The sequence below is a fragment of the Castellaniella hirudinis genome (assembly GCF_047468865.1).
Taxonomy (GTDB): Bacteria; Pseudomonadota; Gammaproteobacteria; order Burkholderiales; family Burkholderiaceae_B; genus Castellaniella; species Castellaniella hirudinis_A.
Window position 1 is genome coordinate 198,339 of the sequence record NZ_JBLGTV010000003.1, and the last position, 55,441, is coordinate 253,779.

Annotated in this window: 55 protein-coding genes and 2 tRNA genes (1 of these 57 running past the window's edge); 42 read left to right on the plus strand and 15 right to left on the minus strand. The window is 65.4% G+C overall.

The window, feature by feature from the left end; genetic code table 11:
• Window positions 1-1,353, plus strand: a 1,353-nt coding sequence (locus ACMHYJ_RS06425) for an AsmA-like C-terminal region-containing protein (RefSeq protein ID WP_414245375.1), incomplete at its 5' end; no start/stop codon positions are given.
• On the opposite strand, the gene ACMHYJ_RS06430 is transcribed toward ACMHYJ_RS06425, so the two are convergent.
• Window positions 1,295-1,720 (minus strand): Lrp/AsnC family transcriptional regulator, encoded by a 426-nt coding sequence (locus ACMHYJ_RS06430; protein ID WP_414245376.1) that lies wholly within the window; start codon window positions 1,718-1,720, stop codon window positions 1,295-1,297. The two genes, ACMHYJ_RS06425 and ACMHYJ_RS06430, sit on opposite strands and share 59 nt — an antisense overlap.
• A 158-nt stretch (window positions 1,721-1,878) precedes the next feature.
• Here ACMHYJ_RS06430 and ACMHYJ_RS06435 point away from each other — a divergent pair, with 158 nt between their 5' ends.
• The 6 genes from ACMHYJ_RS06435 (at window position 1,879) to ACMHYJ_RS06460 (ending at window position 7,201) form a co-directional block, all read left to right on the plus strand.
• Window positions 1,879-2,979 (plus strand): ornithine cyclodeaminase, encoded by a 1,101-nt coding sequence (locus tag ACMHYJ_RS06435; RefSeq protein ID WP_414245377.1) that lies wholly within the window; start codon window positions 1,879-1,881, stop codon window positions 2,977-2,979.
• A gap of 91 nt (window positions 2,980-3,070) precedes the next feature.
• Window positions 3,071-4,000, plus strand: coding sequence for an arginase (gene rocF, locus ACMHYJ_RS06440; protein ID WP_414245378.1), 930 nt, complete (start codon window positions 3,071-3,073; stop codon window positions 3,998-4,000).
• A gap of 73 nt (window positions 4,001-4,073) precedes the next feature.
• Entirely contained in the window at window positions 4,074-4,835 is a 762-nt protein-coding gene (locus tag ACMHYJ_RS06445; RefSeq protein ID WP_414245379.1) for a transporter substrate-binding domain-containing protein, read from the plus strand.
• 83 nt (window positions 4,836-4,918) lie between these two features.
• Window positions 4,919-5,632, plus strand: coding sequence for an ABC transporter permease (locus ACMHYJ_RS06450; RefSeq protein WP_414245380.1), 714 nt, complete (start codon window positions 4,919-4,921; stop codon window positions 5,630-5,632).
• Window positions 5,633-5,637: 5 nt separating this feature from the next.
• Window positions 5,638-6,354, plus strand: a complete 717-nt coding sequence (locus tag ACMHYJ_RS06455; protein ID WP_414245381.1) for an ABC transporter permease — start codon at window positions 5,638-5,640, stop codon at window positions 6,352-6,354.
• Window positions 6,355-6,475: 121 nt separating this feature from the next.
• Window positions 6,476-7,201 carry an amino acid ABC transporter ATP-binding protein gene (locus ACMHYJ_RS06460; protein WP_414245497.1) on the plus strand — a complete coding sequence of 242 codons (726 nt, stop codon included), beginning with the start codon at window positions 6,476-6,478 and terminating at the stop codon, window positions 7,199-7,201.
• 81 nt (window positions 7,202-7,282) lie between these two features.
• Here ACMHYJ_RS06460 and gdhA read toward each other — a convergent pair whose 3' ends face one another.
• From gdhA to trxA, 3 genes are all read right to left on the minus strand, one after another.
• Window positions 7,283-8,623, minus strand: a complete 1,341-nt coding sequence (gdhA, locus tag ACMHYJ_RS06465) for an NADP-specific glutamate dehydrogenase (RefSeq protein WP_414245382.1) — start codon at window positions 8,621-8,623, stop codon at window positions 7,283-7,285.
• 14 nt (window positions 8,624-8,637) lie between these two features.
• Window positions 8,638-9,894, minus strand: coding sequence for a transcription termination factor Rho (rho, locus tag ACMHYJ_RS06470; protein ID WP_414245383.1), 1,257 nt, complete (start codon window positions 9,892-9,894; stop codon window positions 8,638-8,640).
• Window positions 9,895-9,977: 83 nt separating this feature from the next.
• Window positions 9,978-10,304, minus strand: a complete 327-nt coding sequence (gene trxA / locus ACMHYJ_RS06475; RefSeq protein ID WP_414245384.1) for a thioredoxin TrxA — start codon at window positions 10,302-10,304, stop codon at window positions 9,978-9,980.
• 154 nt (window positions 10,305-10,458) lie between these two features.
• On the opposite strand from trxA, the gene ACMHYJ_RS06480 reads away from it, so the two are divergent.
• The 13 genes from ACMHYJ_RS06480 (at window position 10,459) to ACMHYJ_RS06540 (ending at window position 27,543) form a co-directional block, all read left to right on the plus strand.
• Window positions 10,459-12,420 (plus strand): DNA topoisomerase IV subunit B, encoded by a 1,962-nt coding sequence (locus ACMHYJ_RS06480; protein WP_414245385.1) that lies wholly within the window; start codon window positions 10,459-10,461, stop codon window positions 12,418-12,420.
• A gap of 22 nt (window positions 12,421-12,442) precedes the next feature.
• The gene (parC, locus tag ACMHYJ_RS06485) at window positions 12,443-14,749 is read left to right on the plus strand and encodes a DNA topoisomerase IV subunit A (protein ID WP_414245386.1); all 2,307 of its coding nucleotides are present in this window, start codon (window positions 12,443-12,445) and stop codon (window positions 14,747-14,749) included.
• 127 nt (window positions 14,750-14,876) lie between these two features.
• A complete protein-coding gene (locus ACMHYJ_RS06490) occupies window positions 14,877-15,920 on the plus strand; it encodes a CDP-6-deoxy-delta-3,4-glucoseen reductase (protein WP_414245498.1) in 1,044 nt (347 codons plus the stop codon).
• On the plus strand, window positions 15,917-17,170 hold the full coding sequence (locus ACMHYJ_RS06495; protein ID WP_414245387.1) for a D-amino acid dehydrogenase: 1,254 nt from the start codon (window positions 15,917-15,919) through the stop codon (window positions 17,168-17,170). Before ACMHYJ_RS06490 ends, ACMHYJ_RS06495 begins: the two co-directional genes overlap by 4 nt.
• A gap of 3 nt (window positions 17,171-17,173) precedes the next feature.
• Entirely contained in the window at window positions 17,174-18,490 is a 1,317-nt protein-coding gene (locus ACMHYJ_RS06500) for an extracellular solute-binding protein (RefSeq protein ID WP_414245388.1), read from the plus strand.
• A gap of 143 nt (window positions 18,491-18,633) precedes the next feature.
• Window positions 18,634-19,662: a TcpQ domain-containing protein gene (locus ACMHYJ_RS06505; protein WP_414245389.1), complete on the plus strand. Its 1,029-nt coding sequence runs from the start codon at window positions 18,634-18,636 to the stop codon at window positions 19,660-19,662.
• On the plus strand, window positions 19,659-21,254 hold the full coding sequence (locus ACMHYJ_RS06510; protein WP_414245390.1) for a hypothetical protein: 1,596 nt from the start codon (window positions 19,659-19,661) through the stop codon (window positions 21,252-21,254). Before ACMHYJ_RS06505 ends, ACMHYJ_RS06510 begins: the two co-directional genes overlap by 4 nt.
• Window positions 21,255-21,256: 2 nt before the next feature.
• A complete protein-coding gene (locus tag ACMHYJ_RS06515; RefSeq protein WP_414245391.1) occupies window positions 21,257-22,516 on the plus strand; it encodes a hypothetical protein in 1,260 nt (419 codons plus the stop codon).
• Window positions 22,503-22,967, plus strand: a complete 465-nt coding sequence (locus ACMHYJ_RS06520; protein ID WP_414245392.1) for a hypothetical protein — start codon at window positions 22,503-22,505, stop codon at window positions 22,965-22,967. The genes ACMHYJ_RS06515 and ACMHYJ_RS06520 overlap by 14 nt, the downstream gene beginning before the upstream one ends.
• Window positions 22,964-24,688: an ATPase, T2SS/T4P/T4SS family gene (locus ACMHYJ_RS06525; RefSeq protein WP_414245393.1), complete on the plus strand. Its 1,725-nt coding sequence runs from the start codon at window positions 22,964-22,966 to the stop codon at window positions 24,686-24,688. Before ACMHYJ_RS06520 ends, ACMHYJ_RS06525 begins: the two co-directional genes overlap by 4 nt.
• Window positions 24,685-25,800 (plus strand): pilus assembly protein, encoded by a 1,116-nt coding sequence (locus ACMHYJ_RS06530; RefSeq protein ID WP_414245394.1) that lies wholly within the window; start codon window positions 24,685-24,687, stop codon window positions 25,798-25,800. Before ACMHYJ_RS06525 ends, ACMHYJ_RS06530 begins: the two co-directional genes overlap by 4 nt.
• Before the next feature lie 44 nt (window positions 25,801-25,844).
• The gene (locus ACMHYJ_RS06535) at window positions 25,845-26,441 is read left to right on the plus strand and encodes a pilin (protein ID WP_414245395.1); all 597 of its coding nucleotides are present in this window, start codon (window positions 25,845-25,847) and stop codon (window positions 26,439-26,441) included.
• Window positions 26,431-27,543: a hypothetical protein gene (locus ACMHYJ_RS06540; protein WP_414245396.1), complete on the plus strand. Its 1,113-nt coding sequence runs from the start codon at window positions 26,431-26,433 to the stop codon at window positions 27,541-27,543. Before ACMHYJ_RS06535 ends, ACMHYJ_RS06540 begins: the two co-directional genes overlap by 11 nt.
• A gap of 58 nt (window positions 27,544-27,601) precedes the next feature.
• Here the strand turns inward: ACMHYJ_RS06540 and ACMHYJ_RS06545 are convergent, their stop codons facing one another.
• Both ACMHYJ_RS06545 and uraH read right to left on the minus strand, forming a co-directional pair.
• Window positions 27,602-28,819 carry a urate hydroxylase PuuD gene (locus ACMHYJ_RS06545; protein WP_414245397.1) on the minus strand — a complete coding sequence of 406 codons (1,218 nt, stop codon included), beginning with the start codon at window positions 28,817-28,819 and terminating at the stop codon, window positions 27,602-27,604.
• 53 nt (window positions 28,820-28,872) lie between these two features.
• A complete protein-coding gene (gene uraH / locus ACMHYJ_RS06550) occupies window positions 28,873-29,226 on the minus strand; it encodes a hydroxyisourate hydrolase (protein WP_414245398.1) in 354 nt (117 codons plus the stop codon).
• 242 nt (window positions 29,227-29,468) lie between these two features.
• On the opposite strand from uraH, the gene ACMHYJ_RS06555 reads away from it, so the two are divergent.
• From ACMHYJ_RS06555 to yghU, 6 genes are all read left to right on the plus strand, one after another.
• Entirely contained in the window at window positions 29,469-30,227 is a 759-nt protein-coding gene (locus tag ACMHYJ_RS06555; RefSeq protein WP_414245399.1) for a GntR family transcriptional regulator, read from the plus strand.
• A gap of 21 nt (window positions 30,228-30,248) precedes the next feature.
• On the plus strand, window positions 30,249-31,175 hold the full coding sequence (gene puuE / locus ACMHYJ_RS06560; protein ID WP_414245400.1) for an allantoinase PuuE: 927 nt from the start codon (window positions 30,249-30,251) through the stop codon (window positions 31,173-31,175).
• A gap of 21 nt (window positions 31,176-31,196) precedes the next feature.
• A complete protein-coding gene (alc, locus tag ACMHYJ_RS06565) occupies window positions 31,197-32,237 on the plus strand; it encodes an allantoicase (protein WP_414245401.1) in 1,041 nt (346 codons plus the stop codon).
• A 164-nt stretch (window positions 32,238-32,401) separates the two neighbouring features.
• A complete protein-coding gene (locus ACMHYJ_RS06570; RefSeq protein ID WP_414245402.1) occupies window positions 32,402-33,679 on the plus strand; it encodes a M20/M25/M40 family metallo-hydrolase in 1,278 nt (425 codons plus the stop codon).
• 97 nt (window positions 33,680-33,776) lie between these two features.
• On the plus strand, window positions 33,777-33,995 hold the full coding sequence (locus tag ACMHYJ_RS06575) for a SlyX family protein (protein WP_414245403.1): 219 nt from the start codon (window positions 33,777-33,779) through the stop codon (window positions 33,993-33,995).
• A 14-nt stretch (window positions 33,996-34,009) separates the two neighbouring features.
• A complete protein-coding gene (gene yghU, locus ACMHYJ_RS06580; protein WP_414245404.1) occupies window positions 34,010-34,855 on the plus strand; it encodes a glutathione-dependent disulfide-bond oxidoreductase in 846 nt (281 codons plus the stop codon).
• Here yghU and ACMHYJ_RS06585 read toward each other — a convergent pair.
• On the minus strand, window positions 34,852-36,051 hold the full coding sequence (locus tag ACMHYJ_RS06585) for an MFS transporter (RefSeq protein WP_414245405.1): 1,200 nt from the start codon (window positions 36,049-36,051) through the stop codon (window positions 34,852-34,854). The two genes, yghU and ACMHYJ_RS06585, sit on opposite strands and share 4 nt — an antisense overlap.
• A gap of 86 nt (window positions 36,052-36,137) precedes the next feature.
• Between ACMHYJ_RS06585 and ACMHYJ_RS06590 the strand changes: the two genes are divergently transcribed.
• The 6 genes from ACMHYJ_RS06590 (at window position 36,138) to ACMHYJ_RS06615 (ending at window position 39,131) form a co-directional block, all read left to right on the plus strand.
• Entirely contained in the window at window positions 36,138-37,043 is a 906-nt protein-coding gene (locus ACMHYJ_RS06590; protein ID WP_414245406.1) for a carbohydrate kinase family protein, read from the plus strand.
• A 146-nt stretch (window positions 37,044-37,189) separates the two neighbouring features.
• Window positions 37,190-37,519 (plus strand): metalloregulator ArsR/SmtB family transcription factor, encoded by a 330-nt coding sequence (locus tag ACMHYJ_RS06595; RefSeq protein WP_414245407.1) that lies wholly within the window; start codon window positions 37,190-37,192, stop codon window positions 37,517-37,519.
• Complete coding sequence (locus ACMHYJ_RS06600) at window positions 37,509-37,952, plus strand: YeeE/YedE family protein (RefSeq protein ID WP_414245408.1); 444 nt, start codon at window positions 37,509-37,511, stop codon at window positions 37,950-37,952. Before ACMHYJ_RS06595 ends, ACMHYJ_RS06600 begins: the two co-directional genes overlap by 11 nt.
• A 7-nt stretch (window positions 37,953-37,959) precedes the next feature.
• The gene (locus ACMHYJ_RS06605) at window positions 37,960-38,382 is read left to right on the plus strand and encodes a DUF6691 family protein (protein ID WP_414245409.1); all 423 of its coding nucleotides are present in this window, start codon (window positions 37,960-37,962) and stop codon (window positions 38,380-38,382) included.
• Between the two features lie 246 nt (window positions 38,383-38,628).
• The gene (locus ACMHYJ_RS06610; RefSeq protein WP_414245410.1) at window positions 38,629-38,811 is read left to right on the plus strand and encodes a hypothetical protein; all 183 of its coding nucleotides are present in this window, start codon (window positions 38,629-38,631) and stop codon (window positions 38,809-38,811) included.
• The gene (locus tag ACMHYJ_RS06615) at window positions 38,811-39,131 is read left to right on the plus strand and encodes a hypothetical protein (protein ID WP_414245411.1); all 321 of its coding nucleotides are present in this window, start codon (window positions 38,811-38,813) and stop codon (window positions 39,129-39,131) included. The genes ACMHYJ_RS06610 and ACMHYJ_RS06615 overlap by 1 nt, the downstream gene beginning before the upstream one ends.
• 109 nt (window positions 39,132-39,240) lie before the next feature.
• Here the strand turns inward: ACMHYJ_RS06615 and ACMHYJ_RS06620 are convergent.
• The 4 genes from ACMHYJ_RS06620 to ACMHYJ_RS06635 form a co-directional block, all read right to left on the minus strand.
• Window positions 39,241-39,316 (minus strand) — tRNA-Thr (locus ACMHYJ_RS06620).
• Window positions 39,317-39,388: 72 nt separating this feature from the next.
• Window positions 39,389-40,558, minus strand: coding sequence for an AI-2E family transporter (locus ACMHYJ_RS06625; protein WP_414245412.1), 1,170 nt, complete (start codon window positions 40,556-40,558; stop codon window positions 39,389-39,391).
• 21 nt (window positions 40,559-40,579) lie between these two features.
• Window positions 40,580-41,809 carry a DUF3422 domain-containing protein gene (locus ACMHYJ_RS06630; RefSeq protein WP_414245413.1) on the minus strand — a complete coding sequence of 410 codons (1,230 nt, stop codon included), beginning with the start codon at window positions 41,807-41,809 and terminating at the stop codon, window positions 40,580-40,582.
• A 79-nt stretch (window positions 41,810-41,888) separates the two neighbouring features.
• Window positions 41,889-42,644: a GntR family transcriptional regulator gene (locus tag ACMHYJ_RS06635; RefSeq protein ID WP_414245414.1), complete on the minus strand. Its 756-nt coding sequence runs from the start codon at window positions 42,642-42,644 to the stop codon at window positions 41,889-41,891.
• A gap of 224 nt (window positions 42,645-42,868) precedes the next feature.
• Between ACMHYJ_RS06635 and ACMHYJ_RS06640 the strand changes: the two genes are divergently transcribed.
• From ACMHYJ_RS06640 to ACMHYJ_RS06675, 8 genes are all read left to right on the plus strand, one after another.
• The gene (locus tag ACMHYJ_RS06640) at window positions 42,869-43,705 is read left to right on the plus strand and encodes a substrate-binding periplasmic protein (RefSeq protein ID WP_414245415.1); all 837 of its coding nucleotides are present in this window, start codon (window positions 42,869-42,871) and stop codon (window positions 43,703-43,705) included.
• An 85-nt stretch (window positions 43,706-43,790) separates the two neighbouring features.
• Complete coding sequence (locus ACMHYJ_RS06645) at window positions 43,791-44,567, plus strand: amino acid ABC transporter ATP-binding protein (RefSeq protein WP_414245416.1); 777 nt, start codon at window positions 43,791-43,793, stop codon at window positions 44,565-44,567.
• Window positions 44,568-44,580: 13 nt separating this feature from the next.
• The gene (locus ACMHYJ_RS06650; protein ID WP_414245417.1) at window positions 44,581-45,243 is read left to right on the plus strand and encodes an amino acid ABC transporter permease; all 663 of its coding nucleotides are present in this window, start codon (window positions 44,581-44,583) and stop codon (window positions 45,241-45,243) included.
• 9 nt (window positions 45,244-45,252) lie between these two features.
• On the plus strand, window positions 45,253-45,918 hold the full coding sequence (locus ACMHYJ_RS06655; RefSeq protein ID WP_414245418.1) for an amino acid ABC transporter permease: 666 nt from the start codon (window positions 45,253-45,255) through the stop codon (window positions 45,916-45,918).
• Window positions 45,919-45,953: 35 nt separating this feature from the next.
• Complete coding sequence (locus tag ACMHYJ_RS06660; RefSeq protein WP_414245419.1) at window positions 45,954-46,811, plus strand: dihydrodipicolinate synthase family protein; 858 nt, start codon at window positions 45,954-45,956, stop codon at window positions 46,809-46,811.
• A gap of 134 nt (window positions 46,812-46,945) precedes the next feature.
• On the plus strand, window positions 46,946-48,199 hold the full coding sequence (locus tag ACMHYJ_RS06665; protein ID WP_414245420.1) for an NAD(P)/FAD-dependent oxidoreductase: 1,254 nt from the start codon (window positions 46,946-46,948) through the stop codon (window positions 48,197-48,199).
• A 32-nt stretch (window positions 48,200-48,231) separates the two neighbouring features.
• Complete coding sequence (locus ACMHYJ_RS06670) at window positions 48,232-49,716, plus strand: aldehyde dehydrogenase family protein (RefSeq protein WP_414245499.1); 1,485 nt, start codon at window positions 48,232-48,234, stop codon at window positions 49,714-49,716.
• A 2-nt stretch (window positions 49,717-49,718) separates the two neighbouring features.
• Window positions 49,719-50,753 carry a proline racemase family protein gene (locus ACMHYJ_RS06675; protein ID WP_414245421.1) on the plus strand — a complete coding sequence of 345 codons (1,035 nt, stop codon included), beginning with the start codon at window positions 49,719-49,721 and terminating at the stop codon, window positions 50,751-50,753.
• 65 nt (window positions 50,754-50,818) lie between these two features.
• Here the strand turns inward: ACMHYJ_RS06675 and ACMHYJ_RS06680 are convergent, their stop codons facing one another.
• The 4 genes from ACMHYJ_RS06680 to ACMHYJ_RS06695 all read right to left on the minus strand — a co-directional run bounded on the left by ACMHYJ_RS06680 (window position 50,819) and on the right by ACMHYJ_RS06695 (window position 53,533).
• Window positions 50,819-51,382 carry a DUF488 family protein gene (locus tag ACMHYJ_RS06680; protein WP_414245422.1) on the minus strand — a complete coding sequence of 188 codons (564 nt, stop codon included), beginning with the start codon at window positions 51,380-51,382 and terminating at the stop codon, window positions 50,819-50,821.
• Between the two features lie 13 nt (window positions 51,383-51,395).
• Window positions 51,396-52,214, minus strand: a complete 819-nt coding sequence (locus ACMHYJ_RS06685) for an outer membrane protein (RefSeq protein WP_414245423.1) — start codon at window positions 52,212-52,214, stop codon at window positions 51,396-51,398.
• 160 nt (window positions 52,215-52,374) lie between these two features.
• Entirely contained in the window at window positions 52,375-52,791 is a 417-nt protein-coding gene (locus tag ACMHYJ_RS06690; RefSeq protein ID WP_414245424.1) for a type II toxin-antitoxin system MqsA family antitoxin, read from the minus strand.
• A gap of 657 nt (window positions 52,792-53,448) precedes the next feature.
• A tRNA-Leu gene (locus ACMHYJ_RS06695) sits at window positions 53,449-53,533 on the minus strand.
• 114 nt (window positions 53,534-53,647) lie between these two features.
• Here ACMHYJ_RS06695 and tig point away from each other — a divergent pair.
• Complete coding sequence (tig, locus tag ACMHYJ_RS06700) at window positions 53,648-54,958, plus strand: trigger factor (RefSeq protein WP_414245425.1); 1,311 nt, start codon at window positions 53,648-53,650, stop codon at window positions 54,956-54,958.
• A protein-coding gene (clpP, locus tag ACMHYJ_RS06705; RefSeq protein ID WP_414245426.1) for an ATP-dependent Clp endopeptidase proteolytic subunit ClpP crosses the window boundary here: on the plus strand, window positions 54,958-55,441 show its 5' portion. It continues 176 nt past the right edge of the window; 484 of the gene's 660 nt are visible here — the first part of the coding sequence; its start codon is at window positions 54,958-54,960; the stop codon falls past the right edge of the window. The genes tig and clpP overlap by 1 nt, the downstream gene beginning before the upstream one ends.

Genomic DNA, 55,441 nt, shown 5'->3' on the forward strand with positions numbered 1-55,441 from the left:
TTGAACTGGACCAACGCGGACGCCGAAGCCGACCAACTGGACATCCGCTGGGGCGATGAAATCCGGCTGGGCCTGCGGGTGGTGTTCGATTACCCCCTGATCGACCTGGATCTCTGGAACCGCATCGTGGACGAGTTTTCCATCCCCCGGCGCAATCAGGCCGGGCAGGGCGGAAGCCAGCGTCCGCTGTGGCCCGACCTGTCCTTGCTCAGTGTCCGGGCGGATCAGCTGCGCGTGCTCAATACCCGCCTGGATCAGGCCGTGCTGCGGGCCACCCGCACGCCGCAGGAACACTGGTCGCTGAATCTGCGCTCCGAGCAGACCACCGGCACGCTGAAATGGCAGGAAAGGGACGGCCAGGTCATGGGGCGCATGGCCGGGCGGTTCGACCGGCTGAGTGTGGGCGATGACGCCGATGACACTCGATCCTTGTTGCCCGATGCCCAGATCGACGACGATGCCACCGTGGACGACGACCTGGACTTGCCCGGCATCGTTTTGCAGGCCGACGATCTGCGCCTGTTCGGGCATTCCGTCGGGGCCTTGTCGCTGGAAGGCGTGCGCGACGCCGGGCGGCACACCTGGCGGCTGGATCGGCTGCAGATCGGCGACGACAACGCCGTCCTGCGGGGCACGGGCATGTGGCGTTTGCGGGGGCCGGATCGCGGCCTGGATCTGAAGGCCGAGGTCTCCGCCAAGAACATGGGGGCCTGGATGAGCCGGGCCGGGTATCCCGATGTGCTGGCGGGGGGCGAGGGTGTCCTGAAAGGCGCGCTCCAGTGGCGCGATCTGCCCTGGACCCGGGACAAGGCCAAGCTGGCGGGGACGCTGGAATTCTCTCTGGACAAGGGGCGCTTCCAGAAGGTGGGGTCGCGCACGGCCAAGCTGCTGGAAGTCCTTTCCCTGCAGTCCCTCATGCGCCTGAATCGCCTGGATCAGGGCTTGGTCAGCCTGACCCAGGACGGCTTTCCGTTCGATCAGCTGCGCGGCGCCCTGACGCTGGACAATGGCATGATGCAGGCCCGGGACTACAAGGTGATCGGCCCGGTGGCCACGATCCTGCTGGAGGGCAGCAGCAATATCCTGGACGAAACCCTGAACCTGCAGGCCGTCATCGTGCCGAACCTGGACGTCAGCGGCGCGGCCCTGGCGGCGGGCATCGCCATCAATCCCCTGGTGGGCCTGGGGGCGTTCGTCACCCAGTGGCTGCTGAAAACCCCCTTGGCCAAGGCCATGACGGTGCGCTATCACGTCACCGGCACCTGGGACGAGCCCGTCATCCGGGATGCGCCGGTCAGCGCAACTGCAGCGTCTTCAGGTGCAGACTTGTCTCGGTCGCCGAAATCCCCTTGATCAGGCGGATGCGCTCCAGCGCATCGGACAGCTGGGAAATATTGGTCACCCGCAATTCGGCCAGCAGATCCCAGCGGCCATTGGTGTCGTGCAGGGCCCAGACGGCGGGTTCGCCCGACAGCGCATGCACGATGCGCGAAGTCTCATGGCCTTCGATGGCGATGCTCATCCAGGCCGCAATCTCCTGGCCTTGCGATTCGGCCTGCACCCGGACGGTGTAGCCCAGGATGTGGTGGTTGCGTTCCATGCGGCTGATGCGGTTGCAGATGGTGCCGCGGGACACGTTCAATTTCTTGGCCAGCGTGGCGGCGGAGATGCGGGCATCGCTGCGCAGGTAGGCGAGGATTTGGTGATCCAGAGAGTCCATTTTTTTGCCTGTTTCTGACGTATCGTCAATCGAAGTATCAGAATTGTATAAAAAAATAACGATCTTTGTTAAATTTTGGCGCTATGAATTGTCCGGCTAATTAAGAATAATAAAGACAGCCTGGGCAGAATCATCATAATCAGATAAGGAGACCCATCATGACATGGATGCTGACAACCACCGACGTGGCCATGCTGGTCGATCGCATGGGGATTGCCAAAGCCCTGGACGTGCTGTCCCGGTACATCCAGGATGACTTCGTCCGCTGGGAGGCATTTGAAAAAACACCGCGCCTGGCCAGCCATTCCCCGGTCGGGGTGATCGAGCTCATGCCGACGACGGATGCCGAGCGTTATTCCTTCAAATTCGTCAACGGGCATCCCGCCAACCCGCTTCAGGGGCTGCCCACCGTCATGGCGTTCGGCGCCCTGGCCGAGGTCAGCACGGGGGCGCCTTTGCTGTTGAGCGAGCTGACCCTGACCACCGCCTTGCGCACGGCCGCCACGTCGGTCATGGCGGCGCGGGTGCTGGCGCGTCCCGGGGCGCGCACGATGGCCTTGATCGGCAATGGGGCGCAAAGCGAATTCCAGGCCCTGGCGTTCCACCATCTGCTGGGCGTGGAGACCCTGGTGATCCATGACGTGGATGCGTCGGCCAGCCGGAAGCTGGCCGACAACCTCGCCTGTTGCCGCGGCCTGGATGTCCGGCTGGCTGCCAGCACCGCCGAGGCCGTCGCCGCGGCGGACATCATCACCACCGTGACGGCGGACAAGACCAATGCCTTGATCCTGACGCCCGAGATGGTTCGTCCGGGCGTGCACATCAATGCCGTGGGGGGCGACTGCCCCGGCAAGACAGAGCTGCACGCCGATATTCTCCTGGGGGCCACGACGTTCGTGGAATTCGAGCCCCAGTCCCGCATCGAGGGCGAGATTCAGCAAATGCCCGCCGATTATGCGGTCGTGCCGCTTTGGGAAGTCCTGTCCGGCCGGCGGCCGGGCCGCCGGACGGCGGATGAAGTGACGGTGTTCGATTCCGTCGGCTTCGCCCTGGAGGATTTTTCCGCCTTGCGCTTCCTCTGGGATCATGCCCGGGCGGCGAATATCGGCCGCTCCCTGGAACTGGTTCCCGAAGGCGATCCGAAAAATCTGTTCGGGACGATGCGGCGCCTGGGTGCGGCGCGGGCGGCTGCGGCGGATCTGGACACTGGCGCCGCCGCCCATCCGGCGTCCGCGCCCGCCTGCGCGCCGGCAATTTAGTGGTTGATGAAAAAACAGACGCGCCGGCGCGGACTGGCCGTCGCCGGATGGGCGGCGAACCCCGGCCGCGTCAAGCAATCAAGGATAGATCATGAATGAAAAAACAGTGGCCCTGATCGGCGTGCCCACCGACGTGGGCGCCGGCGCGCGCGGCGCCTCGATGGGGCCGGAGGCCCTGCGGGTGGCGGGCTTGGCGCGCGCCCTGACCCGCCAGGGGCTGCGGGTTCTGGATACCGGCAATCTATCCGGCCCCGTCAATCCCTGGCAGCCCCCGGAGGGCGGGTATCGTCATCTGGCGGAAGTCGTGCAGTGGAACCAAGTGCTGTTCGATGCGGTGTCCACGCAGCTGCATGCGCATCGCATCCCGATCATGCTGGGGGGCGATCACTGCCTGGGGGTGGGTTCCGTGGGCGCGGTGGCGCGCTATTGCCGCCGGACGGATCGTCCCCTGCGAGTGTTCTGGCTGGATGCCCATACGGACTTCAATACGGCGAAACTGACCCCCAGCGGCAATGTGCATGGCATGCCCGTGGCGTGCCTGTGCGGTTTCGGCCCGGACGAACTGGTTCACCTGGGCGGCACGGGGGCGGCGCTCGATCCCGCCGATCTGCGCATGATCGGCATCCGCAGCGTGGATCGCCAGGAACGCGTGTTCGTGCACGAGCAAAAGCTGGATGTCTACGATATGCGCACGATCGACGAGCGCGGCATGCGCGCCGTCATGCAGGCCGCCCTGGCGGACTTGCCCAGCGATGCGCACATCCATGTCAGCTTCGATGTGGATTTTCTCGATCCCCGCGATGCGCCGGGCGTGGGCACCACCGTGCAGGGCGGCCCCACCTGGCGTGAAGCCCAGCTGTGCATGGAAATGCTGGCCGACACCGGCCGTGTGGCATCGCTCGACATTGTCGAACTCAATCCGGCCCTGGATGTGCGCAACGGCACGGCCAAGGTGGCCGTTCAGATGGTTGAAAGCCTGTTCGGCAAAAGCACGCTGGTGCGCGAACAGGCCGGCGATTGACTTTTCCCACCCTTCCCACGGCGGACAATGTATTCGCCGTGGGGAATTCCTATAAAAATCAGGAGACAAACCCATGAAGCAATTCAAAAACCTTGTTCTGGCCCTGGCCCTCGGGGGCCTGGGAACAGCAGGCGCCGCCCAGGCCGACCCCCTGCGCATCGGCCTGGAAGCGGCCTATCCGCCCTTCAGCGCCCCCAGCGCCCAGGGCGGCTATGTCGGTTTCGACGTCGATATCGCCAATGCCCTGTGCAAGCAGATGAAAGCCGAGTGCGTTTTCGTCGCGCAGGACTGGGACGGCATCATCCCGGCCCTGATGGCCCGCAAGTTCGACGCCATCATTTCCTCGATGGCCGTGACCCCGGAACGCGCCAAGCAGGTCGATTTCACGGATCACTATTACCGCACGTACCTGTCGGTGGCGGTGGCCCGGGATAGCAGTGTCCAGGGCTTGGACGCCGAGGTGTACAAGGACAAGGTCGTGGGGGCGCAGTCTTCCACGACATCGGGGGAATATGCCGAGGACGTCTATGCCAAGGCCGGGGCCGAGGTTCGCCTGTATCCGACCACCGATGATGCGGGCAGCGACTTGGCCAGCGGGCGCCTGGATGCGCTGGTGAATGACAAATACCCACTGATCGAGTGGATGCGCAAGCACAGCAAAGATTGTTGCAAGCTGCTGGGCGACCTGCCCGGCACGCAAGACGATATCGCCATTGCCGTGCGCAAGGGCGACGATGACCTGCGCACGCGGTTCAACCAGGCCATCCAGGATATCCGCGCCGATGGCTCGTACCAGCGGATATCCCAGCGCTACTTCGGCATCGATATCTACTGATCGGCCCCGCCGACACAGCCCGGCGGCCCCGCCCGCCGGTTTCAGCATCCACCTGAGGCAGCCCTCAAGGGGCTGGGATTTTCATGCTTGAATCATTGCGGTTGCTGTCCTGGGGCAGCCAAGGCTGGGGCGACACTCTGTTGGCCGGGGCGGCGGTCACGCTCTTGCTGGCCTTGAGCTGTGTGCCGTTTGGGTTTTCGCTGGGCTTGGCGGTGGCCCTGGGCAGCCAGTCGAAGCGGATGTGGGTGCGCAGGCTGGCCACGGTGTTTTCCACGGTGTTTCGGGGCCTGCCCGAGCTGCTCACCTTGTTCCTGGTGTATTACGGCAGTCAGATCGCGGCCGAGAAGCTCATGCGCCACCTGGGTTATGACGGCGGGATCGCCATCAACGCTTTCGTGGCCGGCGTCATCGCCTTCAGCCTGGTGCTGGCCGCCTTTTCCAGCGAAGTCTGGCTGGGCGGCTTCAAGGCGATTTCCCCGGGCCAGGCCGAAGCCGCGCGGGCGCTGGGCTTGTCGCGCTGGACCACGTTGTGGCGGGTGACGTTTCCGCAGTTGATGCGCGTGGCCTTGCCCGGCCTGGCGAACAACTGGCTGACGCTGCTGAAGGACACCTCGCTGGTCTCGACGATTTCGCTGGCCGATCTCATGCGCCAGACCAATCTGGCCGTGACGGGCACGCGTGAGCCGATTCTGTTCTATTCGGCGGCCTGTGTCCTGTATCTTGTGCTGTCGGCCTTGTCGGGCTTGATCTTCACCCGGGCGGAAGGCCATTTTTCCCGCTTTGCGCAAAAGGCCTGATCACCATGGAAACCGTCAAGCAAATCCTGTCGTATGTCCTGGACGCTTCTTTGCTGGATCTGTACGGCCTGCGCATGCTGCAGGGCTTTTGGATCACGATCAAGCTCGTCATGCTGTCGTTTGCGGCGGGCTGGCTGCTGGGCTGGCTGCTGGTTCTGGGCCGTTCATCGTCCAGCCGCCTGGCGCGCGGGTTCAGCCGGGGCTATGTCTATTTTTTCCGGGGCTCGCCCCTGCTGGCCCAGCTGTTCTTGCTGTACTACGGCATGAGCGCGTTCCGCGAGTTCTGGCAGTCGATCCACCTATGGTGGTTTTTCCGCGACCCCTGGTGGTGCGCGCTGTTGGCGTTCAGCCTGAACACGGCGGCCTATCAGGCGGAAATCTTTCGCGGCAGCCTGATGGCGATCCCCGCCGGGCAGCGGGAGGCCTGCCGGGCGCTCAGTCTGGGGCCGATAAAGTCGTTCCTGCGCGTCATTCTGCCGCAATCCATGCGGATCGCCATCGGCCCGCTGGGCAACGAAATGATCCTGCTCGTCAAGGCCAGCGCCATCGCGTCGCTGGTCACCGTCTATGACGTGATGGGCGTCACCAAGCTGGCCTACTCGCGCAGCTTCAATTTTGAAATCTATCTGTGGGCGGCGGTCTTGTACCTGCTGGTGGTCGAGGTATTGCGCCGCGTCCTGGGGGCGGCGGAAGCCCGCCTGTCCCGGCATCTTGCCCGCTGACCCTGTTATGGACATCTCTGATATGAATGCTCCCGTTCCCCATCGCTTTCTTCAGGCCGCGCCGGCGGCGGCCGAACCCTTTGCCGCGGATGAACCGCCGGCGGCGGACGCGCCGCCCGTGGTGATCGACATCCAGGGCCTGAACAAATGGTATGGTGATTACCATGCCTTGCGCGACATCACCCTGCGGGTGCGGCAGGGGGATCGCATCGTCCTGTGCGGCCCGTCGGGCTCGGGAAAATCTTCCCTGATCCGTTGCGTCAACCAGCTGGAATCCGCCCAGCACGGCCGGATTCAGGTGCTGGGCGTGGAGGTGACCGAGGTCTCGTCCGCGGCGTCGGCCACTTTGCGCGATGTGGGCATGGTGTTCCAGCACTTCAACCTGTTTCCCCATCTGAGCGTGCTGGATAATTGCACGCTGGCCCCCATGTCGGTGCGAGGCCTGCGCAGCCAGCAGGCCCAGGAGCGCGCCTGCCATTTCCTGGACAAGGTGGGCATGCGGGCGCATTTGCACAAATACCCCGCCCAGCTGTCCGGCGGCCAGCAGCAGCGGGTCGCCATCGCCCGAGCGCTGTGCATGGAGCCCCGGATCATTCTGTTTGACGAGCCCACGGCCGCGCTGGACCCGGAAATGGTCAAGGAAGTGCTGGATGTCATGGTGCAGCTGGCGGAGAGCGGCGTGACCATGTTGTGCGTGACCCACGAGATGGGCTTTGCCCGCCAGGTGGCCAGCCGGGTGCTTTTTCTCGACCAGGGCGGCATCGTCGAGGACAACGACCCCGAGTCGTTCTTCACGCAGCCCCGCTGCGACCGGGCCCGCGCTTTTCTGCAGCAGATTCTGCGCTGATCCGGGGCGCGCGGCCGCCATGAAAAAAGCTCCCGAGGGAGCTTTTTTCATGGGTGCGGGGGCATCGGCGGGCAAGCCATATCAATACACCCCTTGGGCCAGCATGGCGTCAGCCACCTTGACGAAACCGGCGATGTTGGCGCCGTTGACGTAGTTGACCTTGCCGCCCTGGCTGCCGTATTGCAGGCAGTTGCGGTGGATGTCGCGCATGATGTCGTGCAGCTTGGTGTCCACCTGTTCGCGCGTCCAGGCCAGGCGCTGGTGGTTCTGGCTCATTTCCAGCCCAGAGACCGCCACGCCGCCCGCGTTGCTGGCTTTGCCGGGGGCGTACAGCACGCCGGCGGCGATGAAGGCGTCGGCGGCCTCGATGCTGCAGGGCATGTTGGCGCCTTCGGCCACGCAGCGCACGCCATTGGCGATCAGGGCGCGGGCGTCTTCGATTTCCAGCTCGTTTTGCGTGGCGCAGGGCAGGGCGACGTCCACCGGCACGTGCCAGGGCCGCTTGCCAGCTTCGTAGCGCAGATCGAATTGCTTGGCGTATTCTTCGATGCAGCCGCGTTTGCCGTTTTTCAGTTCGATCAGCGCGGCCAGTTTTTCGGGCGTGAAGCCGGCGGGGTCGACCACGCAGCCGTTGGAATCCGAGACCGTCACCACGCGGGCGCCCAGCTGCATGCATTTTTCGATGGCGTACTGGGCCACATTGCCCGAGCCCGACACCGCCACCTTGTAGCCTTCCAGCGACTGCCCGGCGTGCTTGAGCATTTCTTCGGCGAAATACACGGTGCCGTAGCCCGTGGCCTCCGGGCGGATCAGGCTGCCGCCAAAGGCCAGGCCCTTGCCGGTGAAGACGCTGCCGGTATTGTTGGACAGTTTTTTCATCATGCCGGCCATGAAGCCGACTTCACGCGCGCCCACGCCGATATCGCCGGCGGGGACATCGGTGTCCGGCCCCAGGTGGCGGTACAGTTCGGTCATCAGGGCTTGGCAAAAACGCATGACTTCGGCGTCGGACTTGCCCTTGGGGTCGAAATCGGAGCCGCCTTTGCCGCTGCCCATGGGCAGGGTGGTCAGCGCGTTCTTGAAGGTTTGCTCGAAGGCCAGGAACTTGAGAATCGACAGGTTCACCGACGGGTGGAACCGCATGCCGCCTTTGTAGGGGCCGATGGCCGAGCTGTGCTGGATGCGAAACCCCCGGTTGACGCGGGTGTTGCCGGTGTCGTCCATCCAACAGACCCGGAACTGGATGGCGCGCTCGGGTTCGACGATGCGTTCAAGCAGCGCCTGGCTGGCGTATTGGGGGTTTTGTTGGATGAAGGGCCACAGGCTGTGCATGACTTCTTTGACAGCCTGCATGAATTCGGGTTGACTGGGGTCGCGTGCCTGTAGCTGGGTTAGAAATTGATCAACGGAAGGAAGACTCATGAAAGGTGCTCGCTTTATTTCTTCATCATGTCAAAAAACTCGGCGTTGTTTTTGGTGGCCCGGATTTTGTCCAGGATGAATTCCATGGCTTCGATCTCATCCATGTCGTGGATGAATTTGCGTAACACCCAGACCTTTTGTAAAAGTTCGGGCTTGATCAGGAGCTCTTCACGACGCGTGCCGGATTTGTTCAGGTTGATGGCCGGATAGATGCGTTTTTCGGCCAATCGGCGTTCCAGGTGCACTTCGGAGTTGCCGGTGCCCTTGAATTCTTCGTAAATGACTTCGTCCATGCGGCTGCCGGTTTCGATCAGGGCGGTGCCGATGATGGTGAGCGACCCGCCTTCTTCGAGGTTGCGCGCCGCCCCGAAAAAGCGTTTCGGGCGCTGCAGGGCATTGGCGTCCACCCCGCCGGTAAGCACCTTGCCGGAGGCCGGCACCACGGTGTTGTAGGCGCGCGCCAGGCGGGTGATGGAATCCAGCAGGATGACCACGTCTTTTTTGAGTTCGACCAGGCGCTTGGCTTTTTCGATGACCATTTCGGCCACCTGGACGTGACGGGTGGCGGGCTCGTCGAAGGTGGACGCCACCACTTCGCCGCGCACCGTGCGCTGCATTTCGGTGACTTCCTCGGGACGTTCGTCGACCAGCAGCACGATCATCACGGCTTCGGGGTAGTTGGTGGTGATGGCGTGCGCAATGTGCTGCATCATCACGGTCTTGCCGGATTTCGGGCTGGCGACGATCAGGGCGCGCTGGCCTTTGCCGATGGGGGCGAAGATGTCCATGATGCGCCCGGTGATGTTTTCTTTGCTCTTGATGTCGCGTTCGAGCACCATGGGCTGGTCGGGATGCAGCGGCGTCAGGTTCTCGAACATGATCCGGTGCTTGATGGCCTCGGGCTGCATGCCGTTGACCTTGTCGACCTTGACCAGGGCGAAGTAGCGTTCGCCGTCCTTGGGGACGCGCACTTCGCCTTCGATGGAATCCCCGGTGTGCAGGTTGAAGCGCCGGATCTGCGAGGGCGAGATGTAAATGTCGTCGGTGCTGGCCAGGTACGAGGTATCGGGCGAACGCAAGAACCCGAAGCCGTCGGGCAGGACTTCCAGGACCCCGTCGCCGAAGATCTGCTCTCCTTGCTTGGCGCGCCGCTTCATGATGGCAAACATCAGTTCCTGTTTGCGCAGTCGGCTGGCGTTGTCGATATCGAGACCGGCGGCCATCTCGAGCAGCTGCGAGACGTGCAGTGCTTTAAGTTCGTTGAGGTGCATGGAAAGGAAAGAAAAGAGTCGTGGAATCTTGGGCGGGCCGGGAGAGCCGGCCCGCGCGCGTCACAGCGGGAAATGGAAAAAAATCAGAGGGATTCGTCGAGGAATGCCTGCAGTTGGGTGCGCGACAGGGCGCCCACCTTGGTGGCGGCGACCTGGCCGTTCTTGAACAGCATCAGGGTGGGAATGCCCCGCACGCCGTATTTGGCCGCGCTGTCGGGGTTGTCGTCCACGTTGAGCTTGGCGATGACGGCGCGGCCCTGGAGCTTCGCGGCTGCTTCATCCAGCAGCGGGGCGATCATTTTACAAGGGCCGCACCATTCGGCCCAGTAATCGACCAGGACGGGGAGTTCGGATTGGAGCACGTCGTCGTGGAAGGACGCATCGCTTACGTGCTTGATGGAGTCGCTCATGGTGCGGTCAGTCTGCGCAAAATAGGCTAAGAAAGGGGATACGAAGGGCGGGTGAGCGCCGCCGCGCGACAGGCGTGTTTTGCCCGATGTCGATAAGCATACCATTATCTTCGTAAAATGGTGGTTTTTTAATTGCCAAGGGTGGGGCAGTACCGTGAGCACAGCACGCTATGACGAGTCATCAATCCGGGTTCTGAAGGGCTTGGAACCCGTGCGTCAGCGCCCCGGGATGTATACGCGCACCGACAACCCGCTGCACATCATCCAGGAAGTCATCGACAACGCCGCCGACGAGGCCCTGGCGGGGTTCGGGCAGCGCATCGCCGTCACGCTGCACGCGGACGGCAGCCTGTCGGTCGAAGACGATGGCCGGGGCATTCCGGTGGGGCAGCACCCCGAAGAACACGCCCCGGTGGTCGAGCTGGTCTTTACCCGCTTGCATGCCGGGGGCAAGTTCAGCAAGGCCGATGGCGGCGCCTATGCGTTTTCTGGTGGGCTGCATGGGGTGGGGGTGTCCGTCACCAATGCCTTGTCCACCCGGCTGGAGGTCACCGTCTGGCGTGAGGGCGGCGAATACCGCATTGTCTTTGCCGATGGGGCGGTGATCCAGCCCTTGGCCCGGGTGGGTTCGGTGGGCAAGCGCCGCTCGGGCACGCGGGTGCGCGCCTGGCCGGATGCCCGCTATTTCGATGCGGCCCAGGTGCCCCTGGGCGATCTGGAACACGCTTTGCGCAGCAAGGCGGTGCTGTTGCCGGGCACCCGGGTTTCGCTGTATTTCGAAAAGACCGGCCAGCAGCGTGAATGGCATTATGAATCCGGCCTGGCGGGCTATCTGGCCGACGCGCTGGGCGACACGCCCCTGCTGGTGCCGATGTTCGCCGGCCAGCAGGCTGCGGCCGACGACGATGAGCATTACAGCCCGGGCGAGGGCGCCCAGTGGGTGGTGGCCTGGACGGCCGAAGGCCCGGTGGTGCGCGAATCCTACGTCAATCTGATCGCCACTCCGGCGGGCGGCACGCACGAGTCCGGCCTGCGCGACGGCCTGTTCAATGCGGTCAAGACCTTTGCCGAACTGCACAATCTGCTGCCCAAGGGCATCCGCCTGCTGCCCGAGGACGTTTTCGCCCGGGCCAGTTTCATCCTGTCGGCCAAGGTGCTGGATCCGCAATTCCAGGGGCAGATCAAAGAACGCCTGAACAGCCGCGATGCGGTGCGCCTGGTGGGCGGGTATCTGCGCAATGCGCTGGAACTCTGGCTGCATGCCAATGTGGAATACGGCAAGCGCCTGGCCGAACTGGCCATCGGCCAGGCCCAGGCGCGCACGCGGGCGGCGCGCAAGGTCGAAAAGCGCAAGGGCTCGGGCGTGGCGGTGCTGCCGGGCAAGCTGACCGATTGCGAATCCACGGACGCCTCGCGCACCGAGGTTTTTCTGGTCGAAGGGGATTCGGCGGGCGGATCGGCCAAGATGGGGCGCGACAAGGAATTCCAGGCGATCCTGCCCCTGCGCGGGAAAATCCTCAACGCCTGGGAGGTCGAGCGCGACCGCCTGTTCGCCAATAACGAAATCCACGATATTTCCGTGGCCATCGGCGTCGATCCGCATGCGGCGGATCAGGCCGTGGACTTGTCCGGCCTGCGCTATGGCCGCATCTGTATTTTGTCGGATGCCGACGTGGACGGGGCGCACATCCAGGTGCTGCTGCTGACTCTGTTTCTGCGCCATTTCCCCCGCCTGATCGAGGCGGGCCATGTGTACGTGGCCCGTCCGCCGCTGTTCCGGGTGGACGTGCCCGCGGCGGGCAAGCGCCCGGCGCGCAAGCTGTATTGCCTGGATCAGGTGGAACTGGACGCGGTGCAGGAAAAGCTGCGCGCCGAGGGCCTGCGCGAGGGCGTCTGGCGCATCAGCCGCTTCAAGGGCCTGGGCGAAATGAATGCCGAGCAGCTGTGGGACACCACGCTCAACCCGGATACCCGGCGGCTGGCGCGGGTGCGCCATGGCGACGAGGGTCTGGCGGCTTCGGAGCGCCTGTTCGACATGCTGATGGCGCGTGGCGAAGCCGCCCAGCGGCGCGGCTGGCTGGAAGCCAAGGGCAACCTGGCCGAAGTGGACGTGTAATCGAGATCTTCAAGGAATTGCAATGGATGTCACAACACCGGATCAGGCGCAGGACGACGCGGATGACAGCCTGGTGCTGGCCCGTTATGCCGAACAGGCATACTTGGACTATGCCGTGTCCGTGGTGCGCGGACGGGCGCTGCCCGAAGTCTCCGACGGGCAAAAACCCGTGCAGCGGCGCATTCTGTATGCCATGGACGCCATGGGCCTGGGGCCGCAGGCGCGCCCGGTCAAATCCGCCCGGGTCGTGGGCGACGTGCTGGGCAAATACCATCCCCACGGGGATCAGGCCGCCTACGATGCCATGGTGCGCATGGCGCAGGATTTCGTGCTGCGCTACCCGCTGATCGACGGCCAGGGCAACTTTGGCTCGCGCGATGGCGACAATGCCGCCGCCATGCGCTACACCGAGGCCCGCCTGACGCCGTTTTCCCGCCTGCTGCTGGACGAGCTGGACGAGGGCACGGTGGACTTCAGCCCAAACTACGACGGCAGCCAGCAAGAGCCCGTGTGCCTGCCGGCGCGCCTGCCCATCATGCTCCTGAATGGCGCGTCGGGCATTGCCGTGGGCATGGCCACCGAGATTCCCTCGCACAACCTGCGCGAAATCGCCCAGGCCTGCGTGGCGCTGCTGCGCAAGCCCGCCTTGCCCGATGCCGAGCTGTACCGCCTGGTGCCGGGGCCGGATTTTCCCGGCGGCGGGCAGATCATTTCGTCCGCCGATGAGATCGCCCAGGTCTATGCCAGCGGTCGCGGCACCCTGAAGGCCCGGGCGCGCTGGCATTTCGAGGATCTGGCCCGGGGCCAGTGGCAGATGGTGGTGACGGAGCTCCCGCCGGGCGCGTCCGCCCAGAAAATCCTCGAAACCATCGAAGAACTCAGCAACCCCAAGCCGCGTGCCGGCAAAAAGACCCTGTCCGCCGAGCAACAGCAGACGCGGGCGCTGGTTCTGGGGTTGCTGGATGCGGTGCGCGACGAGTCCGGCAAGCAGGCGCCGGTGCGGCTGGTTTTCGAGCCCAAGTCCCGCGCCATCGACCGCGACGAATTCGTCAACCTGCTGCTGGTGCGCACCGGCCTGGAAGGCAATGTGCCGCTGAATCTGGTCTGCATCGACACCGATGGCCGCCCCGGCCAGCGCAGCCTGCGCCAGGTGCTGACATCCTGGCTGGCGTTCCGGGCGCAGACCGTCGACCGGCGCACGCGCCACCGCCTGGACAAGGTGCTGGATCGCATCCACATTCTGGAAGGCCGCAGCATTGTGTATCTGAATGTAGACGAAGTCATCCGCACGATCCGCGAGGCCGACGAGCCGCGCGCCGCCCTGATGGCGCGCTTTGCGCTGTCCGAGCGCCAGGCGGACGACATTCTGGAGATGCGCCTGCGCCAACTGGCCCGCCTGGAAGGCATCCGCATCGAGCAGGAACTGGAGAAAAAACGCGGCGAGCAGGCCGAATTGCAGCACTTGCTGGATAATCCCGACGCCTTCAAGCGGCTGATGATCCGCGAAATCGAGGCCGATGCCAAGCAGTATGGCGACGATCGGCGCACGTTGATCGAAACCGCGGATCGGGCCGTCATGGAGGCCCAGGTGCTGGATGAGCCGGTCACGGTGGTCATGTCGCAAAAAGGCTGGCTGCGGGTGCGCCAGGGGCACGGGCATGACGCCGCGCAGTTCGGTTTCAAGGCGGGGGATGCCTTGTACGATGCGGTCGAGTGCCGCAGCACCCAGGAACTGCTGGCCCTGTCCAGCACCGGGCGCAGCTATAGCGTGGCGGTATCCAGCCTGCCGTCGGCGCGGGGCGATGGCCAGCCGATCACGTCCATGCTGACGCTGCAACCCGGCAGCCGGATTGTGCACATGCTGGTGGCGCCTGCGGCGCAACGGCTGTTGCTGGGGGCGGCGACGGGTTATGGGTTCATCGCCGCGGCGGGGGATTTGTCCACCCGTCAGCATGCGGGCAAGCAGTTCGTGACCCTCGACAAAAAGGACAGCTTGCTCAAGCCCCTGCCGTTGTCGCCCGAACACCATGCGGTGGCGCTGCTCAGTCAGAACGGCAAGTTCCTGGTGGTGGCGCTGGAAGAACTGAAAGTGCTGTCCGGCGGCGGGCGCGGCACCATCCTGATGGGCCTGGACGCGGGCGACCGCCTGGCGCAATGGGCGGCGGTGGGGCCGTCCGGGGTGGTTCTGCGCGGTGTGTACCGGGCGCGCGACACCGAGCTGGCCTTGTCGCTGGACGACCTGGCCGGGTACGCCGGGCGGCGGGCGCGCAAGGGCAAGTTGCTGGACGTGAAGATCAAGCAGCCCAGCCTGTGGTCGGGCGGGGCCTGAGCCGGCGCGGCGCGAAGGCCCTCGCTCCGGCGGCCGGCCGCGTGTTTGCGCCCGGCGGCGCATTGCGCGGGGTATGCCGGGCACAAGATAAAATAACAGGTCTTTATTCTCACAGTTGGGCTTTATGATGCGTTTCAAGGTCTCGGTGCAACCCGCCGGCCAGGCGTTCACGGTCGAATCCGGCCAGACCATCCTGGACGCGGCGCTGGATGCGGGCATCGTCCTGCCCTACAGTTGCCGCAACGGCACCTGTTCTACGTGCCGGGGGCGCATCGTATCGGGCGACTACGAGGCCGGCGCCGCGCCCGAGCGCATTCTCGATGCGGCCGACCGGGCGCAGGGCTATACCCTGCTGTGCCAGGCGCGGCCCCGCTCGGACGTGGTGATCGAAGCCGAGGAAGTCCGCCTGCGCGGCGACATCGTGGTGCGCAAGATGCCGGTGCGGGTGCTGGCCCTGACCCCGCTGGCGGCGGATGTCCGGGAAATCACCCTGCAGCTGCCGTCGGCCGAATCCTTCGCCTTCCAGCCGGGGCAGTACCTGGAATTCCTGCTCAAGGACGGCAGCCGGCGCAGCTATTCCATGGCCTGCCCGCAGGCCCAGGATCACCGGGTGACCCTGCACGTGCGCCACATGCCGGGGGGGCTGTTCACGGATCCGGTGTTCGGGCTGGGCGATGCGCCGCTGAAGCCCCGCGACATTCTGCGCATCGAAGGGCCTTTGGGCTCGTTTTTCCTGCGGGACGACCCGCAGCCCATTCTGTTCCTGGCCAGCGGCACGGGTTTTGCGCCGATCAAGGCCATGGTCGAGGCCATGCTGCTGCGCGGCGATACACGGCCCGCGCGCCTGTATTGGGGCGGGCGCCAGCCCGCGGATCTGTATCAGCTGGACTTGGCCCGCTCCTGGCAGGATCGGCACCCGGCATTCCAGGTGATCCCCGTGGTCTCGGAGGCCGCGCCCGAAGCGGCCTGGACGGGGCGCACCGGCTGGGTGCACCAGGCGCTGATGGCCGATTTTCCAGACTTGTCCGGCCATCAAGTGTACGCGTGCGGCGCCCCGGCCATGGTGCGGGCCGCCCGCCATGATTTTGTGCGGCACTGCGGCCTGCCGCCCGAGCGCTTTCATGCCGATGCCTTCACCTCCGAAGCGGATCTCGCCGAGGTTCAGGCATGAAAATCATCGTTTTGGGCGCGGGGGTGATCGGGGTGTCCAGCGCCTGGTGGCTGGCCCAGGCGGGCCACGAAGTCGAGGTCATCGAACGCCGCCCCGGGGCGGCGCTGGAAACCAGCCGGGCCAATGGCGGGCAGATTTCCGTCTGCTATGCCGAGCCCTGGGCCAGCGCGCATACGCTCAAGAAAGTCCTGCGCTGGGCGGGCCGCCCCAATGCCCCGCTGCGCGTCAGCCCGCAGGCCAATCCCCGGCAATGGCTGTGGTGCGCCCGTTATCTGGCCGAATGCCGCGCACCCCGCTTCCGGGCCAACCTGCGGGCGATGGTGTCCCTGGCCCAGTACAGCCGCGCCACCCTGGATGAATTGCGCGCCCGGCTGGATATCCGCTATCAGCATCTGCAGCGCGGCATCCTGGCCTTTTACCGCGATCCGCGCGAATTCGAGCATGCCCAGGCCAGCGCGGCCCTGATGCGTGAACTCGGCGTCGACCGGCAGGTGGTCGATGCCGCCGAGGTGCTGCGCATCGAGCCCGCCCTGGCCGCCATGCGCGACCCCCTCGTGGGCGGGGATTTCACCCAGGCGGACGAGTCCGGGGACGTGCATCTCTTTACCCGGGCCCTGGCGGCGCGCGCCCAGGCGGCGGGTGTGGTGTTTCGTTTCAATACGCGGGTCAATCGCCTGGTGGCCGTCGATGGGCGCGTATCGGTGGCCGAGCTCGTCGAGCCGGACGGCTTTTTCCGCCCGGCGCGGGCGGATGCCTTTGTCGTGGCCCTGGGCAGTTACAGCCCTCGCCTGCTGGCGCCGCTGCGCATCGCTTGCCCCGTCTGGCCGGTCAAGGGGTATTCGGCCACATTTTCCCTGAAAAATCCGGCGCTGGCCCCGATGGTCAGCCTGGTGGACCAGGAAGCCAAGATCGTCACTTCACGGCTGGGCGACCAGCTGCGCATGGCGGGCACGGCCGAATTGGGCAGCTATATCCGCAGTTTGGATACGAGCCGTTGCAATCAGCTGGTTGAACACGCCAAGTCCTTGTTTCCAAATGCGCTGGATTTTGATAATGTTCAGTTTTGGTCCGGTTTGCGGCCCACGACGCCGTCCAATGTGCCGTTGATCGGCCGCACCCGGTTGCCGAACCTGTATCTCAACACAGGGCACGGCAGCTTGGGCTGGACCATGGGTGCCGGATCCGGCCGCGTGTTGGCGGATCTGATTTCAGGGCGCGTGCCCGATATCTCCTTTCCTTTCTTAGGCTGATTCATGAAGCGATTTTCCCTAGGTTCCGGCGCCCGACGTCCGGGCTTGACTGCTGCCTGCCTGGCGGCTGCGGCCACGCTGGCCGCACCGGCTTTCGCCGCGACCCAGATTCCGGTCTGGGTCAGCCTGAATGCCCATAATGCGGAGGTATTCGAGTCCCTGGCGAAAGCCTATAACCGCAGCCAGTCCGACGTGCAGGTGGACGTGCGCAATTTCGCCAGTCCCGAGGCCCTGAATCAGGCACTGGATGCGGCGGCCCGCGACAAAAAACTGCCGGCACTGGCGCAGCTGGGCGATAGCCACACCCTGGAGGAAATCTCGCAGCGGCCGTATGTCCAGCCCTTGTACGCCCTGCAGAAATCCGGCCCCCTGAAAGACATCCGCTGGTTCGTATCGTCCGACAATGCGTTCATCCACGACCCCAAGGGCCGCTTGATGGCGTTTCCGTCCATGCTCGAAATCCCGGTCATGTACTACAACCAGGACGCCTTCAAAAAAGCGGGCCTGGCGCCCGCCGCGCCCCAGCGCACCTGGATCGACCTGCAGGGTCAGCTGGTCAGCCTGGCCAACCGGGGGTCGAGAACCTGCCCGCTGACTTCCGATCTGCCCGTTTCAATCAACCTGGAAAACCTGGCCGCGGTCAACAATCAGCTGTACGCCAGCGCCGATAATGGCCTGAAAGCCAAGGGCCTGCCCAGTTTTTCGTTCGATCTCACCTATGTCCGCCACTTGTCTCTGATGATCAGCTGGGTGCGGGCCGAAATCATGACGCGCCCCGATGCCGGGGTGCAGTCCGTGCGGCGCTTCGCCCAAGGCGAGTGCGCGGTGATGATGTCCGGCTCCAGCCACATCGGCGCCTTCAACGACCAGCGCAAGCTGAACTACGCCGTCACCGGCCTGCCTTACTACCCCGAGGTCACCAAGGTTCCCGGCAATCCCTTTGTCAGCGGCGCGGGCCTGTGGGTCATGAAATCCGCCAAGCCGGTCACCGATGCCGCTGCCGGTTTCCTGGGCTGGCTGGCCCAGCCCGAGCAGGCTGGCCGCTGGTATCAGCAAACCGGCTATCTGCCGGTCACGCAGGCCGCCTTCAAGGACACGCCCGCCGGGTTCTACAAAGATCTGGGCCAGTGGCATGATCTGGTCGCCGTGTATGCCGGCCGTTCCGCCGTGACCGGCCAGGGCTTTCGCATCCATAACTATCCGGCCATCCGCACGCGCTTCCAGCAGATCCTGACGGCCGCGCTCGATGGCCAGCAGCCCGCCGTGACGGCGCTCAACCTGGCCTCCACCGAAGGCAACCGCATCGCCCGCCAGCGTTGACAAGGCCGGCGGGACATTTTTGTCCGTGCGTAGTTCCCAGTCTGGCGGCGCTGCCGCCGCCAGGCCACCATAGGCACCTGATTCCCTGAATCCGGTGCCTTTTTTCCGGCCGCCGCTGCTCGGGGAGATTCCTGGGGAACGGCATGGTGAAATTCATATGGGCCGCCTGCGCGGCGGCGACGATATCCGGGTGCGCGGCCATCGACGGCGAACATTGGTGGCGGCAGATTGCAGGCCGGGCGCCGGCGGTGGCGACCTATCACTTCGATTGGCAACTGTCGGGCGACCCCGATCCGGCGCCCTTGCAGATCTTCGATGATGGCCGGGACACCTGGCTGCAGTATCCCGCCGGGCAGGCCGTCCCGGCCCTGTTCGCCCGTTCGGCCGGTGGCGACCGCCTCTTGCACGCCCGGCGCGTGGGCGATTTCCTGGTGGTGTCCGGCGTCCCCGGCCACCTGTTGATGCGGGGCGGCTTGTTGCAGGCGGAGGCCCGCCGCCTGCCGCTTGCGGCGGCGGATCGCGCCGGGGCCGCTGCCGGGGCCGCACCGGCTTTACCGTCGCCCGCCGGGCCGGCCGTCCCTTCCGAGGGAATCACTGTTCTGCCCGAAGCGGCCGCTGTGCCCGTCACCCTATCTCCGTCCGCATCCGCATCGACCGCCGCATCCAGATCCGCGCCCGCATCCACGCTCTTATCCGCGCCGGCGCCCGCACCCGCGCTCGTATCCGCGCCGACGCCCGCGTCCGCGTCCGGTTTGCCGCCGCGCGTCGCGTCCGCCGAGGTGGCCGTGGCAGGGCGGGCCGCCGTCACGCCGGGCCGCCCGCCGACGTCCTCGGGCGTCCGTCGCCCGCCGTCCGGGGCGGCGTCGAAACCGCCCGCGCCGGTGTTTGAAGTGACGCCGGCCGACGGCAATGTGCGCCGTGCCCTGGGGCGCTGGGCGGGCGCGGCGGGCTGGACCTTCGAGGCCGAGCACTGGGCCGTTGATGTGGATATCCCCCTGGCGGGTTCGGCCGCTTTCGACGAGCCTTTCCGGGCGGCGGTGCGCAGCCTGCTGGCCGCGACCGAGCTGGGGGATCGTCCGGTGCAGCCTTGTTTTTATGCCAACCGGGTCTTGCGCGTCGTGCCGTTGGCCCAGCGCTGCGACCGGACGCAAGAGCCGGGGGCCGCATCATGAGGGCCGTCTTTTGCGCCGTCCTCGCGCTGGCGGGCCTGTCCTTGCCGGGTTGCGCCCTGCAAGAGCGCATGCGGCAGGCCCTGCAGGACTATCGGCAGACCGATCATGCCGTCGTGGATGGACACGAGCGCTTCATGCCGGCGCGGGCCGCCGGCCAGGCCCGGCGTCTGGCCGACCAGGACGTCGACAAGCCCTGGGTGGCGGGCCGCGCCCAGCCGCTTGCCCGCGAGCTTTCCTTGCCGCCCGCCTTGCGGGCCCAGGTGCGCACCACTTTGCTTTTTGCCGATGGCACGGATGATTTGCGCCGGATCGCGCGCCGGATTTCCGCCGTGACGGGGATTCCGGTGTCCGTGCGCCCGGATGCTTTGCTGCCCGCCTGGCATTTCTTGCCCCGCCTGGCTACCGAGGCCCGCGCCGCGCCGGCGCAGGCCGATCCGCCGCAGGCTTTCGAATTGGCGGCCGGGCCGGCGCCCCTGCCAGAAATCCTCGACCGCCTCGCGGCTCATCTGGGGGTGCGGTGGCGCTACGCCCAGGGCCGGATTGAATTCTTTCGCACGGATACGCGGGTTTTCAACGTGCGGGCCCTGACCCTGGATGCGCGTGTCCAGGCTTCCCTGGGCCTGGCGGGGCGGCAGTCCGAAGGCGGGTTTCTCAGCGCATCCAGCACGCAGTTCGACAGCGGCGACCAGGCGGTCATGAAAACCGTTCGGGCGCGCCTGGAACCCTTTTTGTCCCAGGCCGGCCTGCTGGTGGCGGATGCCGGCGCGGGGGCCAGCGTCGTGGTGACCGATACGCCCGAGGTGCTGGATCGGATCGCGCAGTATCTGGATCGGGAAAACCGCGGGCTGACGCGCCGGGTGCGCCTCGTGTTCGAGGAACTCACGGTCGCCATGAACGAGCAGGCCTATGCCAATCTGGATTGGAATCTGGTGTTTTCGGGGGCCGGCATGGCGGCGGGCCTGACGGTGCCCGCCATGACCGGCGGGACGGCGGGGGCCTTGGGGCTGGGGGTGACGCAGGGGGCCTTGAGCGGCAGCGAAGCGATTATCCGTGCCCTGGGCGAGTCGGGCCGGCTGGTGCGCCGCAGCAGCGTGCCCATGCTGACCCTGAACCGCCGCCCCGTCACGCATGCGGTGCGCACCACTTTTTCTTATATCGACCGGGTGGAAACCACGCCGACGGCGGGCGCCGGCGGGCTGGCCGTGCCCGCGGTCTCCATCAACCAGAAAGAGGAAACCGTCGGCTCGCTCCTGACGCTGGTGCCCGATGCCCAGGACGATGGCCAGATCCTGCTGTCGCTGGCGTATGACAACACGGTGGCCCAGCCCTTGAAGACCGTCGCGTTCGGCGACCGCGACCACCCGCTGCAACTGCAGCAGCTGACGATAGACGGCAACGGGACGGTGCAGCAGCTGGCCTTGCGGCCGGGCCAACCGCTGGTGGTTTCCGGCTTCGACCGCCGGCAGTCGGAATCGGCCTCGCAGCGTTTGAATCCGGGCTTTCCCGCTTTGTTCGGCGGCGGGGATCGCATGGAATCGCAGCGGCTGGCGACCTTGCTCATTATTACCGCGCAAGTGGAGGAGGGGTTGTGATCATGGCGGCGACACGGTTGATCGAGGTGCAGCGGCGCGCCTTGGCTTTCGGCATGGAATGGCTGCCCGTCCTGGGCGATCCCGGCCTGGCCTGCGCCCAGGCCAGGCGCGAAGGGGCGACGCACCTGGCGCTTTCCGGCAATCCCTCGGCGGCCTTGGGCCTGGCGTATGGCCTGCCCAGGCAAGGGCCCGGTTATTGGTCGGCGGCGGATTTGCTGGCGCAAGAGTACCCCCAGGGCGCCTGGGCGTGCATTGTCGCCCTGGATGCACAGACCTGGCATGTCCTGGCGTGCCATGAAGGGGTCGTGCTGGCGCGTGCCGATCGCAGCTATCCCCAGCGGGAACTCGCCGGTCAGGCCATTGCGGATCTGCGCCTGGCCTATCCGCGCCTGCAGCAGCTGGACACCCAGGGCGCGCATGCGGATCTGCTGTCCCGGCTGGCGCGCCGGGCCGCCGTTGCGGCCGGCCTGCAGACGGTGCGCCGGGGGCGCCCGTTGTGGCGCGTGCTGCTGGGGGGCGGGCTGCTTGGGCTGGCGTGGTGGGGGTACGCCCACGGCGTGCCGGGCGATGCCGCGCCCGGCACGCTGGATGCCGCCCAGGCGTGGCGGCACACCTTGGCCCAGACCCTGGCGCGCCAGCCGTTGCACGGCGAAGCCGGCACCCGGTCTTTGCTGCGCGCAGTGCATGCGCAGCCTGTACGCCTGGCGGGCTGGGTGCTGAAAAGCCTGCATTGCCAGCCGGGCGCGCCGGCGGACGCCTGGCAATGCCGCAGCGAATACCGGCGGACGGATCCGCGGGCGGACAATCGGGGCCTGTTGCAGGCCGCGCCGCCGGGCTGGCGCCTGGACTTCCCGTCCTTGGATCAGGCCCAGGCCCGCTGGAATTTGGCGGTGGCGGGGCAGGTGGCGGATCCCGAGACCCTGCCCCGGGCCCGCCTGGTGGCGCGCGACTGGGCCAGCGCCCTGCAGGCTGTCCTGCCGGCCTTTACCGCCTTGCGGGTGCACAGTCCGCAGCCGGTGCCGTTGGTTGCGCCGCGCGATGCCGAGGGCCAGGCTCTGCCCAGGCCGGCCGGCTTTCCGCAGTTGGCCACCCGCCTGGTCAAGGTCGAAGGCCCGCTGCGTTCAGCCGGTTTGCTGGCCCCTTTGGCGCAGGCCGTGTCCTGGACCAAGGCCACCGTCACCCATGCCCCGGGCACCCGTCCCGGCCTGAAGACCAGCCGCCTGGTGCTGCATCTGGAAGGGGCGCTGTATGAGCATCATTGATCTGTCCACCGCCTTGTCCCTGTGCCTGGCGGTGGCGCTGTCCGGCCCGGGGGCGGCCCGTGCCCAGGCGCCCGACGAATCCGCCGCCGAGCACTGGGAATCGCAGTCCATCCGCCAGTTGATGCAGCAGGATTTGCAGCATGCGCTGGACGCCGCGGCCCAGCCGGCGCGGGGGCCGGGCGATGCCGCCCGCGCGGGCGCCCCGGCGCGGCCGATCCTGGCCCCCAGGCTGGTGGCCCTGTATGGCGTGGGCGCGATGCTGATGGCCGAAGTCCAGGTGGGCCAGCAGGCCTATCTGTATGTCCGGGGGCAGGCCTTTCCGGCCGGCCACGCCGGCGACCCCGGAGTCTACCAGTTGCGCGGCATCAACGGGGCTTGCGTGCAGCTGGAGCGCGGCGAGGATCGGCATTCGCTGTGCCTGCGGATGTTGCTGGGCGAGGGGCGGCCATGAAGCCCTGGTCGTCCGTCCTGCGTATGGCCGAACCGCCGCCGCCTTTCGATCTGTCGGCGGCCGGCCTGATCGAGCGGCCCGAACAACTGGCCCGGCTGCAGCCGCCGGTGCGGCGCGTCCTGGCCCGCCGGTTCGACGTGCAGGCGCTGGCCGACCGGATCTGCCCGGTCGAGCGCGAGGATGGCCGGGTGACAGTGCTGGCCCGCGCCGAGTATGTGGGCGGCGACCAGGCGGATGCCCTGGTGCGGCGCATCCAGGCGGCGGGCTATCGTTTGTCGGATCCGGCCCGCTATGTGCTGCCCGCCGCGCTGCTGCTGGCGCTGTCGCGTGATCCGCGGGCCGCCGCCGGCGGGCGCCTGTCTCAGGCGGATCGCACGCCCACCGCCCTGGCGGGGGTTTTCCAGGATATGGTGGAGTGGGGCGTGCGCCAGGGGGCCAGCGATCTGCACCTGAATGTGTACCGGGATGCCGCGCAGTCCGAGGTGCGCTTCAGCGTTTCGGGGCGCTACATTGCCCCGGCGCGCTTCAGCCCCATGCCGACCGATTTGCTGATGGAGGTGCTGGCGGTCGCCTGGATGGATATTCAAGGAGGCAATGGCGCGGTCTTCGACCCCTTGCAGGAGCAGCAGGGCAGCCTGCAGCGCCGGGTGGATGGCCGGGCCTATACCTTGCGCTGGGCTTCCCTGGCGGCCGAACGCGGCCCCAGCGTCTGCCTGCGGTTCCTGTCCCGGGATCGTGAAATCCAGGCGGATGGCCTGGATCGCCTGGGCTATCGGCCCGATCAGGTGGCATGCTTCGACCGGGTCATGCGATCCGAGGGCGGCGCCATCGTGCTGGCGGGCACCGTGGGATCCGGCAAATCGACGACGCTGGCGGCCCTGATCCGGGCGCTGCCGGCGCACCGCAAGGTCATCACCCTGGAAGAACCCGTGGAATACCGGATCGAGGGGGCCGTGCAAAACACCATCAGCCGGGATCTGGATCAGCATGCCCGGGATCGCTATGCCGCCAAGCTGCGAACCCTGAAGCGTTCGGCCATGAGCGATGTGCTGCTCGGCGAAATCCGCGATGTGGACAGCGGGTTGGCCTTCATGGATCTGGCCGGATCCGGGGTCAATCTGTACACCACGGTGCATGCGCCCTCCGCGTCCGCCATCGTCGATCGCCTGGCGTCGGCTTTCATCGGCGTGCCGCGTGATTTTCTGCGGACGCCCGGGGTTCTGAAGCTGTTGGTCTACCAGGTGCTGCTGCCGCGGCTGTGCGTCCGGTGCGCGCAGCCTGCCAGCATGCCGGCGCTGCAAAGCCGGCCGCCGGCCCGGCACGATGCGGCCTGGTGGACACAGTGGCTGGGCTGGATCGCGGCCGGCTGGGGAATCGCGGCGGCGGATCTGCGCCTGCGCAATCCGGCGGGCTGCGCGCATTGCCGCTTGCCCCAACTGCCCGAACTCGCGGGCTATCAGGGGCGCACGGTGGCCGCCGAACTGCTGGAGCCCGGCTTGGACGACGAGCCCGTGCCGACGGGGACGGACTATCTTCCTCATCCGTCGCGCAGCGCCTTCGCGCATGCCATGCAGAAGGTGGCGGCCGGCCTGGTCGATCCGCGGGATGTCGAAAGCCGCTTCATGGCCTTCGAGACCCTGACGCTGCGCTGCCGCCGGCGGGGCATTCCGCTGTCCGCCGGGGCGGACGGGCCATGGGCCGCCGGGACGGACGGGCCATGAACCGGGCGCGCATGCATTGGGCCGCCTGGCGCGCGCGTCTGGACGCGTGGCGGTTCGCCGGCCAGCGGGCGGACTATTTCGAATACCTGCATGCCGTCCTGACGGCGTCCCAGGGGCGCTTGACCCTGCGCGAACTGTTCGATCGGGATGCGTTGCGCTATGGCCCGGGGACGGTGCGTGGCCGGCTGTCGCGCGCCTGGTCGTTGGCGTGCGAGGCCAGCGGCGGCGATTTGCAGGCCACTTGGCGCGGCTGTTTTCCCGCCGATGAGCGCGCCTTGGTGCAGGTGTCCCAGCTGTACGGCAATGCGCGGTTGTTGGCCTGCTTCCAGTCCTTGGCCCGGCACCTGGGCCTGCTGCTGCGGGCCCGGCGGCTGCTGTGGGGCACGCTGGGCACCGCCGCCGTGGCGCTGCTGCTGGTCTGCGCCCTGGTGTGGGCGGTTCCGGTCTGGACGATTCCGTCTTTGCAACAGGCTTTTCAGGGCCTGCCCGAGGCGTTTTACGGGCCGTATGCGCGGGCCTTGTTCGCCGGCGCCCGCCTGGCCGGCGCCTGGGGGGCCGTGTTGCCGGTGGCGGCGCTGGGGGCCGTGGCGGCAACGATTGCGCTGCTGCCCAAGGCGTGCGGGCCGGGACGCCAGGTTTTGGATCGGTTCGGGCCCTGGCGCCTGTATCGGCAAATCCAGGCTTTGCGCTTGATGGCCTTGATCGCCATTGTGCTGCAGCCGGGGCCGGGGGGCGCCGCGCAGTTGCGCGCCGTCCTGGTGCTGCTGATGCAGCGGGCCAGCCCCTGGATGGCGGCCCATCTCCGGCGCATGGTGGGAAATCTGGATCAGGGCCTCAGCGGGGCAGCGGCCTTGGATACCGGCCTGCTGGATCGGGATCTGTACTGGTATCTGCAGGATCTCGACGCGGCGCACGGTTTGCAGCCGGCCCTGCTGGCGGTGCATGCCCGCATGGCGACGGTCTGGTTTGCGCGGATTCGCCTGCAGGCGCAGGCCATGCGCTGGCTGGTGTTGCTGGCGGGCGTGGCCTGTGTCCTGGGAATCGGCTTGTGGCATTTCGCCGCCATCGACGAATTGCGGCGGGCCTGGATGATGTTTCACGCCAGCCAATAGGGGCGGGCGTCAATCGGCCGGTCAACGGCAAAAGGAGCGTGGAAATGAATCATGAGCATCGCAATCGGCAGGGCGGCCCGCTGGCGGAAGCCGGGCGGAAACACCGGGCGCAGCAAGGCTTTTCCTTGATCGAAGTGTCTATTGTGACGGCCATCGTGCTGTTGATCGCCGTCATCGGCATTCCGGCCATCGGGGGGTATGTCATGGAAAACAAGGTGCCCAAAGTGGGCGAGGAACTGGCGCGCTTCATCATGCAGACCCGGGTCAATGCGGGTGCTTCGGGGGATGCCCCGTATGCCGACATCGGCACGGAAAACCTGGCGTCGATGGTGGCGGATTCCACGGTGCTGACTCTGGGCGGCGATGGCGCGGTGCGCCATGGCCTGGGCCAGGGGGGCCGCATCGAGGTCGAGGCCAGCGATGCCGGGGCGGGGTTTATCGTGCGCCTGCTGCAGGTCAATCATGTCGCCTGCCCTTCGATCGCCTCCGTGCTGCAGCGCCTGGCCGACCAGATCGTCGTCACCGGGGACGGCGGCGCCGGCAAAACAGTGAAGGACAGCGCGACGCCCTATAGCGCGCTGACGACCGAATCCGCCTGCGGCCGGGGCGATGTCAACCAGTTCGCCTTTCATGTGCGCTGACGCCCGGGCGCTGGGCGGCCCCGCCGGACAGCGGGGCGCGCTGCTGTTGGAATTCATGGTCGCGGCCTTGCTGGGGGTGTTGCTGCTGGTCTGGGCGGGCCAGGAGTGGGCGCAGCGCATGCGGGCGCTGCAGGCCCAGTCCCTGGCGGCCTGGATGGCGCCTGCCCGCGATGCGGCTTTGGCGCTGCTGCGGCAGCATGGGGCGCTGATCCGGCAGGCGGATACCGCCGCCGCCCTGGCGGATCAGGGGATCGCCGACTGGCAGGCCCCCCGCTGGACGGAGCTGAAAGCGCTGGGGTTGTTGGCCGGCGGCTGGCAGGAATCCGGCCCGCTGAACCAGCGGCTGGACTTGCGGATCGACCGGATCGGGGCCTGCCCCGAAGCGCCGTGCCGGCTGCAGGCGTTTGTCGCGGCGCGCGCGGGCTTGCGGGATGCCCGGGGGCAGGTGGACGAATACCTGATCAGCGAATGGCTGCAGGCCGCCCGAGGGGAGGGCTGGATCGTCTGGCCGCAGGCCCCGGGGCAGTTACGCGGGGCGGGGCAGTTGGCCGTCGTGCCGCCGACGCTGGACTGGGCCCCGGGCACGGTGGCTTTGCGGGCGCAGGCTGTGCCGGCCCCGCCAGCCGGCGCGGCGGGGGATGAGGCTGTCGAGGACGGCGATCCGGCCGCCGACCCGCTGGATCACACGGATTTTCTCCGGCTGCGCGATCTTCGGGATCCCGATTTCCAGGGCGCCGCCACGGTGCAGGGCTGGGTGCGCAGCGGGGCCTGGCTGCAGGGGCGGGAAGGCCTGGTGCTGGTCAAGGGGGTGTCGTCCGGCGCCAGTTGCGCGGTCGAGGGGGGGATGGGGCGCAGCGGCGGCCGGCTGGGCCTGCTGGTGTGCCAGGGGGGCCGCTGGCGGCCGTTGGCTGGGCCGTCGGGCGGCGGATATTTGTTCAGCACCCGCTGGGGCTGCGCGAACAGGCAGGGAAGCTTTACCGGCAATCCGGTGACCGGCGGCTGTCTGTGCGAAACGGGCTACCAGGCCGTGCAGGTGTCCGAAAGCGGCGACGCCGCCCATGTGGACGGTGTCTCCCGGGGTTATCTCTGCATCCCGGGCTGATCGTCCCGGGCCGCCGCCGCCGGCATGGCACGCCCGCCGGCGGCGGCGAAGGGCAGCCTTATTGGCCGTTCCAGGCGGCGATCACGGCGCGTTCCTCGTCCGTCATCTGCGTCAGGTTGGCCAGCGGCATGTACTGGTTGCCCACCACCACCTTGATCTGGGCGGCGTGTTGCAGGGTTTCGGCTTCGGTATCCAGCATGATGCCCGCCGGAGCGGCGGCAAAGCCGGCCTGCGTGGGTTTGGCCGAATGGCATTCGGTGCAGCGGGCCTGGATGATGCCATGCACCTGCTGGATGGTGATCGCGGCCACCGGCGTGCCGTCGGCCGCCGCCGCGGGTGCGGCTGTCGGAGCGGGGGCGGCAATCCAGCCGATGAGGGCCAGGGTGAGAATGCCTGCCGCCGGGTAACGCAAGTCGTTCTTGCCGACGTGGCGCAGCACGAAATACTGGCGTATCACCCCGCCGGCGACGATGAACAGCGTCATGATGACCCAGGCGTATTCGTTCGAGTAGGTGAACGAATAGTGGTTACTGAGCATCAGGAAGATCACCGGCAAGGTGAAATACGTGTTGTGCACCGACCGCTGCTTGCCCCAGGCCCCGTCCAGCGGGTTGGGTTTTTCGCCGGCCTTCAGGGCCTTGACCATGCGGCGCTGGCCCGGGATGATCCAGAAGAACACGTTGGCCGACATGCAGGTGGCCATCAGAGCGCCGGTGATCAGGAAGGCGGCGCGGCCCGGGAAGATCTGCGAAGTCAGCCAGGCGGTGGCGACCAGCAGCACGGCCACCGCCACACTGAGCCAGCCGTCGCGGTTGACCGTCGGGCTGATGATGCGGCACAGCCGCGAATAGAGGTTGTATCCCACCACCAGGAACAGCACCGCCAGGACGCCCGCTTCGACCCCGGTCATGTTGCGCGCCCATTCCCAGGGGCTGTTGGGGTTGACCAGGTAGATGTCGGCCTTCAGCAGGTACAGCAGCGTGAAGATGCCGAAGCCGGACAGCCAGGTGGCATAGGCTTTCCAGAACGACCAGTGCAGGTCGGGCGGCAGTTCGGCCGGGTTGGTCAGGTATTTCTGGTTATGGTAGAAGCCGCCGCCGTGGACGGCCCACATTTCGCCGAACACACCCAGCTTCTTGCTGTGTTCGCCCTTGGGCGGGTGCAGGCTGAGGTCGAGCATCACAAAGTAGAACGATTCGCCGATCCAGGCGATGGCGGCGATCACGTGCAGCCAGCGCAGCAGCAGGTTGCCGTATTCCAGGAAAAAACCTTCCATGATGAGGTCTCCTCTATTTGTATTTAGTCGGAATTCTGGGGTTACAGCAAGGTTCAGCTGCCGCGATAGGTGGACCAAGTCCAGGGCGTCACGACCAGCGGCACGTGGTAGTTCTGCGTTGGATCGGCCACGCCGAAGCGCAGCACCACCACATCCACGAAGCGTGGCTCGGGCAGGCTGACGCCCTTGCCCGCGAAGTAATCCCCGGCATGGAAGCGGAGTTCGTAGGTGCCCTTGATCAGGGCGTCGCCACTGAGCAAGGGCGCATCACAGCGACCGTCCGCATTGGTGGCGGTTTGGGTCAGCAGGGTGCGGGATTCGCCGTCCAGGCGATAGAGTTCCAGGGCGACGCCCTGAGCCGGCACACCGTGTACGGTGTCCAGGACATGGGTGGAAAGTTTTCCCATGGTAGTGATCCCCGGTCAGTATCCTGTCAATGGGGCCCCCGGTTCTGGCCAACCCGGCATGGGATGCCGGGGCGCGTCGGGCGGGTGGATGCCGGCCCTTCGGGACAGGAAGGTTTATGTCGGATGACGCGCCTGCAACGAGGCTTGCCAGTGCCGACGTTATTGTCAACAATTTGTGTTGACGATTTTCGCGTGATCAACAATAATTGTCAACAATTTCCTGGCTTTTGATTTTTGGCGCCATGCTTCAGCTGAAACCCTCACGTTCCGCATCGATCGACCTCAAGGCTCCCCGGGCGTCGTCGCTGCGCCAGCCGAAAGTCGCCAACAACCCTTCCGAAGTGCAGCGCGTCTACGACGAAATCTTCGACGCCGCCATGGATCGCCGCCTGTTGCCCGGGGCCAAACTGACCGAAGCCGCCCTGTGCGCGATTTTCGATTGTTCCCGCAGCACGGTGCGCGCGGCGCTGGCGCAACTGGCGCACGACAAGATCGTGCTCATCGAACCCAACCGGGGGGCCCGGGTCTGGCAGGCGGGCGCCAAGGAAATCCGGGACGTGTTCGCCATGCGCCGGGCACTGGAAGGCATCGCCATCGAACAACTGGTGGTGCTGGACAGCCTGGACACCCGCCTGGCGCCCCTGGACGACATGGTGCGTCGGGAACAACTGGCCTACCAGCAGGGCGACCGCATCAGCTGGCTGCGCCTGTCCAACGCCTTTCATGTCGAGCTGGCCCGGGTGCTGGACAACCAGGTGCTGGTCGAGATGCTGTCCGGCCTGTGCGCGCGCACCACCTTGATCATCGCCCTGGGCGGCAGCCCGGAAGGCACGGCCTGCTCGTATGTCGAGCACCAGGACATCCTGGATCGCATCCGCCAGCGCGACGCCCAGGGCGCCAAGGCCGCGATGGATCATCATTTGCAAGATTGCGAACAGCGGATGGAGGCCTCGGATGCGCGGGCCGCCGATCCCTGGGCCGCTTTTGGCGTGACACGCTGACTTTTTCACAGGAGACCTTCCATGCAAGACCCCAATTACCCCCGCGATTTGCTTGGCTATGGCCGCGATGTGCCGCAGGCCAACTGGCCGGGCCAGGCCCGAGTGGCTGTGCAGTTCGTGATGAACTACGAAGAAGGCGGCGAAAACTGCGTGCTGCACGGCGATGCCGGATCCGAGCAGTTCCTGTCCGAAATCATCGGGGCGGCGGCCTACCCGGATCGGCACCTGTCGATGGAATCCATCTACGAATATGGTTCGCGGGCGGGCGTGTGGCGCATCTTGCGCGAATTCGAACGCCGCGGCCTGCCGCTGACGGTATTTGGCGTCGGCATGGCGCTGGCGCGCAACCCGGAAGTGGCGCGCGCCTTCGTCGAGCTGGGCCATGAAGTCGCCTGCCACGGCTACCGCTGGATTCACTACCAGAATGTGCCCGAAGCCGTGGAACGCGAACACTTCCAGCGTTGCGTCGAAATCGTCACCCAACTGCTGGGCCGCCACCCCGAAGGCTGGTACACCGGGCGCGACAGCCCCAATACCCTGCGTATCGTGGCCGAAGAAGGCCAGTTCCTGTACGACGCCGACTACTACGGCGACGACCTGCCGTTCTGGACCGAAGTCGATATCGGCGAGGGCAAGACGCATCCCCAGCTGATCGTGCCCTATACCCTGGACACCAACGATATGCGCTTTGCATCGCCCCAGGGCTTTAACACCGGCGATCACTTCTTCCATTACCTGCGCGATGCCTTCGATGTGCTGTACGCCGAAGGAGAAACCGCGCCCAAGATGATGTCGGTGGGCCTGCATTGCCGCCTGACGGGCCGGCCGGCGCGTTTTGCCGGCCTGCAACGCTTCCTGGATCACATCCAGCGGCACGACCGCGTGTGGATTGCGACCCGGGCGGACATCGCCCGCCACTGGGTCAAAGAACATCCCTTCAAAGCCTGATTTTCTGGAAATATACGCACCATGGCCTCTACAAACCTGCCCGTGGGCACCGTGATCGACGCCCCCGCGGTCGATCTGCCCGCCTTTGCCACCCGTCATCCCAACCTGGCCAGTGAAAAACTGGGCGCCCAGGTCGTGTCCTGCACGGACGAATTCTTCGCCAGCGCGTCGCGCATGCTGCAGGACGCCGAGCCCGTCTTCATCGTGGGCAAGTTCGACGACCACGGCAAATGGATGGACGGCTGGGAAACCCGCCGCCGGCGCAATGGCGGCAACGACACCGCCATCATCCGGCTGGGCCTGCCCGGCGTCATCCGGGGGCTGGATATCAACACCAGCCATTTCACCGGAAATTTCCCCCCGGCGGCCTCGGTGCAGGCGGCCTATTGCGAAGGCAATCCAGACGACGGAACCGAATGGGTCGAGCTCGTGCCCGCCAAATCCTTGCAGGGAAATTCGCACCATTTCGTCGACATCGCCGATGACCGCGTCTGGACGCACCTGCGGCTGAATATTTTCCCCGATGGCGGCGTGGCGCGCCTGCGCGTGTACGGCCAGCCCGCCTGCAACTGGGATAAAAAAGACCCCGACGCCCTGTACGAGGTCTCGGCGCTGGCCAGCGGTGGCCGGATCGTGGCATACAACGACTCGCACTTCGGCTCCCCCATGCCTTTGCTGACCCCGGGCCGCGGGGTCAACATGGGCGATGGCTGGGAAACCCGCCGCCGCCGCGAACCGGGCAATGACTGGGTCATCATCGAACTCGGCCATCCGGTGACAGTCGAAAAAATCGAGATCGACACCGCCCACTTCAAGGGCAACTACCCGGATCGGGTGTCGGTGCAGGGCGCTTTGGTTCAGGAATCCACGGACCAGTCCCTGGTGACCCAGGCCATGTTCTGGCCGGAAGTGCTGGGTGAACAAAAGACCCAGATGGACAAGCAGCATTTCTATGAAAGCGATGTCCTGCGGCCGGCCGGCCCGGTCTCGCACGTCCGGGTCAATATGTTCCCCGACGGCGGTATCAGCCGCGTGCGCATCTGGGGGCGTCTTGCCCGTTGACCGGGGCGCCGTTGGCCGCCGGTCTTGATCCCTCTGGGGCGGGCCGCCGCGCGCGGCCCCGCCGGGCGGATCGGACAGGCTGTGCCGGGCAGCCCCTGCCTTGGGCTTGCACCGTTCAGGCGCCTGCGGGCGCCTGTTTCTCAATCACTTTCAGGAACCCGACAATGAGCCATGCCGCCGCCGATCCAGCCTTGATTTCCCGCCTGCATGCGTGGGTGGATGCGCATTTTGAAGACCAGGTGGCGCTGTTGCAGCGCCTGGTCGCCATCCCCACGGATACGCCGCCTGGCGATACGGCCCCGCATGCCGAGGCCGTGGCCGGCATCTTGCAGGGCTGGGGCTGGTCCGTGCAGCGCCATGCCGTGCCGGACGCCGAAATGCAGGCCTATGGCATGCGCAGCATCACCAACCTGATCGTGCGCCGCCAGTACGCGGCCGAGGGCCCGGTGATCGCCCTGAACGCCCATGGTGATGTGGTGCCGCCCGGCGAAGGCTGGACGCACGATCCCTACGGCGGCGCCGTTGTGGATGGCCGTCTGTATGGCCGCGCATCGGCGGTTTCTAAAAGCGATTTCACCACGTACCTGCATGCGGTGCGGGCCTTGGAAGCCAGTGGGGCACCCTTGAAGGGGGCGGTTGAATTCCACTTCACCTACGACGAGGAATTCGGTGGCCTGAAAGGCCCGGGGTGGTTGCTGGCACAGGGCTTGACCCATCCTGATTATGTCGTATGCGCCAGCTTCAGCCATGCCGTGGTGACGGCGCACAACGGCTGCCTGCAGTTCGAGGTTGTCGTCCAGGGGAAGGCCACCCACGGCTCCGACCCCGGGTCGGGCCACGACGCCTTGCGGGCGGCCAACCGCATCCTGACGGAAATCTACCGCCAGGCCGACGCCCTGGCGGACATCCATTCCGGCATCGACGGCATCCGCCATCCGACGATGATTGTGGGGCGGATCGACGGCGGCACCAACACCAACGTGGTGCCCGGCCGCGTCGAGCTGAAAATGGATCGCCGCCTGATCCCGGAGGAAGACCCGGCGCAGGTCGAAGCCCAGGTGCGGCAGTTCATCCAGGCCGCCGTGCAGGGCTTGCCGGGCATCGCGCTGGATATCCGCCGCTTGCTGCTGGCCCGGCCTTTGCGCCCCTTGCCGGGCCACGAGCCCCTGGTGGCCAGCTTGCAGCGGCATGCCCGGCAGGTGTTCGGCGAGGCCATTCCCGCCGTCGGCACCCCCCTGTACGCCGATGCGCGCCTGTATGCCGAACACGGCATCCCCACCGTCATGTACGGGGCGGGGCCGCGCACGGTGCTCGAATCGCGGGCGAAGCAGGCGGATGAGCGCGTCGAACTGAGCGACTTGCGGGGGGCCACCAAGGTGATGGCTGGACTTCTGGCGGATTTCCTGGCCGCCCCGGCGGCCGAAGGCCAGGGCGCGCTTTAGCCCGGCGGGGCCGCTGCGTATCGGGTCTGGCCGCTCCGGCGGCCGGACGTGGGGTGGCCATGCGGTAATATGGCTCTCCAAAGGAGCCGGCAAACCCATGGAATCCCCAAGCGCGCTTGAAAAGCGCATGATCGAACTTGAATTGAAGGCCACCGAGGCCGAAGACCTGTTGGATCAACTGAACCAGCAGGTCTTTCGCCAACAGCGGCAAATCGACGCTTTGGCGCGTGAACTGCTGTATTTGCGCCAACAGCAGGGGGGCGACGGCCCATCCAGTCTGCGCAGCCTGCTGGACGAACGCCCCCCGCATTATTGACATTGGAATCCACTATGAACGATTCATCGCACTACACCCCGCCCAAAGTCTGGGTCTGGGAAAAGCCCAGCGGCGGGCGCTTTGCCAGCATCAACCGCCCGGTGTCCGGGGCCACGCACGACAAGGCCCTGCCTATCGGGCGGCATCCTTTGCAGCTGTACTCGCAGGGCACGCCCAATGGGATCAAGGTCACCATCCTGCTCGAAGAACTCCTGGCGGCGGGCCATGTCGGGGCGGAATACGACGCCTGGCTGATCCAGATCGGCGAAGGCGACCAGTTCGGCAGCGGGTTCGTGGGGGCCAACCCCAATTCCAAGATCCCCGCCCTGGTGGATCGCAGCGGGGCCGAGCCGATGCGGGTGTTTGAATCCGGGGCGATTCTGTTGTATCTGGCGGAAAAATTCGGCGCATTCGTGCCCGCCGGGGGTGCGGCGCGGGCCGAATGCCTGTCCTGGCTGTTCTGGCAGGTGGGCAGCGCGCCCTACGTCGGGGGCGGTTTCGGTCATTTCTATGCGTATGCGCCCAGCAAGATCGAATACGCCATCGACCGCTTCGCCATGGAAACCAAGCGCCAGCTGGATGTCCTGGATCAGCGCCTGGCGCAGCACGCGTTTGTCGCGGGCAACGACTACACCGTGGCCGACATGGCGATCTGGCCCTGGTACGGCGGCCTGGTGCTGGGGCAGCTGTATGGCGCGGCCGAATTCCTGTCGGCCCAGGACTACCAGCATGTGCTGCGCTGGGCCGACCAGATCGCCCGGCGGCCCGCCGTGCGGCGCGGCCGCCTGGTCAACCGCACCAACGAAGGCTGCCTGCGCGAACGCCACAGCGCCGCCGATCTGGACGCCCTGGCCGGTTAGCCGACGGCGGGCGCCGCGCGGGCGCGGTCGAACGCCATCGACACCATCAGGATGGCGAACCCGCCCAGCGCCAGCCCCGCGCCCACCCAGCCGGGGGACGTCCAGCCGTGGCCCCCGGCAATCGCCATCCCGCCCAGCAGGGGCCCCAGCGCATTGGCGAAATTGAAGGCCGAATGGTTCAGCGCCGCCGCCAGCCCCTGGGCGTGGCGGGCCACGTCCATCAGCCGGGTCTGCAGCACCGTGCCCAAAGCGCCCCCGAAGCCGATCAGGAAGACGCACAGGGAAATCGTCCACAGCCGCCCGGCGGCCAGCGGAAACAAGGCCGACATCGCGGCGCTCCAGAGCAGCAGGCCGGCGGCGGTGGGCAGCAGGGCGCGATCCGCCAGCCAGGGCACCAGGATATTGCCGATGGTCAGACCCAGCCCGAAGATCCCCAGCACCAGCGGCACGACAGTGGGCGACACCTGGGTGACCTGCAGCAGGATATCGGCCAGATAGGTGTAGACGGCGAACAGGCCGCCGAAGCCGATGGCCCCCACGGCCAGCGTCAGCCAGACCTGCAAGTGCTTGAGCGCGCTCAGTTCGCGCAGGGGGCTGGCCCCGGCGGCCGGCGGGCTGTACGGGGCCAGCCGGGCGATCAGTCCCATGGTCAGCAGGCCGACCAGCGCCACCAGGCCGAAGCCCCAGCGCCACGTCAGCGCATGACCCAGCCAGTTGGCGAAAGGCACGCCGATGATGGTGGCCACGGTCAGCCCCAGGAACATCCGGCCCACCGCCTGGTTGCGCCGCGCGTAGGGCACCAGGGACACGGCCACCAGCGAGCCGATCCCGAAATACGCCCCGTGCGGCAAGCCGCTCAAGAAGCGCAGGATCAGCAGCGATTCATAGTTGGGGGCGAAGGCGCACAGGGCGTTGAACAGGGCGAACATCCCCATCAGGGCGATCAGCAGCGTGCGCCGGGCCATGCGGGCGGCCAGCACGGTCAACAGCGGGGCGCCCACCACCACCCCCAGGGCATAGGCGCTGATCACATGCCCGGCCGTGGGGGCGTCGATGCCCAGTTCCAGCGCAAAATAAGGCAGCAGGCTCATGGTGGCGAATTCGGTGGTGCCGATGGCGAATGCGCCGATCGCCAGGGCCAGGATGACCAGGCCGGGGGCGGCGCCGGCCGGTTTTCGGGGTGCGGTGGGGGTCATGAAACACAGGGGGAAGGTTTTTGGTTTTCCATTGTACTATCGGGGTTATCCCGAATCCTTCCCTGGAATCCTTCTCTGGATCTGTCATGCATATCACCACGATCGGCGCCGCCATTGTCGATGTTGTCGTTTCCACCGTCCAGCCCATGCGGGGCGCCAAGCAGGATGTCGAACACATCGGCCTGTATGCCGGAGGCGGGGCGCTCAATGCCGCCTTCAATATGGCGGCCCGAGGCGCGCAGGTGGCTGTCCATGCCTGCGTCGGCGCCGACCTCGAAGGCAAACTGCTGCGCGATCTGCTGCAGTCCCGCGGGATTCAGCCCGTGCTCTCCACCCATCGCCTGCCCACCGGGAAATCGGTGGTCATGGTGGATGATGCGGGGGCCGCGCGCGCCTATGCGCAGCGTGGGGCCAGCGCCTGGGTGGGCGAGCAGGGCTTTGCCGGGTTGGATCGCAGCGACGTGGTCTATGTGACGGGCCTGTCGCTGGAATCCCAGGCCTGGCTGCAGGCCGCGCTGGCCGCCATGCTGCGCCGGCCGTTTCGCCTGGTGGTCACCCCCGGGGCGCGGCAATTGGCGCATCCCGACGCGCTGCGCGATTTGTGGGCGCAGGCGGATTTATTGTGCGTCAATGCGCACGAGGCCGTGCGCCTGGTGCAGGGGGACGACGGCCGCCTGCCGGCGGACGACCCGCCGCCCGAAGTCGCCCGGAACCTGGCGCGCCAGCTGATCCGGCGTCCCGGGCAGACCGCCTTGCTGACCCTGGGGGCCGAGGGAGCCTTGTTCTTCGATGGCCGGGCGGGGCACTTTCATCCCGTGCAACCGGTGGACGTGGTCTCCACCATCGGGGCGGGAGATGCCTTTGCCTCGGCTTTTGTCCACGCCTGGGCGGGCGGGGCGCCGCCGCAGGATGCGCTGGCGGCGGCCACCCGCAGCGCGGCCCAGGTCATCCAGGTGGTGCCGGCCAACCTGGCCGGCCCGCTGCAGGCCTGATCCGCGCCTGGCGCAGGGCCACGAATTCGGCCTCGCCGATCCCGTCGCGCACGCGTGGTATGTAAGCAAACAATATATTGATCAATATTATATTTATTGATATATTGTAGTCAAGGTTTTCAATTGATTTGCTTGATTTGGAACGCATGCAACCCGACACCCTGGATCCGGCCCGGCTGCGCACCGCCGCAGCCCTTGCCGTTGCCGACCTGAAACTGCTGGCCAACCCGGATCGCCTGCTGCTGCTGTGCCAATTGTCCCAGGGCGAGTCCAGCGTGGGCGCGCTGGAAACCCTGCTGGGCATCCACCAGCCCACCTTGTCCCAGCAGCTGGGGGTCTTGCGCACAGAAGGCGTCGTGGCCACGCGGCGCAGCGGCAAGCAGATTTACTACCGCATCGCCAACCCGCAACTGCTGCGGGTGCTGGAAATGCTCTACGCCATTTACTGTCCTCAAGGATCACCGCATGACGATTGATTGGCTTGCTTTCACGCCCTGGTCGGCGCTGGCCGGGGGGCTGCTGATCGGCCTGGCCGCCGCCGCGTTCATCTTGCTCAATGGCCGCATCGCAGGCATCAGCAGCGTGCTGGGCGGCCTGTTGCGCGCCGGGCCGGGCGATCGCGGCTGGCGGCTGGCTTTCCTGGCCGGGCTGCTGGCGGCCCCCTGGCTGGCCCGTCTGTGGGGCCCGCTGGCCCCTATCCAGGTGGACGCGGGTGTCGGTGTCCTGGCGCTGGCCGGGTTGCTCGTCGGCCTGGGCACCCGCTACGGCAGCGGCTGCTCGTCGGGCCACGGGGTGTGCGGCTTGTCGCGCCTGTCGGCGCGATCCCTGGCCGCCACGGTGTGCTTCATCGGCGCGGGGATGTTGACGGTATATGTCGCGCGCCGGGTTTTTGGCTTGATGGCGGGGTGAGGTGGCGATGGCCAAGTTTTCAGCATTTCTTGCCGGCCTGGTATTTGGCATCGGCCTGCTGGTGTCGGGCATGGCCGATCCGGTCAAGGTGATCGGCTTCCTGGATATTGCCGGGGCCTGGGATCCTTCCCTGGCGCTGGTCATGGGGGGCGCCGTGCTGGCGGGCCTGGGGGCGTTTCGCCTGGCGGGCCGGCGCACCGTCACCTATCTGGGCCTGCCTCTGGCTTTGCCCGCGACGCGGGGGATCGACCGCCGCCTGGTGCTGGGCAGTCTGGTGTTCGGCCTGGGCTGGGGCCTGGCGGGCCTGTGCCCCGGCCCCGCGCTGGTGGATCTGGGGGCGGGGCACTGGCAGGCAGCGGTTTTCGTGGCCGCCATGCTGCTGGGCATGGGGCTGTTCGAATGGCTGGAACGGCGCGCCGCCAGGCCATAAGTGGCCGTCGCGGCCTGGTCTGTCATTGCGCTCTAGTATTGCCTAGCACACTTTGGCATTGACTTATCCAAAGTTACAAATTAACATGACAATGAAATGCTGGGCCCCGTGGACGAGCGCCATGGATAAGGTCAGGGCGACAGAATGACATGTGGATAACCCATCAACGATGGGAAAGCTCTAATAGATTTGGCTGGGTCAGCCAACGATCATCCGTAGTCGAAACCCATGACTCGGAGACCTGCCGTGAAAACCAGAAAGGCTAAAGCGTCAAAATGGACTGCCGCCCGCTTGATCGCGAGCGGTGCCTTGCTGGGTGTGGCTGTCGCCGGACTTCTCGGCGTTGATACTTCTTTCCTGAACACCGTGTTTGGCGCATCTGGTGCGGCCGCTGCGGCTGTTGCCCTGAAGGCGGTTCATATTCTGTAATGCTCGTCTTGCTGACCGACGGCTCCATCAACGCCGCAACGATACTAGCGGGAGTCATTTCGACAACGATACGACCAACGCGCCGATTCTTCCGGCGCCGCTGCGATGGTTTCCAGGGAAAATGCTGGAATTCACAAAAGACAATCACTGATTTCCTGAACGGATCCACTGCCGTCCCTTTCATCTGTTTGGTTTTGTCCGCTTTTTATCCAGGAATGGCCGTGATCGTCATGAACAACAAAGCCACTATGGCGGTTGCTGGCGCTATCGGTCTGATCTTTGTTATTGGCGAAATCGCAACCGCCGGCCGAGATGACTGACCAGCCTCGAAGTGTGCTGTCTCTCCAGTCCATCTACAGCGTTTTACCCAAAACTTACCCAGCAAAGAAAATGCGGCCCCAGGAAAAGCCTGGAAAGCCGCATGATCATTGGTGCCGGCTAGAGGAGTCGAACCCCCGACCTTCTCATTACGAATGAGCTGCTCTACCAACTGAGCTAAGCCGGCTTCGCGGCGTTTTTCGGCATATCCTGCCCAAAGCGCCTGCAGTGTGGTGGGAAACCCCACCAAAGCCAAGCATTATACATGGTTTTTATTTGATGTGTGGGCGGCTTGTTCGGGAGGCTGGGGGTTCCGTGCCGCCTGCGCCAGCTTGGCTTCTTCCGGCGCGGCGGTTCCGGCGGCCGGGCTGTCCTGGATCATCTGAACCGCATCGGGGAACAAATCCCAGCACGACATGAACAGGGCGGCGAACAGCGGGCCGATCACAAAGCCGTTCAGGCCGAAGACGGACAGGCCGCCCAGGGTGGAAATCAGCACCACGTAATCGGGCAGCTTGGTGTCCTTGCCCACCAGCATGGGTCGCAGCAGATTGTCGATCAAGCCGATGACCACCACGCCGAACAGGGCCAGAATGGCGCCTTCCCAGTAGTTGCCGCTGACCAGAAAATACACTGCCACCGGGGCCCAGATCAGCGACGCCCCCACGGCGGGCAGCAGCGAGAGAAACGCCATCAGCACCCCCCAGAACAACGCGCCTTGAATCCCCAGGAAGGCGAACATCAGCCCGCCCAGCAGACCCTGCGTGGCGGCAATGACGATATTGCCCTTGACCGTCGCCCGCACGACTGTGGTGAATTTGAGAAACAGCTTGATGCGGTGATCGTCCTGCAGGGGAATCAGACGCTTCAAGGCCGGCACCATCCGGGGGCCATCGCGCAGCAGGAAGAAAAGCAGGTAGATCATGACCCCCAGCCCGACGACGAACTGGAAGGTGTTCTGGCCGACGCTGACGGCTTGCTTGGCCAGGAACTGGCTGGCCTGCAGCGCCCCGGCGGACAGTTTTTCGCGGATACTCAGCAGGTCGCCCAGGCCGAAGGAGTTCAGCCAGGCGTGCACGGAGGCGGGCAGCGCCGAGACCATCTGTTCGTAGTATTTGCCCAGATTCAACTGCCCGGAACTGATGCGGGCGTACAGGCCGGCGGCTTCTTGGGCCAGGGCGCCGGTAATGAACAGCAGCGGCACGATGACCATGAGGATGATGCCCAGCACGGTCAGGAAGGCCGCCAGATTGTGCCGTCGCCCCCCCAGCCGTACCAGCAGCCAGTGGTGCAGGGGGCTGAACAGCACCGCCAGGACGCAGCCCCAGAAGATCGCGCCGTAGAAAGGCAGCAGGATGCTGATGAAGGCGATGGAGACAGCGGCCAGCAGCAGCAGGAAACTGCGGAAATGAAGGGTGTTGGTTTGCATGGGCAAGTGGGCGAACAAAGATCAGTGGCGGCGGGCGTTGCGAATCCGGTAGGCAATGATGCCGATGATGACGGCGGCCACCGGCATGCCGGTCAGCAAGGCGGCTTGGGGAGACCATTCCAGACCCAGGGTCAGTATCCCCTGGTACAGCAGTTTGAACAGGCTGAACAGATAATAGCTGATGGCGATGATGGACAGGCCCTCCACCGCTTTCTGGATCTTGATCTGCGTGTCGGCGCGGGTGTTCAGGCTTTGCAGGATCTGGCTGTTTTGTTCTTCCATTTCGACTTGCACCCGGGCCTGAAGAAGATTGCCCAGGTGAGCCACGCTGTCGCTGATGCGGGTCAGGCGCTGGTCGATGGATTCACAGTACCGGACGGTGGGCCGGAAGCGCTGCTCGATGAACGTGCCCAGCTGCTGGCAGTCGCCGGTGCGGCTTTCGTGCAGCTCGTTGATGCGCTCGGTGACCAGTTGGGCGTAGGCGGCGGTGGCGCTGAAGCGCAGCCGTGTGCGGGTATGGGTCTGGGTGACCCGGGCCGACAACAGCGTGATGCGCTTGAGCAGGCTGCGCAAATCCTGCGCCTGGGCGCTGGCGTTGTCGTCCGACAGGGCCATCAGCTCGGTTTCGTAGTCGCGCAGATTGGCACTCAGCGCCCGCGCCACCGGCAAGGTCAGGGAGGCCATCAGGCGATAGGTCTCGACCTCCAGCAGGCGGCGCACGATCCGCCCCAAGCGCCGCCCGTCCAGCTGGCGGTTGAGCACCAGCATGCGGTTGATGCCGTTGCCGTTCAGGCGCAGGTCGCTCCAGACGGTGGCTTTGCCGCCGTCCAGGTCCGAGCCCACCGGGTCGTGAAAGCCGTAGTCCGTCAGCTGGCCCGACCAGGATGCCGTGGATTCGACGCAGAGCTGGTCGGCATTGATCAGCAGGGCGCTGTGGGTTTCCGCGACCTCGGCCAGGACGCCGGGCAGCGCGGGCCAGTGGCTGGCGTGCGGGCCGGGGCTGACCAGCGTCAGCGTCAGGAATTCCGTGTGCCGTTCCCATTTCAGGCGGGCTTCGCCCACCGGAAATTCCCCTTGGGGCAGGGCGGGATCCGCCAGCGCGACGTGGCGGTCGCACAGGGTGCGGATGATGGTTTGCGCCGCATTGTCTTCGTCCAGAAACGCCAGGTGGAACACCTGGGCGGGCGCATCGAAATACATCGAGGGGCGGGCGTGCAGTTCGTTGTGCAGGGTGTTGCGTTGCAGGTGCATGCGGTGCGTATCCAGGGGGCATCGGGTCAGGATGGTTCAGTGTATCCAAAAAAGCCCCTGGAAAACGCGGCGCAGGGTTTTATGGCGCGGAATATCGGGTATTCACGCCGGCGTGAGCGGGGTGATCCGCCAGCTGGAGCGCCATGTTTTCCGTGTAGTTTTCCGTCAGGAAAACCAGGAAATTCTGCTGAAACTGGCGCGTGTGGTCGTGGGCCAGCTGCTCTGCCCGGTCGGCGTCCCGGTCGCGGATGGCCTGGAGCATCAGGTCGTGCTCGTCGGTCAGCAGGTAGGCGTCGTTGGAGCGTTCGAGATAGTCGAAGTGCAGGTGCAGCATCCGCTGTCCTTCATTCAGCAACTGCTCGTAGAAGGCATAAAAGTAAGGGTTTTTCCCGGCGGCGGCGATGGCCAGGTGAAACGCCTTGTTGGCCTGGGACATGTCGAGATGCACACCGACGTGCACGGCACTTTCAAAGTCACGCATGCGTTGTTCGATCTGCGTCAGGTCGTCGTCCGTGCGACAGGTGGCGGCCAACCGGGTATTGATGCGCTGCGCGATGTCCAGCGCCGCGACATATTTCGGGAACATTTCGATTTCAATCGGCGCCACGATCGTGCTGCGGTTGGGCAGGGTGACCACCAGGTGCTCGCCGGCCAGGCGGATCAGCGCCTCCCGGATGGGGGAGCGCGACATGCCGAAGCGTTCCGCCAGGCCGATTTCGTCCAGGTGCTGGCCGGGGCGCAGCACGAGCGTCAGGATTTCATTGCGCAGGGTTTCGTAAACGCTGTGCGTGTTGGTTTTCTTGCCGGTATGGGTGCCGGAGGTGGTTGGGGTCATCCCGTGTCCTTTGTTGAGCAGCTTGGCCTGCCGTGGGAAGCTGGCGCGCGCCGGACATTCCCGGCCGCCTGGCCCGGCCGGCCTGTGGATGCTGATGTTGTACCACTATTTATTTTTCGTTTGACATTGTCGACATAATGACGACATAATAGCATCCATCTACCCGGACACATCGACCGGGCCTTCCCTAAAGATACGTTCAACGTGCATTACAGGAGACAACGATGGCCTTGATTCAAGGAAAACCTGCCGCTCGGACGCTGTCCGCTCTTTGTGTGTCTTTGGCCCTGCTCGCCGCCCCGGCGGCGCAGGCGGCGGGCGACGAAAGCTATTGGCAGACCGTTCAGAAAAACGGCGTCTTGCGCTGCGGCGCGGCGGTCGCCCCACCGTATGTAATGCGCGATCCGGCTTCCGGGGAATACGCCGGCTTTTTCGCCGATCTGTGCCGGGAGTTCGCGGACGCGCTCAAGGTCAAACCGCAGTTCGTCAACACCAATTGGGACAACATCGTCGCCGGGCTGCAGGCGGGGAAATGGGATCTGGCCCTGGCATTGAACCGGACGCCTGTCCGGGCCATGGCCGTGCAGTTCTCCATTCCGGCGATGGAATACCAGGTCTCGCTGGTCTACAACCAGAACAATCGCAAGATCGGGGGCCGCATGAAGTCGGTCGCCGACCTGGATCGGCCGGACATCACCTTTGCGGTCATGTCGGGTACGGTCGGCGACAAATTGATCAGCGCCGCCGTTCAGCGGGCGTCGATCATGCGCCTGCCGGGCAGCGACGAAGCCCGGCTGGCCGTCGCGTCCAAGCGGGCGGACGTGCTGGTGGATGCGTCGGACTCCAATCTGCTGTTCAGCCAGGCGCACCCGGACTGGGCGGTCACGCTGAACCCCGAGCCCGCCCTGGCCAAGCAGGGGGTGGGGTTCGGCCTGTCGCGGAATATGCCGGCGGCGGATGTCGCCGTCGTGGATATTTTCCTGGAAGAAAAAATCGCCACGGGGCATGTGGATCAGCTGATCCACAAAAGCGTCGATCAAGTCCTGGGTGGCATGCAGTAGTCGTCATGGCGCGGGATGGGCGGCGGGGGCGCGGCAGCGATCATCCGCCCGTCCCGGGCGCTGATGTGGATACTCGGGAGAAATCATGGACGGTTCAGTCTTGCAGCCCCTCGTCAGCATGCGGGGCTTGCGTAAAAGTTATGGAGACCTGTCGGTCCTGAAGGGGGTCGATCTGGAAATGAAGCCTGGCGAACGGGTGGTGGTCATCGGCCCCAGCGGCGGGGGCAAAAGCACGCTATTGCGCGTGTTGATGGGCTTGGAGGAAATTGATGCGGGCACGGTGGTTTTCGATGGCCGGCCCTATATCTCGCGCCCGGCGGGCGCGGGGGCGACGGTGATCGACACCCGGCTGCGCCGTTCCATCGGCATGGTGTTCCAGCACTACACGCTGTTCCCGCACCTCAGCGTTTTACAGAACCTGGTTCTGGCGCCCTGCAAAGTCCATGGCGAGCACAAGGCCCAGGCCGAAGAACGGGCCAAAGAACTCTTGACGCGCTTTGGCCTGGGCAACAAGTGCGGGGCCTACCCGGCCCATCTGTCCGGCGGGCAGAAACAGCGCGTCGCCATCGCCCGGGCATTGATGCTGGACCCCAAGCTGATGCTGTTCGACGAGGTGACGTCCGCCCTGGATCCCGAACTCGTGGGCGAAGTAGAGCAGGTGATGCAGCAATTGGCGCGCCAGTCCATGCCGATGATGATCGTGACACACGATATGTGGTTTGCCAAGAACATCGCGTCGCGCGTGATTTTTTGCGCAGGCGGCGTCATTGTGGAGGATGGCCCGCCCGAGCAGGTGCTGGGCTCGCCCCGCGAACAGCGCACCCTGGAATTCATCGACCAGGTCTTTCACATCAAGCAATAGGGTGGCTGCCGTCGTGGATTATTCATTTGACTTCAATTCAATCTCGTTCGCGCCGCTGTGGCAAGGCCTGTTGGTGACCTTGCAACTGACGGCGGCGGCCAACGTGATGGGCTTGATTGCCGGTTTCATCCTGGCGCTGCTGGTCATGAGTCGATACCGGATTGTCCGGGCGCCGTGCATGCTGTTCATCGAATTCTTCCGGTGCACGCCCGTCATCGTCCAGATCGTGTGGTTCTTCTATTGCGTGCCTATGCTGTTTGACGTGTTTCTCGCGCCGATGACGATGGGCATCCTGGCGCTGGGCCTGAACCTGGTGGCGTTCAATGCGGAAGCCTATCGCGCCGCTATCCAGGCCGTTCCCCGCCAGCAGCTGGATGCGGGCGTGGCGCTGGGGCTGGGCCCCTTGCAGCGGATTTTGCATATCGTGCTGCCCACGGCATTGCGCTCGGCGACGCCCGTGCTGCTGACCAACGGCATCACGATTTTTCAGCAAAGCTCGCTGGTCGCCGTGGTGGCCATCCAGGATCTGACCTATCAGGGCCGGCTGCTGGCGACCGAGACATACCGGCCGATTGAAACGTTCACGGTGGTGGCCTTGGTCTATTTCTTTATCTCGCTGCCCATTACCCGGCTGGTGGATGCCATCGAGCGCCGCCGTGAGCAGGCGCTGGCCTGAGGGGGAATCATGGATCTGGACTTTTCTATTCTTCCACGCTTTCAGAATGCCTTGCTCATCGGCTTGTGGGTCACGATCAAGTTGACGCTGGTGTGTGGCGTCCTGGGCCTGGCGCTGGGGTTTTTGCTGGCGTTGGCGCGCAGCGCCCGGTCGGCGCTGATCCGGGGCGCGGCGGGGCTGTATGTGGATTTTTTCCGGGGCACGCCCGTGCTCATACAGATTTTCTGGGTGTTTTTCTGCCTGCCGCTGGTGCTGCAGACAGAGATTCCCAATTTTCTGTCCGCCGTGATCGCTTTGACGCTGTACATGGGCGCCATCACCAGTGAAACCTTCAGGGCGGCGCTCCGGTCCATCGGGCCGGAACAAATGGACGCCTGCGTCGCGCTGGGCCTGCCCGCCACCGTCAAGGCATGGCATGTCGTCCTGCCACAGGCCTTGCTGCGCGCCATTCCCGTGCTGTTGTCGAACGGCATTGGCCTATTCAAGGAAAGCGCGTTGATTTCGACGGTGGGGATTGCCGACTTGATGTTCGTGGGCAACAACATTTCAAACAACACGGCGCGTCCCGTGGAAGTCCTGACTGCTGTTGCGCTGATTTACTTTGTGATCGCCTTTCCCTTGACCCGCGTGGTCGGGGCCTTGGAAACGCGTGTGCTCAAGAAGCTTGAAATTTGATTTTTTTGGAGATGATGATGAAATTGAGCGGTGTAATGCCTGCCTTGGTGACGCCTTTCGACTCGAATGGCCGGGTTGATTTTGCAGCCTTTGAAAAATTGCTGACCGCCCTGCGCGCCGCCGGTGTCTCCGGCTGGGTGCCCATGGGTTCCACGGGGGAATACTATTCCATGACCGATGCGGAACGCGATGCCGTGCTGCAATTCGTCAAGGATTTCGCGTTGCCGGGCGAAGGCCTGATCGCTGGTGCCAACGCGACCACAACCCAGGGGGTGATCGAGAACGTCCTGCGCGCGCAGCGCATCGGCTACGACACGGTGCTGTTACCCACGCCGTTCTATACGCGTCCCACCCAGGCCGAGCTGTTGGCTTATTACCGGGCCGTCCTGGACGCCACGGACGCCAATCTCATTCTTTACAGTTACCCGGACAAGGATGGCGTGGAAGTCTCGTTCGAGGTCATGGACGCGCTGGCCGATCACCCCCGGGTGCTGGGCATCAAGGAAAGTTCCGGGCGCCTGCAGCGGGCAATTGACATTCATGCGCGTTACGACGGCCGCATCGCGCTGATTTCCGGTTCGGATGATATCGCCCTGGATTTCATGCTGTGGGGGGCCGATTGCTGGATTTGCGGGCCCGCCAACTGCATGGCCCAGGCATGCGTCGATCTCGACCGGACGTTCCGCTCCGGCGACCTGTCGGCGGCACGCGAGAAAATGGCCGTGCTGTACCGCGCCATGAATATCCTGGAAAGCGGCAAATTCGTCCAGAAAATCAAATATGGCTGCGAATTGCAGGGCTTGCCCGTAGGGCTTGGCCGCGCACCCCTGGGCGAGCTGTCGACAGAAGAAAAGGCCGCTTTCAAGGCTGCGGTCGCGCCGCTGTTTGGCTAGTCCGTGAATTTATCGCTGGATTGGCCAAACAGGATACAGGGTCTGGATGCCTGAAAAAATGATTCTCGCGCACGGTCGGTTGCTATTCAACCGCTTGCCGTAGGTCGGAGATAGTGGAAAGTGGAGGCGGGCAAGTGGATTCAAACTCGAAACCGATTGTGGTGGTCGGGGCCGGCATCATCGGCTCGACCATTGCCTATGAACTGCAGAAACGCTTGGGTAATGTGGTGCTGGTGGATCGTGATCCGCCGGGCATGGGCGCGTCCTATGGCAATATGGCCAGCATCGCCGTGACCGAGTTTCTGCCGGCGTCCAGACCGGGCGTATGGCGGCAGTTGCCGGGCTGGCTGCTGGACCCGGGGGGGCCGGTGCGTTTCCGGCCGGGTTACCTGCCGACGCTGTTGCCGTGGTTCTGGCGCTTCGCGGCGGCCGGCCGCCCGGCCCGGCTGCGCGCACTGGAAGCCGCCGGCGCCGCCTTGTGCCGCCGGGCGCTGGGCGATTGGATCGCCCTGCTGGCGCAGACCGGCCTGTCGCATCTCTTGAGCGCGCAAGGATGCCTTTGCCTGTATGCCTCCGAACAAGCCTATCGGGCGGATCGGGATCACCAGCGCTTGATGACACAATACGAATTGTCTTGCGAAACCTTGACGGGGGCTGCCGCGCGGGCGCTGGAACCCGCGCTGGCGCCGTCCATTCACAAGGCGTTGCGGCTGCCGGACAATCGCTCGATTGCCGATCCCCATCAGCTGGTGCAGGCCCTGGTCGACCGTTTTCTGGGCCTGGGTGGCCGGCTGGAAACGGCGGCAGTCACGGGGTTCGAGTGCGCCGAAGGGCGGGTGGCGCGGGTGTTGCTGCGGGATGCCGCCCCGCTGCCGGTCAGTCGCGTCATCCTGGCGGCCGGCGCGTTTACCGGCAGGCTGTCCGCCCTGTTGCACGAGCCGATCCCCCTGGAAACCGAGCGGGGCTATCACGTCCAATTGGCGCGGGCCGGCATCGGCATGCGGCATTCCCTCATCTGGCCGGCGCGGGCTTTCATGGTGACCCCCACCGCCGGCGGCTTGCGTATCGGCGGCACGGTCGAGATGGCCGGGCTGGATGCTCCGCCGGACTACCGCCGTGCGACGGGTCTGCTCAAACATGCCCGCAAGATATTGCCGGATCTGCGGGATCAATCCGCCGACAGCGTCTGGATGGGGCATCGTCCCGCCTTGCCCGACACGATTCCCGTGATTGGCCGGTCCGCGCTCAACCACAATCTTTTCTACGCCACCGGGCATGGCCATCTGGGTCTGACCCAGGCGGCGACGACCGCGCTGCTGATTGCGGATCTGGTCATGGATCGCCCCGCTTTGATTGATTTGACGCCCTATCGCGTGGATCGTTTTTGATCACGATGGCTGAAACAAGGAGAAATTTCGTGATGCACGACAAGCTGTATATCAATGGCGCATGGCGGCCTGCCGCCGATGGCCGGATGCTGGACGTCGTCAACCCGGCGACCGAACAGGTATTCCACCACCTTGCCAGCGGGACGCCCGACGATGTGGATGCCGCTGTCAGGGCCGCCCGCAGGGCGTTCGACCAGGATGGCTGGCCGCAGCGCAGCGGCGCACAGCGCGCGGGTTATCTGCGGGCCATCGCGCAAGGCATTCGCGCCGAGGTGGACGCATTGGCGCGTCTGGAAGTGCTGGACAATGGCAAGCCCCTGGCGGAGGCCAAGTGGGATGTCGAGGATGCCGCCGGATGCTTTGAGTTCTATGCGGGGCTGGCTGAAGCGCTGGATCAATCGGGTGCGGAAACGCTTGCCCTGTCCGATGCGCGCTTTGAATCGAAGGTGGTGCGCGAACCCTTGGGCGTTGCGGCGGCCATCATTCCCTGGAACTATCCGCTGCTGATGGCGGCCTGGAAGGTGGCGCCTGCGCTGGCTGCGGGCTGCACCGTGGTTCTCAAGCCCGCCGAGGCGACCTCCCTGACGGCACTGGAACTGGCCGCCATCGCCCACCGGGCGGGCTTGCCTCCCGGTGTGCTGAATGTCGTCACTGGCCTGGGGGCCGTCGCGGGACAGGCCCTGGCGGATCATCCCCAGGTCGACAAACTGGCCTTTACCGGGTCGGGCGTGGTGGGGTCGCGCATCATGGCGGCGGCGGCGCGCGACATCAAGTGCGTCAGCCTGGAACTGGGTGGCAAATCCCCTTTCCTGGTATTTGAGGATTCCGATCTCGACCAGGCCGTGGAATGGGTCATGTTTGGCATTTTCTGGAATCAGGGCGAAGTCTGTTCCGCGACGTCCCGCGTCCTGGTTCAGGAAAAACTATACCCGCGCTTCCTGAGCCGTCTGGTGGAAGAAACCGACAAGATTGTGGTGGGCGACGGGCTGGCGGAGGGGACGCAGCTGGGGCCGCTGGTGTCGCGCCCCCAGTATGACAAGGTGCTGTCCGCGATCGAACGGGCCCGGGCCGCCGGGGCCGTGGTGGCGTGCGGGGGGACGCGGCCCGCGACGCCGACGCAGGGCTACTATCTGCGGCCCACCGTATTGACGGACGTGCCGTTGGACAGCGATGCCTGGCGCGAGGAGATTTTCGGCCCGGTCGTCTGCGTGCGACCGTTCGGGACGGAAGCGGAAGCCGTGCGCCTGGCCAACGATACCCGGTTCGGGCTGGCCGCCGCCGTCATGTCCGGGGATACGGCGCGTGCCGAGCGGGTGGCGGCGGCGCTGCGCGCCGGCATTGTCTGGATCAATTGCTCCCAGCCGACGTTTACCGAGGCGCCCTGGGGCGGCTACAAACAGTCCGGCATCGGCCGGGAACTGGGCCGCTGGGGGCTGGACAACTACCTGGAAACCAAGCAGATCACCCGGTTCACGGACACCCGGCCCTGGGGCTGGTATCTGCAAGGAGGCGATTGATCATGCAAGCCACGCCAGCGCTGGAACTATGGAAAGTGCATTGCCAGGGCGAGCAGGGCCACGTCCTGATGTCCGGGGCCCCGGAGATCCCGGGCGGCACTTTGCTCGAAAAAATGGATCATCTCAACCACGTGGACGACCGCTTGCGCCGCTTCGTGACCCGGGAGCCCAGGGCGCATCTGGCCCAGTCGGTGAATCTGCTGGTCGATCTGGTGCGTGCCGATGCCGATGCGGGCTTTATCGTGCTGCAGGCCGATCGGGCCCATCCCATGTCCGGCAGCAACTGCATCTGTGTGGTGACGGCGCTGCTGGAAAGCGGCCGGGTGGCCATGCAAGAGCCGGAGACCATCGTGCGCCTGGACACGCCCGCCGGGCTGATCGTGGCGCGCGCCGCTTGTCGTGGCGGCCGCTGCCTTTCAGTCAGCCTGGAAAATGTTCCCTGCTTTGTCGAGGCCCTGGATGTCGCCCTCGATACCCGTGCGTGGGGGACGCTGCGCGTGGATATCGCCTTTGGCGGGGTCTACTACGCGCTGGTGGATGTGGGCCAGATCGGGCTGTCCATTGCGCCGGCCCAGGCGCGGGCTTTGGCGGAGGCGGGCATTGCCATCAAGCGGCAGCTGGCCCGGGAAGTCCAGGTGCAGCATCCCGTCCTGGCTTCCCTGTCCGAAATCGCCTATGTCATGTTTCGTCAGGAAGAAGCGCCCGGGGTTGTACGCACCTGCACTACCCTGTTGCCGGGGCGGGTGGATCGCTCGCCGTGCGGCACCGGCAGTTCGGCCAATCTGGCCGTCAATTTTGCGCGTGGCCGGGTGCGCGAAGGGGACGGCATTCTGTCGCGTTCCATCATCGGCGGCGAGTTCCGCGCCGAAGTTTCGCGCATCACCGTCGTGGGCGACCGGCAGGCCATCGTCCCCCGTGTCACAGGCAGCGCCTATGTCTATGGACGGGAAACCCTGTTCCAGGCCGCCGATGATCCTTTTGCCGAAGGCTTCGTCCTGTCGGATACGTGGGGATCCCAGGTCGATCTCCTGGGTTGAATCGCGCAGCGGGAGATGGCATCCGGGGCTGTTCCCGCCGACGGGGCGGTGGCGCGCCGGCGGCTTCAGGGGCCGTTGGCGGGCGGCGGCGCCGTGGCGGGGCGCGGCGGGTAGTGCACGCTGCCGTCCGCCTGGACAGCGGCCCCGCGTGTCAGGCTGGCCGGGGTATCGTGGCCCGGCCCCATGAGGTGCCGCACCGGAATGCCCCGGGCCAGCAGATAGTCGCTGACGATGCGCCGATGGCAGCGCCACCAGACTGCTTCGGAACACATGATGGCGCAGCGCTGCGCCTGAGCGCGCTGGATCAGGGTCTCCAGGCCCTGGCGGAAGGCGTCGGTCAGCGCATAATCGGCGTAATGGTGGAAGCTGTCGTTTTCCCAAAAACCATTGGTTTCCGGGGGAATGGTCTTCGATTTGCCGCGCAGCCCGCCCAGGGCGGCCAGGTGCTCATAGTCGATCCGATACGCGGCCAGGGCGGCGGGCAGGGTGTCCTGGTTGAACTGCGGATTGGTGCGCGAGCGCGGCACGGTGCGGATATCGACCAGGCGCTCGATGCCCGCGGCTTGCAGAATCGCCGCGAATGCCGCCAGAGGGTGGGTGGAGTGCCCGATGGTATAGAGGGTTGGCATGGCTTGGCGTGGCTCAGAAGCGGTATTGCAGCCCCACGATGAACAAATCGTATTTCAGCTTGCCCAGGCGGACGTCCCAGGTATCCGTGGGGAGGTGTTCGCCCGGATAGTCGGTGCGCCCGAATGTATAGCGGGTGCCGGCGACGCCCAGGCGCCGGTATTCGGTAAACACGGTCAGGGCCGGGGTCAGCCGGCCCTTGACGCCCAGGCGCAACTGGTAGGCGAATGCCGTGTCCGATGCGCTGGCGTCTGAATTGAAGTGGTTGATGCCGGGTTCGGACGGGTTGGCGGAATCCGCCCCGGAGATCGAGAGCCGGGCCGCGCCGGCCCCGGCCCCGATATAAGGGAAAAAGCGCTGCGAGTAAGGGGTTTCGAGCGTCAGCACGGCATTGGCCATCAAGAGATAACCCTGCATGGGGATCGTGACGTATTGCGTGCCCAGAAAGGCGGGATCGACGGGCATGGTGCCCTTGGGCGTGTGCTTGCCCAGGTACAGACCTTCGAGTTCGAGCGCGGGCCGGATGCCCCAGCCTGCCTGGCCGGGCCGGATCGCGCCCCATTCGTAGCCCGCCTGCACGCCCCCCAGCCCCAGGCCGGGCGTGTCGGTGCCGCCGTCGGCGTCGATGGAAAGATTGGGCAGCGGGCGCGGCAGGAACACCGTGCCCACCTGGCGCAGCGAGGTGTTGCGCAGCGTGCCCAGGCCCCCGAATACGCCCAGGTATGGGCCGTCGGCACCGGGTTCACCCGCCGCCTGGCCGGGGGCGGCGGCGGACAGGCCGATGGCCAGGACGACAGGCAGTGACAAGTGCTTCAGGTGACGGGCTGGCGGCATGGGGCCTCCTTGGCGGGCAGTGTCCTGCTAGTGTACCGGCAAGTGCCGAGAGGCTACCCGGCCTGCGTCAAGCCCAAGTGATCGCGCCGGGATCGAAGGGGCGTCGCCCCGTCTTATGTACGGCTGACAACGTCGTGTGGGATCAGCTCGGCTGGGTCGGTCATTTGTGTGCTGCGCGTTCGAGGTGAGCGAGTGCTTCGGGGACGGCGTTGGCCACGCGCAGCAGCTTGTCCATGGCGTCAGACTGGGCGACATCATCGTGCTCATACTTGGAGAAGGCCACCGGGCCGCCACCGAAAATTCTGGCTGCCTGTGCCTGGGTGAGCCCAAGCGATTCACGTAGCGCCCGAATCTGTGCGCCAGTCAGCAGGCCATCCACTGTTTTGCGGAAAGCGATCGTGGCCCGTTTATTCTGCCGTGTTTGAACTGCGCTCGCTTGCTCCGATCCGCAGGCATCGCAAACGGAATACCGGGAATCCAGCATGGCCGTATGGCCACGGTATTTCACCTCGATCGATTCTATGTGCTCGTGCAGTTCACCCGCTTCGCAGATGGGGCATGAATTGTGCTTGCTCATGATAAGCCTCACTCTTGGGGCTCGTGCATGGCCCGTTGGGATGCTGCTGGCACCATTCTGAGTTCCGATACTTGCCTATGCTGAGGGCTTCGCTGACCAGCGTTCGGACATCCGTTATGTCGAAAGCCAATCGCTGCAAATCGAGTATGCATTTCCGGGTCCAGGCGATCAGCGCCTCGTCGCCTCTCTGTAAAACTGACCATATATCGGCCTTGTTGTATAGCGGGCCTCCAGCGATTCGGCGGTTTGTATAACCCACTGCGGGCGGATCGCCCTGGTAGACAGAGATATTCCTGTCTTTATTTACCATTATGGTAATATCCTTTGCCGCCAAATTCAAGTGAGATGCCCAGCATCAATCCAGGTATTTTGTATCGTCGTCACAGCAGCATGCAGACCGCCAGGGCCAGGGCACCGGATTGCACTGCGTGTCGGTGGTCGCTCATTTGGCGCAGCATGGCCCGAACCTCCTGCCATTGCAGCATACGATCCCGGTTTTTGGTGTTCGCAGGGTTGCGAATGTCACGGCAGGGGTTGTGTTCCGCACACCCTCATTTTCGCGGCGCACCGAGGCGGCAGAGGTCTTTTAAGGGTTGTCTTGTAACCCACTGATTTCGCTGAATATTTATGTTATGCTGTCAGCTGCTTTCAGACCAGTGGTGCGAACGGAGAGACTTGAACTCTCACGCCTTGCGGCGCCAGGACCTAAACCTGGTGCGTCTACCAATTCCGCCACGTTCGCTAGGGTAGCCGAAAATTATAACGTAAAAACCTCGGCGGCCGTGCTTTGATACGTCAAGCGCCACTTTCCGCTAAAATACTTCGTTTACTGTCCATAACTATCAATAGGTTCCGAATGCAGCCCGTGGTTGAAAAACTCTCCGGCCTAGAGCGCCGTGTCGATCTAAGCGTTTCTGTCGCCGACATCGAAAAGGAAGTCCAGGCCCAGCTTAAGCGCGTCGCCCGCACGGCCAAGGTTCAAGGGTTTCGCCCCGGCAAGGCCCCTTTGTCCATCATCGAACGCAGCCACGGCCCGTCGGTGCGCTACGACGTTGTCAATAACCAGATTGGCAAAACCCTGGATCAGGTCATTGCCGACACCAATTTGCGTGTGGCCGGCAGCCCCACGCTAGAACCCAAGCTCGAAGACGTGGACGAAGGCGTCATGGCCTTCACCGCCACCTTCGAAGTCTATCCCGACGTCGAACTGCCCGACCTGTCCACGCTGCAAGTCACCCGCAGCACGGTCGAGGTCGGCGACGCCGAAGTGCAAAAGACGCTGGACATCCTGCGTCGCCAGCGCACCGTCTTCAAGCCTGCGGCCGACCGCGCCGCGCAGGACGGCGACCGCGTGACCCTGGATTTCGCGGGCACCATCGACGGCGTGGCTTTCGACGGCGGCACCGCCCAGGATTTCCCCTTCGTGCTGGGGCAGGGCCGCATGCTGGCCGAGTTCGAAGCCGCCACGCAGGGCATGAAGGCCGGTGAAAGCAAGACCTTCCCGCTCGACTTCCCCGAAGACTACGGCAGCGAGACCGTGGCGGGCAAGCAGGCCGAATTCACCATCACGGTCAAGGAAGTCGCCGAACCCGAACTTCCCGAAGTCGATGCCGATTTCGCCAAGGCCCTGGGCCAGGCCGAAGGCGATGTCGATGCCTTGCTGGCCGACGTGCGCGGCAATGTGCAGCGCGAGGCCGAGGCCCGCGCCAAGAACCGCACCAAGGCCAGCGTCATGGATGCCCTGGCCGCCGCCTGCGCCTTCGACCTGCCCAAGGCCCTGGTGGACAGCGAAATCGCCAACCGCACCGCCGCCGCCCGCGAAGAACTCAAGCAGCGCGGCCTGCCCAACGCCGACACCATCGACATCCCGGAAGACACTTTCCTTGAAGAAGCCCAGCGCCGCGTGCGCCTGGGGCTGCTGGTGGCCGAGCTCATCAAGTCCGCCGACCTGCAGGCCAAGCCCGAACAAGTCCGCGCCCGCATCGAAGACTTTGCCAAAAGCTACGAGCAGCCCGCCCAGGTGGTCACGTACTATCTGTCCGATCGCCAGCGCCGCGCCGAAATCGAATCCCTGGTGCTCGAAGACAATGTCGTCGATCACGTCCTGGCGGCTGCCCAGGTCACTGACGAAGCCGTCGATTTTGATACCTTGATGGGAACGCGTTAATGTCCAGGTTCACCGATTTCTATGCGTCCATGTATGGCGGGGACGCGGTAGTCCCCACGGGCCTGGGCTATGTGCCCATCGTGATCGAGCAGTCCGGCCGGGGCGAACGTTCCTACGACATCTACTCGCGGCTGCTGCGCGAGCGGGTCATCTTCTTCGTCGGTCCGGTCAACGATCAGTCCGCCAACCTGGTGGTGGCGCAGTTGCTGTTCCTGGAATCGGAGAACCCCGACAAAGACATTTCCCTGTATATCAATTCGCCGGGCGGCTCGGTGTATGCCGGCATGGCCATCTACGACACCATGCAGTTCGTCAAGCCGTCCGTGTCCACCTTGTGCACGGGCCTGGCGGCCAGCATGGGGGCTTTCCTGCTGGCCGCCGGCGAGAAAGGCAAGCGCTATGCGCTGCCCAATTCGCGTATCATGATCCATCAGCCTTCGGGCGGCGCGCAGGGCCAGGCCTCCGACATCCAGATCCAGGCCA

Coding starts and splice junctions, on each gene's coding strand:
- ACMHYJ_RS06510 (WP_414245390.1), top strand. CDS start 19,659: ATGAGGGCCGTCTTTTGCGCCGTCCTCGCGCTGGCGGGCCTGTCCTTG.
- ACMHYJ_RS06505 (WP_414245389.1), top strand. CDS start 18,634: ATGGTGAAATTCATATGGGCCGCCTGCGCGGCGGCGACGATATCCGGG.
- ACMHYJ_RS06495 (WP_414245387.1), top strand. CDS start 15,917: ATGAAAATCATCGTTTTGGGCGCGGGGGTGATCGGGGTGTCCAGCGCC.
- ACMHYJ_RS06670 (WP_414245499.1), top strand. CDS start 48,232: ATGCACGACAAGCTGTATATCAATGGCGCATGGCGGCCTGCCGCCGAT.
- alc (WP_414245401.1), top strand. CDS start 31,197: ATGGCCTCTACAAACCTGCCCGTGGGCACCGTGATCGACGCCCCCGCG.
- ACMHYJ_RS06635 (WP_414245414.1), bottom strand. CDS start 42,644: ATGACCCCAACCACCTCCGGCACCCATACCGGCAAGAAAACCAACACG.
- ACMHYJ_RS06600 (WP_414245408.1), top strand. CDS start 37,509: ATGACGATTGATTGGCTTGCTTTCACGCCCTGGTCGGCGCTGGCCGGG.
- ACMHYJ_RS06655 (WP_414245418.1), top strand. CDS start 45,253: ATGGATCTGGACTTTTCTATTCTTCCACGCTTTCAGAATGCCTTGCTC.
- ACMHYJ_RS06615 (WP_414245411.1), top strand. CDS start 38,811: ATGCTCGTCTTGCTGACCGACGGCTCCATCAACGCCGCAACGATACTA.
- ACMHYJ_RS06435 (WP_414245377.1), top strand. CDS start 1,879: ATGACATGGATGCTGACAACCACCGACGTGGCCATGCTGGTCGATCGC.
- ACMHYJ_RS06530 (WP_414245394.1), top strand. CDS start 24,685: ATGAACCGGGCGCGCATGCATTGGGCCGCCTGGCGCGCGCGTCTGGAC.
- ACMHYJ_RS06450 (WP_414245380.1), top strand. CDS start 4,919: ATGCTTGAATCATTGCGGTTGCTGTCCTGGGGCAGCCAAGGCTGGGGC.
- ACMHYJ_RS06585 (WP_414245405.1), bottom strand. CDS start 36,051: ATGACCCCCACCGCACCCCGAAAACCGGCCGGCGCCGCCCCCGGCCTG.
- ACMHYJ_RS06605 (WP_414245409.1), top strand. CDS start 37,960: ATGGCCAAGTTTTCAGCATTTCTTGCCGGCCTGGTATTTGGCATCGGC.
- uraH (WP_414245398.1), bottom strand. CDS start 29,226: ATGGGAAAACTTTCCACCCATGTCCTGGACACCGTACACGGTGTGCCG.
- rho (WP_414245383.1), bottom strand. CDS start 9,894: ATGCACCTCAACGAACTTAAAGCACTGCACGTCTCGCAGCTGCTCGAG.
- ACMHYJ_RS06590 (WP_414245406.1), top strand. CDS start 36,138: ATGCATATCACCACGATCGGCGCCGCCATTGTCGATGTTGTCGTTTCC.
- ACMHYJ_RS06490 (WP_414245498.1), top strand. CDS start 14,877: ATGCGTTTCAAGGTCTCGGTGCAACCCGCCGGCCAGGCGTTCACGGTC.
- ACMHYJ_RS06540 (WP_414245396.1), top strand. CDS start 26,431: ATGTGCGCTGACGCCCGGGCGCTGGGCGGCCCCGCCGGACAGCGGGGC.
- ACMHYJ_RS06675 (WP_414245421.1), top strand. CDS start 49,719: ATGCAAGCCACGCCAGCGCTGGAACTATGGAAAGTGCATTGCCAGGGC.
- trxA (WP_414245384.1), bottom strand. CDS start 10,304: ATGAGCGACTCCATCAAGCACGTAAGCGATGCGTCCTTCCACGACGAC.
- ACMHYJ_RS06445 (WP_414245379.1), top strand. CDS start 4,074: ATGAAGCAATTCAAAAACCTTGTTCTGGCCCTGGCCCTCGGGGGCCTG.
- ACMHYJ_RS06575 (WP_414245403.1), top strand. CDS start 33,777: ATGGAATCCCCAAGCGCGCTTGAAAAGCGCATGATCGAACTTGAATTG.
- ACMHYJ_RS06680 (WP_414245422.1), bottom strand. CDS start 51,382: ATGCCAACCCTCTATACCATCGGGCACTCCACCCACCCTCTGGCGGCA.
- ACMHYJ_RS06570 (WP_414245402.1), top strand. CDS start 32,402: ATGAGCCATGCCGCCGCCGATCCAGCCTTGATTTCCCGCCTGCATGCG.
- ACMHYJ_RS06455 (WP_414245381.1), top strand. CDS start 5,638: ATGGAAACCGTCAAGCAAATCCTGTCGTATGTCCTGGACGCTTCTTTG.
- puuE (WP_414245400.1), top strand. CDS start 30,249: ATGCAAGACCCCAATTACCCCCGCGATTTGCTTGGCTATGGCCGCGAT.
- gdhA (WP_414245382.1), bottom strand. CDS start 8,623: ATGAGTCTTCCTTCCGTTGATCAATTTCTAACCCAGCTACAGGCACGC.
- ACMHYJ_RS06555 (WP_414245399.1), top strand. CDS start 29,469: ATGCTTCAGCTGAAACCCTCACGTTCCGCATCGATCGACCTCAAGGCT.
- ACMHYJ_RS06685 (WP_414245423.1), bottom strand. CDS start 52,214: ATGCCGCCAGCCCGTCACCTGAAGCACTTGTCACTGCCTGTCGTCCTG.
- ACMHYJ_RS06545 (WP_414245397.1), bottom strand. CDS start 28,819: ATGGAAGGTTTTTTCCTGGAATACGGCAACCTGCTGCTGCGCTGGCTG.
- ACMHYJ_RS06595 (WP_414245407.1), top strand. CDS start 37,190: ATGCAACCCGACACCCTGGATCCGGCCCGGCTGCGCACCGCCGCAGCC.
- ACMHYJ_RS06630 (WP_414245413.1), bottom strand. CDS start 41,809: ATGCACCTGCAACGCAACACCCTGCACAACGAACTGCACGCCCGCCCC.
- ACMHYJ_RS06690 (WP_414245424.1), bottom strand. CDS start 52,791: ATGAGCAAGCACAATTCATGCCCCATCTGCGAAGCGGGTGAACTGCAC.
- ACMHYJ_RS06625 (WP_414245412.1), bottom strand. CDS start 40,558: ATGCAAACCAACACCCTTCATTTCCGCAGTTTCCTGCTGCTGCTGGCC.
- ACMHYJ_RS06535 (WP_414245395.1), top strand. CDS start 25,845: ATGAATCATGAGCATCGCAATCGGCAGGGCGGCCCGCTGGCGGAAGCC.
- parC (WP_414245386.1), top strand. CDS start 12,443: ATGGATGTCACAACACCGGATCAGGCGCAGGACGACGCGGATGACAGC.
- ACMHYJ_RS06430 (WP_414245376.1), bottom strand. CDS start 1,720: ATGGACTCTCTGGATCACCAAATCCTCGCCTACCTGCGCAGCGATGCC.
- ACMHYJ_RS06660 (WP_414245419.1), top strand. CDS start 45,954: ATGCCTGCCTTGGTGACGCCTTTCGACTCGAATGGCCGGGTTGATTTT.
- ACMHYJ_RS06640 (WP_414245415.1), top strand. CDS start 42,869: ATGGCCTTGATTCAAGGAAAACCTGCCGCTCGGACGCTGTCCGCTCTT.
- ACMHYJ_RS06500 (WP_414245388.1), top strand. CDS start 17,174: ATGAAGCGATTTTCCCTAGGTTCCGGCGCCCGACGTCCGGGCTTGACT.
- tig (WP_414245425.1), top strand. CDS start 53,648: ATGCAGCCCGTGGTTGAAAAACTCTCCGGCCTAGAGCGCCGTGTCGAT.
- ACMHYJ_RS06520 (WP_414245392.1), top strand. CDS start 22,503: ATGAGCATCATTGATCTGTCCACCGCCTTGTCCCTGTGCCTGGCGGTG.
- ACMHYJ_RS06525 (WP_414245393.1), top strand. CDS start 22,964: ATGAAGCCCTGGTCGTCCGTCCTGCGTATGGCCGAACCGCCGCCGCCT.
- yghU (WP_414245404.1), top strand. CDS start 34,010: ATGAACGATTCATCGCACTACACCCCGCCCAAAGTCTGGGTCTGGGAA.
- rocF (WP_414245378.1), top strand. CDS start 3,071: ATGAATGAAAAAACAGTGGCCCTGATCGGCGTGCCCACCGACGTGGGC.
- ACMHYJ_RS06645 (WP_414245416.1), top strand. CDS start 43,791: ATGGACGGTTCAGTCTTGCAGCCCCTCGTCAGCATGCGGGGCTTGCGT.
- ACMHYJ_RS06515 (WP_414245391.1), top strand. CDS start 21,257: ATGGCGGCGACACGGTTGATCGAGGTGCAGCGGCGCGCCTTGGCTTTC.